The organism is Candidatus Arthromitus sp. SFB-turkey (assembly GCF_001655775.1).
Classification (GTDB): Bacteria; Bacillota; Clostridia; order Clostridiales; family Clostridiaceae; genus Dwaynesavagella; species Dwaynesavagella gallinarum.
Genome location: NZ_LXFF01000034.1, coordinates 1 through 57,671 on the forward strand (window position 1 = coordinate 1; position 57,671 = coordinate 57,671).

At 26.6% G+C, this 57,671-nt stretch carries 68 protein-coding genes and 1 pseudogene (1 of these 69 running past the window's edge); 61 read left to right on the top strand and 8 right to left on the bottom strand.

What is annotated here, in order from left to right; all coding sequences use genetic code 11:
- The 22 genes and pseudogenes from A6P36_RS06670 to A6P36_RS06775 form a co-directional block, all read left to right on the top strand.
- The coding region (locus A6P36_RS06670; protein WP_066762352.1) for an aspartate carbamoyltransferase catalytic subunit at positions 1 to 739 on the top strand (739 nt) is incomplete at its 5' end.
- Positions 740 to 910: 171 nt separating this feature from the next.
- A complete protein-coding gene (locus A6P36_RS06675; RefSeq protein WP_066762357.1) occupies positions 911 to 2,200 on the top strand; it encodes a dihydroorotase in 1,290 nt (429 codons plus the stop codon).
- Between the two features lie 20 nt (positions 2,201 to 2,220).
- On the top strand, positions 2,221 to 5,397 hold the full coding sequence (gene carB, locus A6P36_RS06680; RefSeq protein WP_066762360.1) for a carbamoyl-phosphate synthase large subunit: 3,177 nt from the start codon (positions 2,221 to 2,223) through the stop codon (positions 5,395 to 5,397).
- A 57-nt stretch (positions 5,398 to 5,454) separates the two neighbouring features.
- Positions 5,455 to 6,192: a dihydroorotate dehydrogenase electron transfer subunit gene (locus A6P36_RS06685; protein ID WP_066762363.1), complete on the top strand. Its 738-nt coding sequence runs from the start codon at positions 5,455 to 5,457 to the stop codon at positions 6,190 to 6,192.
- On the top strand, positions 6,186 to 7,094 hold the full coding sequence (locus tag A6P36_RS06690) for a dihydroorotate dehydrogenase (RefSeq protein ID WP_066762365.1): 909 nt from the start codon (positions 6,186 to 6,188) through the stop codon (positions 7,092 to 7,094). Before A6P36_RS06685 ends, A6P36_RS06690 begins: the two co-directional genes overlap by 7 nt.
- 11 nt (positions 7,095 to 7,105) lie before the next feature.
- Entirely contained in the window at positions 7,106 to 7,804 is a 699-nt protein-coding gene (pyrF, locus tag A6P36_RS06695) for an orotidine-5'-phosphate decarboxylase (RefSeq protein ID WP_066762367.1), read from the top strand.
- Positions 7,805 to 7,825: 21 nt separating this feature from the next.
- On the top strand, positions 7,826 to 8,458 hold the full coding sequence (gene pyrE, locus A6P36_RS06700; RefSeq protein ID WP_066762370.1) for an orotate phosphoribosyltransferase: 633 nt from the start codon (positions 7,826 to 7,828) through the stop codon (positions 8,456 to 8,458).
- A 231-nt stretch (positions 8,459 to 8,689) separates the two neighbouring features.
- Entirely contained in the window at positions 8,690 to 9,538 is an 849-nt protein-coding gene (locus tag A6P36_RS06705) for a DUF4214 domain-containing protein (RefSeq protein WP_066762373.1), read from the top strand.
- A gap of 200 nt (positions 9,539 to 9,738) precedes the next feature.
- Complete coding sequence (locus A6P36_RS06710) at positions 9,739 to 10,323, top strand: hypothetical protein (RefSeq protein ID WP_066762375.1); 585 nt, start codon at positions 9,739 to 9,741, stop codon at positions 10,321 to 10,323.
- 4 nt (positions 10,324 to 10,327) lie between these two features.
- Positions 10,328 to 11,860 carry a type I restriction-modification system subunit M gene (locus tag A6P36_RS06715; protein WP_066762378.1) on the top strand — a complete coding sequence of 511 codons (1,533 nt, stop codon included), beginning with the start codon at positions 10,328 to 10,330 and terminating at the stop codon, positions 11,858 to 11,860.
- The gene (locus tag A6P36_RS06720) at positions 11,857 to 12,690 is read left to right on the top strand and encodes a DUF6414 family protein (protein ID WP_066762382.1); all 834 of its coding nucleotides are present in this window, start codon (positions 11,857 to 11,859) and stop codon (positions 12,688 to 12,690) included. Before A6P36_RS06715 ends, A6P36_RS06720 begins: the two co-directional genes overlap by 4 nt.
- 9 nt (positions 12,691 to 12,699) lie before the next feature.
- Positions 12,700 to 13,878 carry a restriction endonuclease subunit S gene (locus A6P36_RS06725; protein WP_066762384.1) on the top strand — a complete coding sequence of 393 codons (1,179 nt, stop codon included), beginning with the start codon at positions 12,700 to 12,702 and terminating at the stop codon, positions 13,876 to 13,878.
- 70 nt (positions 13,879 to 13,948) lie between these two features.
- A complete protein-coding gene (locus A6P36_RS06730) occupies positions 13,949 to 17,044 on the top strand; it encodes a type I restriction endonuclease subunit R (protein ID WP_066762386.1) in 3,096 nt (1,031 codons plus the stop codon).
- The gene (locus A6P36_RS06735) at positions 17,044 to 17,754 is read left to right on the top strand and encodes a M48 family metallopeptidase (RefSeq protein ID WP_066762389.1); all 711 of its coding nucleotides are present in this window, start codon (positions 17,044 to 17,046) and stop codon (positions 17,752 to 17,754) included. The genes A6P36_RS06730 and A6P36_RS06735 overlap by 1 nt, the downstream gene beginning before the upstream one ends.
- Positions 17,755 to 17,988: 234 nt before the next feature.
- Complete coding sequence (locus A6P36_RS06740; RefSeq protein ID WP_066762393.1) at positions 17,989 to 18,192, top strand: hypothetical protein; 204 nt, start codon at positions 17,989 to 17,991, stop codon at positions 18,190 to 18,192.
- Positions 18,158 to 18,436, top strand: a complete 279-nt coding sequence (locus tag A6P36_RS06745) for a hypothetical protein (protein WP_066762396.1) — start codon at positions 18,158 to 18,160, stop codon at positions 18,434 to 18,436. The genes A6P36_RS06740 and A6P36_RS06745 overlap by 35 nt, the downstream gene beginning before the upstream one ends.
- Positions 18,437 to 18,471: 35 nt before the next feature.
- Complete coding sequence (locus A6P36_RS06750; protein WP_066762399.1) at positions 18,472 to 18,900, top strand: DUF2871 domain-containing protein; 429 nt, start codon at positions 18,472 to 18,474, stop codon at positions 18,898 to 18,900.
- Positions 18,901 to 18,908: 8 nt separating this feature from the next.
- Entirely contained in the window at positions 18,909 to 19,400 is a 492-nt protein-coding gene (locus A6P36_RS06755) for a hypothetical protein (protein ID WP_066762416.1), read from the top strand.
- A gap of 261 nt (positions 19,401 to 19,661) precedes the next feature.
- Positions 19,662 to 20,594, top strand: coding sequence for an ABC transporter substrate-binding protein (locus A6P36_RS06760; protein ID WP_066762420.1), 933 nt, complete (start codon positions 19,662 to 19,664; stop codon positions 20,592 to 20,594).
- Positions 20,584 to 21,575, top strand: a pseudogene (locus A6P36_RS06765) (FecCD family ABC transporter permease). Before A6P36_RS06760 ends, A6P36_RS06765 begins: the two are co-directional and overlap by 11 nt.
- Positions 21,575 to 22,357: an ABC transporter ATP-binding protein gene (locus A6P36_RS06770; protein ID WP_066762422.1), complete on the top strand. Its 783-nt coding sequence runs from the start codon at positions 21,575 to 21,577 to the stop codon at positions 22,355 to 22,357. The pseudogene A6P36_RS06765 and the gene A6P36_RS06770 overlap by 1 nt, the downstream one beginning before the upstream one ends.
- 18 nt (positions 22,358 to 22,375) lie before the next feature.
- Positions 22,376 to 22,843 carry a HugZ family pyridoxamine 5'-phosphate oxidase gene (locus A6P36_RS06775; protein ID WP_066762423.1) on the top strand — a complete coding sequence of 156 codons (468 nt, stop codon included), beginning with the start codon at positions 22,376 to 22,378 and terminating at the stop codon, positions 22,841 to 22,843.
- Positions 22,844 to 22,907: 64 nt separating this feature from the next.
- Here A6P36_RS06775 and A6P36_RS08240 read toward each other — a convergent pair whose 3' ends face one another.
- The 5 genes from A6P36_RS08240 to A6P36_RS06785 form a co-directional block, all read right to left on the bottom strand.
- Entirely contained in the window at positions 22,908 to 23,081 is a 174-nt protein-coding gene (locus A6P36_RS08240; RefSeq protein ID WP_197487229.1) for a hypothetical protein, read from the bottom strand.
- Positions 23,082 to 23,264: 183 nt separating this feature from the next.
- Positions 23,265 to 23,438: a hypothetical protein gene (locus tag A6P36_RS08150; protein WP_156507997.1), complete on the bottom strand. Its 174-nt coding sequence runs from the start codon at positions 23,436 to 23,438 to the stop codon at positions 23,265 to 23,267.
- A 99-nt stretch (positions 23,439 to 23,537) separates the two neighbouring features.
- Positions 23,538 to 23,684 (bottom strand): hypothetical protein, encoded by a 147-nt coding sequence (locus tag A6P36_RS08155; protein ID WP_156507998.1) that lies wholly within the window; start codon positions 23,682 to 23,684, stop codon positions 23,538 to 23,540.
- Positions 23,685 to 24,233: 549 nt separating this feature from the next.
- Positions 24,234 to 24,707, bottom strand: coding sequence for a hypothetical protein (locus A6P36_RS06780; RefSeq protein WP_066762425.1), 474 nt, complete (start codon positions 24,705 to 24,707; stop codon positions 24,234 to 24,236).
- Between the two features lie 68 nt (positions 24,708 to 24,775).
- Entirely contained in the window at positions 24,776 to 26,485 is a 1,710-nt protein-coding gene (locus tag A6P36_RS06785; protein ID WP_066762428.1) for an Rqc2 family fibronectin-binding protein, read from the bottom strand.
- Between the two features lie 226 nt (positions 26,486 to 26,711).
- On the opposite strand from A6P36_RS06785, the gene ahpC reads away from it, so the two are divergent.
- The 22 genes from ahpC (at position 26,712) to A6P36_RS06900 (ending at position 40,862) form a co-directional block, all read left to right on the top strand.
- Positions 26,712 to 27,275, top strand: coding sequence for an alkyl hydroperoxide reductase subunit C (gene ahpC / locus A6P36_RS06790; protein WP_066762431.1), 564 nt, complete (start codon positions 26,712 to 26,714; stop codon positions 27,273 to 27,275).
- 178 nt (positions 27,276 to 27,453) lie between these two features.
- Entirely contained in the window at positions 27,454 to 28,848 is a 1,395-nt protein-coding gene (locus tag A6P36_RS06795) for a GspE/PulE family protein (protein WP_066762434.1), read from the top strand.
- Position 28,849: 1 nt separating this feature from the next.
- A complete protein-coding gene (locus tag A6P36_RS06800; protein WP_066762437.1) occupies positions 28,850 to 30,040 on the top strand; it encodes a type II secretion system F family protein in 1,191 nt (396 codons plus the stop codon).
- Entirely contained in the window at positions 30,040 to 30,474 is a 435-nt protein-coding gene (locus tag A6P36_RS06805) for a peptidase (protein WP_066762440.1), read from the top strand. The genes A6P36_RS06800 and A6P36_RS06805 overlap by 1 nt, the downstream gene beginning before the upstream one ends.
- Positions 30,467 to 30,859, top strand: coding sequence for a hypothetical protein (locus A6P36_RS06810; RefSeq protein ID WP_066762441.1), 393 nt, complete (start codon positions 30,467 to 30,469; stop codon positions 30,857 to 30,859). Before A6P36_RS06805 ends, A6P36_RS06810 begins: the two co-directional genes overlap by 8 nt.
- 47 nt (positions 30,860 to 30,906) lie before the next feature.
- Positions 30,907 to 31,347 carry a hypothetical protein gene (locus A6P36_RS06815; RefSeq protein ID WP_066762445.1) on the top strand — a complete coding sequence of 147 codons (441 nt, stop codon included), beginning with the start codon at positions 30,907 to 30,909 and terminating at the stop codon, positions 31,345 to 31,347.
- A 2-nt stretch (positions 31,348 to 31,349) separates the two neighbouring features.
- Complete coding sequence (locus A6P36_RS06820) at positions 31,350 to 31,790, top strand: hypothetical protein (protein WP_242861682.1); 441 nt, start codon at positions 31,350 to 31,352, stop codon at positions 31,788 to 31,790.
- Positions 31,791 to 31,807: 17 nt separating this feature from the next.
- Positions 31,808 to 32,572, top strand: a 765-nt coding sequence (locus tag A6P36_RS06825) for a hypothetical protein (RefSeq protein ID WP_156508000.1), incomplete at its 3' end; no start/stop codon positions are given.
- A 366-nt stretch (positions 32,573 to 32,938) separates the two neighbouring features.
- Positions 32,939 to 33,334, top strand: coding sequence for a hypothetical protein (locus A6P36_RS06835; RefSeq protein WP_066762452.1), 396 nt, complete (start codon positions 32,939 to 32,941; stop codon positions 33,332 to 33,334).
- A gap of 72 nt (positions 33,335 to 33,406) precedes the next feature.
- Positions 33,407 to 33,964 carry an elongation factor P gene (gene efp / locus A6P36_RS06840; protein WP_066762454.1) on the top strand — a complete coding sequence of 186 codons (558 nt, stop codon included), beginning with the start codon at positions 33,407 to 33,409 and terminating at the stop codon, positions 33,962 to 33,964.
- Between the two features lie 105 nt (positions 33,965 to 34,069).
- Positions 34,070 to 34,966: a stage III sporulation protein AA gene (gene spoIIIAA / locus A6P36_RS06845; protein ID WP_197487231.1), complete on the top strand. Its 897-nt coding sequence runs from the start codon at positions 34,070 to 34,072 to the stop codon at positions 34,964 to 34,966.
- 11 nt (positions 34,967 to 34,977) lie between these two features.
- Positions 34,978 to 35,490 (top strand): stage III sporulation protein AB, encoded by a 513-nt coding sequence (locus A6P36_RS06850; protein ID WP_066762460.1) that lies wholly within the window; start codon positions 34,978 to 34,980, stop codon positions 35,488 to 35,490.
- A gap of 15 nt (positions 35,491 to 35,505) precedes the next feature.
- Entirely contained in the window at positions 35,506 to 35,703 is a 198-nt protein-coding gene (spoIIIAC, locus tag A6P36_RS06855; RefSeq protein WP_066762471.1) for a stage III sporulation protein AC, read from the top strand.
- 9 nt (positions 35,704 to 35,712) lie between these two features.
- Positions 35,713 to 36,096 (top strand): stage III sporulation protein AD, encoded by a 384-nt coding sequence (gene spoIIIAD, locus A6P36_RS06860; RefSeq protein ID WP_066762474.1) that lies wholly within the window; start codon positions 35,713 to 35,715, stop codon positions 36,094 to 36,096.
- A 7-nt stretch (positions 36,097 to 36,103) separates the two neighbouring features.
- Positions 36,104 to 37,291, top strand: a complete 1,188-nt coding sequence (spoIIIAE, locus tag A6P36_RS06865) for a stage III sporulation protein AE (protein WP_066762477.1) — start codon at positions 36,104 to 36,106, stop codon at positions 37,289 to 37,291.
- 14 nt (positions 37,292 to 37,305) lie between these two features.
- Positions 37,306 to 37,887, top strand: a complete 582-nt coding sequence (spoIIIAF, locus tag A6P36_RS06870) for a stage III sporulation protein AF (RefSeq protein WP_066762480.1) — start codon at positions 37,306 to 37,308, stop codon at positions 37,885 to 37,887.
- Between the two features lie 15 nt (positions 37,888 to 37,902).
- A complete protein-coding gene (gene spoIIIAG / locus A6P36_RS06875) occupies positions 37,903 to 38,493 on the top strand; it encodes a stage III sporulation protein AG (RefSeq protein ID WP_066762482.1) in 591 nt (196 codons plus the stop codon).
- Between the two features lie 48 nt (positions 38,494 to 38,541).
- On the top strand, positions 38,542 to 39,060 hold the full coding sequence (locus A6P36_RS06880) for a SpoIIIAH-like family protein (protein WP_066762484.1): 519 nt from the start codon (positions 38,542 to 38,544) through the stop codon (positions 39,058 to 39,060).
- 117 nt (positions 39,061 to 39,177) lie between these two features.
- Positions 39,178 to 39,510, top strand: coding sequence for an Asp23/Gls24 family envelope stress response protein (locus A6P36_RS06885; protein ID WP_066762486.1), 333 nt, complete (start codon positions 39,178 to 39,180; stop codon positions 39,508 to 39,510).
- Positions 39,511 to 39,584: 74 nt separating this feature from the next.
- Positions 39,585 to 39,881, top strand: coding sequence for a PTS sugar transporter subunit IIB (locus tag A6P36_RS06890; RefSeq protein WP_066762490.1), 297 nt, complete (start codon positions 39,585 to 39,587; stop codon positions 39,879 to 39,881).
- A 19-nt stretch (positions 39,882 to 39,900) separates the two neighbouring features.
- Positions 39,901 to 40,224, top strand: coding sequence for a PTS lactose/cellobiose transporter subunit IIA (locus tag A6P36_RS06895; RefSeq protein WP_066762493.1), 324 nt, complete (start codon positions 39,901 to 39,903; stop codon positions 40,222 to 40,224).
- 74 nt (positions 40,225 to 40,298) lie between these two features.
- Positions 40,299 to 40,862: a DapH/DapD/GlmU-related protein gene (locus A6P36_RS06900; protein ID WP_066762498.1), complete on the top strand. Its 564-nt coding sequence runs from the start codon at positions 40,299 to 40,301 to the stop codon at positions 40,860 to 40,862.
- Positions 40,863 to 40,897: 35 nt separating this feature from the next.
- On the opposite strand, the gene A6P36_RS06905 is transcribed toward A6P36_RS06900, so the two are convergent.
- Complete coding sequence (locus A6P36_RS06905; protein WP_066762500.1) at positions 40,898 to 42,298, bottom strand: cation:dicarboxylate symporter family transporter; 1,401 nt, start codon at positions 42,296 to 42,298, stop codon at positions 40,898 to 40,900.
- Between the two features lie 178 nt (positions 42,299 to 42,476).
- On the opposite strand from A6P36_RS06905, the gene A6P36_RS06910 reads away from it, so the two are divergent.
- The 11 genes from A6P36_RS06910 to A6P36_RS06960 all read left to right on the top strand — a co-directional run bounded on the left by A6P36_RS06910 (position 42,477) and on the right by A6P36_RS06960 (position 50,716).
- Positions 42,477 to 42,824, top strand: coding sequence for a hypothetical protein (locus tag A6P36_RS06910; RefSeq protein ID WP_066762503.1), 348 nt, complete (start codon positions 42,477 to 42,479; stop codon positions 42,822 to 42,824).
- A 21-nt stretch (positions 42,825 to 42,845) separates the two neighbouring features.
- Positions 42,846 to 43,688 carry a flagellin gene (locus A6P36_RS06915; protein ID WP_066762579.1) on the top strand — a complete coding sequence of 281 codons (843 nt, stop codon included), beginning with the start codon at positions 42,846 to 42,848 and terminating at the stop codon, positions 43,686 to 43,688.
- 23 nt (positions 43,689 to 43,711) lie between these two features.
- Positions 43,712 to 44,077, top strand: a complete 366-nt coding sequence (flgB, locus tag A6P36_RS06920; protein WP_066762506.1) for a flagellar basal body rod protein FlgB — start codon at positions 43,712 to 43,714, stop codon at positions 44,075 to 44,077.
- Between the two features lie 24 nt (positions 44,078 to 44,101).
- A complete protein-coding gene (gene flgC / locus A6P36_RS06925; RefSeq protein WP_066762509.1) occupies positions 44,102 to 44,524 on the top strand; it encodes a flagellar basal body rod protein FlgC in 423 nt (140 codons plus the stop codon).
- Positions 44,525 to 44,646: 122 nt separating this feature from the next.
- Complete coding sequence (gene fliG / locus A6P36_RS06930; protein WP_066762513.1) at positions 44,647 to 45,654, top strand: flagellar motor switch protein FliG; 1,008 nt, start codon at positions 44,647 to 44,649, stop codon at positions 45,652 to 45,654.
- Positions 45,638 to 46,441, top strand: coding sequence for a FliH/SctL family protein (locus A6P36_RS06935; RefSeq protein ID WP_066762521.1), 804 nt, complete (start codon positions 45,638 to 45,640; stop codon positions 46,439 to 46,441). The genes fliG and A6P36_RS06935 overlap by 17 nt, the downstream gene beginning before the upstream one ends.
- 5 nt (positions 46,442 to 46,446) lie before the next feature.
- Complete coding sequence (fliI, locus tag A6P36_RS06940) at positions 46,447 to 47,760, top strand: flagellar protein export ATPase FliI (protein WP_066762524.1); 1,314 nt, start codon at positions 46,447 to 46,449, stop codon at positions 47,758 to 47,760.
- A 15-nt stretch (positions 47,761 to 47,775) separates the two neighbouring features.
- Positions 47,776 to 48,213, top strand: a complete 438-nt coding sequence (locus A6P36_RS06945) for a flagellar export protein FliJ (RefSeq protein WP_066762527.1) — start codon at positions 47,776 to 47,778, stop codon at positions 48,211 to 48,213.
- 1 nt (position 48,214) lies between these two features.
- On the top strand, positions 48,215 to 49,528 hold the full coding sequence (locus tag A6P36_RS06950; protein ID WP_066762529.1) for a flagellar hook-length control protein FliK: 1,314 nt from the start codon (positions 48,215 to 48,217) through the stop codon (positions 49,526 to 49,528).
- A gap of 25 nt (positions 49,529 to 49,553) precedes the next feature.
- Entirely contained in the window at positions 49,554 to 50,459 is a 906-nt protein-coding gene (locus tag A6P36_RS06955) for a flagellar hook assembly protein FlgD (RefSeq protein ID WP_066762531.1), read from the top strand.
- A gap of 59 nt (positions 50,460 to 50,518) precedes the next feature.
- On the top strand, positions 50,519 to 50,716 hold the full coding sequence (locus tag A6P36_RS06960; RefSeq protein WP_066762533.1) for a flagellar FlbD family protein: 198 nt from the start codon (positions 50,519 to 50,521) through the stop codon (positions 50,714 to 50,716).
- A 10-nt stretch (positions 50,717 to 50,726) separates the two neighbouring features.
- Here A6P36_RS06960 and A6P36_RS06965 read toward each other — a convergent pair whose 3' ends face one another.
- Positions 50,727 to 51,800: a hypothetical protein gene (locus tag A6P36_RS06965; RefSeq protein ID WP_242861683.1), complete on the bottom strand. Its 1,074-nt coding sequence runs from the start codon at positions 51,798 to 51,800 to the stop codon at positions 50,727 to 50,729.
- 227 nt (positions 51,801 to 52,027) lie between these two features.
- On the opposite strand from A6P36_RS06965, the gene spoVAC reads away from it, so the two are divergent.
- The 5 genes from spoVAC (at position 52,028) to holA (ending at position 56,716) form a co-directional block, all read left to right on the top strand.
- Positions 52,028 to 52,489, top strand: a complete 462-nt coding sequence (gene spoVAC, locus A6P36_RS06970; protein WP_066762538.1) for a stage V sporulation protein AC — start codon at positions 52,028 to 52,030, stop codon at positions 52,487 to 52,489.
- A 12-nt stretch (positions 52,490 to 52,501) separates the two neighbouring features.
- Complete coding sequence (gene spoVAD / locus A6P36_RS06975) at positions 52,502 to 53,527, top strand: stage V sporulation protein AD (protein WP_066762540.1); 1,026 nt, start codon at positions 52,502 to 52,504, stop codon at positions 53,525 to 53,527.
- Positions 53,528 to 53,530: 3 nt separating this feature from the next.
- A complete protein-coding gene (locus tag A6P36_RS06980) occupies positions 53,531 to 53,893 on the top strand; it encodes a SpoVA/SpoVAEb family sporulation membrane protein (protein ID WP_066762543.1) in 363 nt (120 codons plus the stop codon).
- 119 nt (positions 53,894 to 54,012) lie between these two features.
- Complete coding sequence (locus A6P36_RS06985; RefSeq protein ID WP_066762545.1) at positions 54,013 to 55,692, top strand: ComEC/Rec2 family competence protein; 1,680 nt, start codon at positions 54,013 to 54,015, stop codon at positions 55,690 to 55,692.
- 7 nt (positions 55,693 to 55,699) lie between these two features.
- Positions 55,700 to 56,716, top strand: coding sequence for a DNA polymerase III subunit delta (gene holA, locus A6P36_RS06990; RefSeq protein ID WP_066762581.1), 1,017 nt, complete (start codon positions 55,700 to 55,702; stop codon positions 56,714 to 56,716).
- 39 nt (positions 56,717 to 56,755) lie between these two features.
- Here the strand turns inward: holA and rpsT are convergent, their stop codons facing one another.
- On the bottom strand, positions 56,756 to 57,022 hold the full coding sequence (rpsT, locus tag A6P36_RS06995; protein WP_066762546.1) for a 30S ribosomal protein S20: 267 nt from the start codon (positions 57,020 to 57,022) through the stop codon (positions 56,756 to 56,758).
- A gap of 158 nt (positions 57,023 to 57,180) precedes the next feature.
- Between rpsT and gpr the strand changes: the two genes are divergently transcribed.
- A protein-coding gene (gene gpr / locus A6P36_RS07000; protein WP_066762548.1) for a GPR endopeptidase crosses the window boundary here: on the top strand, positions 57,181 to 57,671 show its 5' portion. 469 nt of this gene lie beyond the right edge of the window; 491 of the gene's 960 nt are visible here — the first part of the coding sequence; the start codon lies at positions 57,181 to 57,183; the stop codon falls past the right edge of the window.

Genomic DNA, 57,671 nt, shown 5'->3' on the forward strand with positions numbered 1-57,671 from the left:
TGAACCAAGCACTAGAACTCAAAATTCTTATTCCATAGCGGTTATGCGCTTAGGTGGACAAGTTATTACATTTGATAGAGAAGTTTCTTCTATGAAAAAAGGTGAAACTTTTTATGATACTGTAAAAACATTTGAAGCTTTAGGATGTGATGCGGCTATTATTCGTCATAGTGAAAATGAATATTATAAGCAACTTAAAAATATAAAAATGCCTATACTTTCAGGTGGTGATGGTACAGGAAATCATCCTTCACAATCGCTTCTTGATTTGCTTACGATTAGGCAAGAATTTGATTGCTTTGAAGGATTAAATGTATGTATAGTAGGAGATATTGTTCATTCTCGTGTTGCACATACTAATATAGAAGTTATGAAAAGATTAAAGATGAATGTTTATACATCTGGACCGCAAGAATTTAAGGAAGAAGGTCTTAATTATATTGATTTTCATAAAGCTGTAAAAGAAATGGATGTTATTATGCTTTTGAGAATTCAAAATGAAAGATTGACTTCTAGTATGGTGTTAAGTAAAGAGGAATACAATAAAAATTTTGGTCTTAATAGAAATATAGTTGAATTGATGAAGGAAAAAGCAATCATAATGCATCCTGCTCCATTTAATCGTGGTGTTGAGATTGATGATGAATGTGTTGAATGTGAGAAAAGTAGAATTTTTAAACAAATGTCAAATGGTGTGTTTGTAAGAATGGCTATTGTAGAGCGTGCCTTGAAAGATTGATATGAATTAAATTGAGTGTTTAAAAAATTAAAGTGTACTTTGTTTTAAAAAATAAATTTTAAAATTTTAAAAAAACATATAGTAAATTATGTTTAAATGTTATAGAATGATACCTAGTGTATCTTTTATGTATCACTTAAATTTATGATAGAATGAAGGGAGGTCTCTTAAATGAAAATTTTATTTAAGAATGGAATTGTTTATGTTAATGGGAATTTTAAAAAGTCTGATGTATTAATTCAAGATGGTATTGTTGTTGATATTCAAAGAGAAATTTCTTTGGATGATGTTGTTATTGTTGATTTAAATAATTTACATATATTGCCGGGTTTTGCAGATGTACATGTACATTTACGTGAACCCGGTTTTTTTTATAAAGAGACCATTTTAAGTGGAACAAATGCGGCAGCAAAAGGAGGATTTACCCTTGTATGTAGTATGCCGAATTTAAATCCGGTTCCAGATAGTGTTGAAAATTTAAAAATTCAGCAGGATATAATTGATCGTGATGCAGTGATAAAAGTTTTGCCACATGCTTCGATTACCAAAAAACAAAGAGGAAAAGAGTTAGTTGATTTTGAAAGTTTAAGTGAAAAATGTTTTGCTTTCTCTGATGATGGAAGAGGAATACAAAGTCGAGAGATAATGAAAGAAGCTATGGAGATGGCCAAAAAATTTGGTAAGGCAATAGTAGCTCATTGTGAAGATGAAAGCTTAGTTTGTGGAGGATACATTCATGATGGTGAGTATGCAAAACTTCATGGTCATAAAGGTATAAGCTCAGCTAGTGAATATAAACAAGTTCAAAGAGATGTAGAACTATGTGAGGAAGTTGGTGGGCAATATCATGTATGTCATATTTCAACTAAAGAAACAGTGGACATAGTTAGAAATGCAAAATCTAAAGGATTAAAAGTTAGTTGTGAAACCACCCCTCATTATTTAACTTTTTGTGATATGGATTTAAAAGAAGAAGGAAGATTTAAAATGAATCCTCCAATAAGAAGTAGTGAAGATAGAGATGCTTTAATAGAAGGAATTAAAGATGGAACAATTGAGATGATAGCAACAGATCACGCACCTCATACTGATGAGGAGAAAAGTAAAGGACTTAAAAGAAGTAATATGGGTGTTGTTGGACTAGAAACAAGTTTTGCAGTAATAAATACTTTTATGGTTAATACAGGACATATTAGTTTTGAAAAATTAGTTGAATTAATGAGTATTAATCCTAGAAAAATTTTTGGTTTAGAATATGGAATTAGCGTAGGTAAAAAAGCAGATTTTACTATTGTTGATAGAAATAAAGAATGGATAGTTAATCCAGATGAGTTTGTTTCAAAAGGAAAATCTACACCATTTGAAGGTATGAAACTTACTGGTGATATTTTGTTTACTATTTGTGATGGAAAAATTGTATACAATAAATTAATTAATATAAATGAAGGAGGAAGGGCTTAAATAAAAGCCTGAAAAAGATTATGCCAAAAAGAACGGATATTAAAAAAATATTAGTTATAGGTTCAGGACCAATTGTAATAGGTCAAGCAGCGGAGTTTGATTATGCAGGTACACAAGCATGTATTGCTTTAAAAGAAGAAGGATATGAAGTTGTTCTTATAAATTCAAATCCTGCAACTATAATGACAGATGTTAAAATGGCAGATAAAGTTTATATGGAACCACTTACACTTGAGTATGTAGCGAGAATTATTCGTCATGAAAGACCAGACGCAATAGTTCCAGGACTTGGAGGACAAACAGGACTTAATCTTTGTGTTCAATTAGGAGAAAAAGGAATTTTAGATGAATGCCAAGTAGAAGTTTTAGGAACGAAGATAGATTCTATTAAGAAAGCAGAAGATAGAAATTTATTTAAAAAGATGTGCGAAGAAATTGGTGAGCCAGTTATTTCAAGTGAGATTGTTTATTCCTTAGAAGAAGGAATTGAAGCAATGAAAAGAATTGGACTTCCAGTAGTTTTAAGACCAGCATATACACTTGGAGGAACTGGAGGCGGATTTGCTGACACTGAAGAAGAATTTGTTGAGATGATGGAACATGCACTTGCTCTTTCTCCAGTTCATCAAGTTTTAGTAGAGAAAAGTGTAAAAGGATATCAAGAAATAGAATTTGAGGTAATGCGTGATAAAAATGATAAAGCTATAGCAATATGTGATATGGAAAATTTCGATCCAGTTGGTATACATACAGGTGACAGTATAGTATTTGCACCGTGTCAAAATCTTAAGAGTGAACAACTTTCTATGCTCAAAGCTTCTGCATTAAAAATACTTAAACATTTGGAAATAGAAGGTGGATGTAATATTCAATTTGCACTTAAACCAGGAACAATGGAATATTACCTCATTGAAATTAATCCTCGAGTAAGTCGTTCTTCTGCTTTAGCATCAAAAGCTACAGCTTATCCAATAGCTAGAGTTACAGCAAAAATTGCTATTGGTCTTACCCTTGATGAAATATCAATCAGTGGTATTCCAGCTTCAATAGAACCAGCTATTGATTATGTTGTTGCAAAAGTTGCTCGATTCCCATTTGATAAATTTACATCAGCTTCAAATAAACTTTCTACACAAATGAAAGCTACTGGTGAAGTTATGAGTCTTGGTCAATCTGTTCAAGAGATTATGCTTAAAGCTGTAAGAGGTTTAGAAATTGGCGTTGATCATTTTGAAATGGAAAAGTTTAAAAGTTATACGAAAGAACAATTACTTGAAAATATAGCTACACCAACAGATGAAAGATTATTCTCCCTTTGTGAAGCTATTAGAAAAGGAGCTACTACAGAGGAAATAAATAAGGCAACAGCTATTATGCCACAATTTATTGATATGTTTAGAGAAGTTATTGACTATGAGGAAGTTATAAAATTAAACGTAAAAAATGTAGAAGTTTTAAGAAAAGCTAAAGATATGGGATTCTCAGACAGTTATATTGCAAGAATTTGGGGAATGAACAAATTAGAGTTGTTTAGGTTTAGAAAAGAAAATAATATAATGCCTGTTTATCGTATAGTTGATAATGTAAAACATCAACAAGAATATGTTCCGTATTTTTATTCATGTTATCATGGACAAAATGAAAGTGTTATAACTGATAAAAAGAAAATTCTAGTTTTAGGTTCAGGACCTATTAGAATTGGACAAGGGGTAGAGTTTGATTATTCTACAGTTCATTCTGTATGGGCGATTAAAGAGGCAGGTTATGAAGCTATAATTATAAATAACAATCCAGAAACAGTTTCAACTGATTATACAACAGCAGATAAGTTATACTTTGAACCTCTTACAGTTGAAGATGTTATGAACGTTATTGAAATGGAGAAACCAGAGGGAGTGATTGTTTCTCTTGGAGGGCAAACCGCTATTAATCTTGCAAATGACCTTAAAGAACTTGGTGTAAATATTATCGGTACAGATGTTGAAGCAATTGAAAATGCTGAGAATCGTGATAAGTTTGAAAAAATTATGCACGTTTTAGAAATTCCTGAGCCAAGTGGTCAAGCTGTTACAAATATTGAAGAAGGAATTAAGGTTGCAAATAAAATTGGTTATCCTGTTTTAGTTCGACCGTCTTATGTTTTAGGTGGTAGGGCTATGCAAATTGTTCAAGATGATGAGGGATTAAAAAAATATCTTAAAACAGCAGTTTTAGTTGATGAAGATAAACCAGTTTTAGTTGATAAATATATCATTGGTAAAGAACTTGAGGTAGATGCTATATGTGATGGTAAAGATGTATTTATTCCAGGTATAATGGAGCATGTTGAGGAAACTGGTATTCATTCTGGAGATAGTATTTCTGTTTATCCTGTTTACACTATTAGTAAAGAAGTTAAGAATAAAATAATTGATTATACTATTAAGTTAGGTTTGGGAATTGGTATTAAAGGTTTATTTAACATTCAATTTATTGTTGATGAATTTGATAATGTTTATGTTATAGAAGTAAACCCACGTTCTTCAAGAACAGTTCCTTTCTTATCAAAAGCTACAGGAATTCCAATGGCGAATATAGCTACTAAGGTTATGTTAGGACATTCTCTTAAATCGCTTGGTTATGGTACTTATGTTCAAGATGAATCAAAAAGATATTATGTAAAAGCTCCAACATTCTCTTTTTCAAAAATAGTAGGACTAGATGCTTACCTTTCACCTGAAATGAAATCTACTGGTGAAGCGATTGGATATGATATTAAAATTAATCGTGCATTGTATAAAGCTTTACAAGCTTCTGGAGTTAAAGTTCAAAATTATGGTACGGTTTTGGTAACTCTTACAGATGGTGACAAACAAAAAGCATTACCTTTATTAAGACGTTTTTATAATTTAGGATTTAATATCGAGGCAACAGAGGGAACGGCTGAATTTTTAAAGAGAAATGGTATTAAAACAAAAGTAAGAGCAAAAATTTCTGATGGTAGTGATGATATTATTGATAGTCTTACAAATGGTTATGTAACTTACGTTATTAATACACAAAAAATTGGATCTGATACACAAGAAGATGGATTTTTAATTCGTCGTCATGCAGTTGAAAATAATATTGGTGTATTCACAAGTCTTTCTACTGTGAATGTTTTATTAAATGTTTTAGAAGAAATAACTTTACCAGTATCTAGAATAGATGCTGAATAGAAAAGTAAATAGCCGGGCTTTTTAGCTCGGCTATAATAATAAAAAAGGAGGAAGTTAATGTATAAAAAAAATATTTATACTGTTTTGGAAAATAAGAGAATAGCAAAAAATATTTTTTATATGGCGTTAGAAGGAGATACGTCTTTTATAACTGCTCCAGGACAATTTATTAATATTGAAATAGAAGGATTTTATCTTAGAAGACCTATTTCTGTATGTGATTTTTATAATGATAAAATTATTATAATTTATAAAGTTGTGGGTGCAGGAACAAAAGCTATGTCAACTATGGGTGTTGGAACAAAACTAGATATTCTTACTGGACTTGGAAATGGATTTACAGTTAAAGATGAAAGTAAAAATCCTTTAGTTATTGGTGGAGGAGTTGGAGTGCCACCTATGTATGGTTTAACAAAATTTTTAGTTAAAAAAGGTATTAGCCCTAAAATTATATTGGGATTTAATAGTAAAGAAGATGTATTTTTTGAAAAAGAATTTAAAAAATTTGGATGTGAAGTTTACATAACAACAAATGATGGAAGTTATGGAACAAAAGGATTTGTTACAGATGTTATAGAGAAGCTATTAAATTATGATTATTTTTATGCTTGTGGACCTATTCCAATGCTTAGAGCAGTTTCAAATGTAACTAATTGTTCTGGACAACTTTCTTTTGAAGAAAGAATGGGTTGTGGTTTTGGAGCTTGTATGGGATGTAGTTGTGATACTCTTACAGGATATAAACGTGTTTGTAAAGAAGGTCCTGTATGGTTGAAGGAGGAAATTAAATGGTAAATACAAAAGTAACTTTATCTGGATGGCAATTAGATAATCCTATAATTCCTGCTTCTGGAACCTTTGGATATGGAGTTGAATTCAAGGATTTTTATGATATAAATATTTTGGGAAGTTTTTCTTTTAAAGGAACAACAAAAAATCCTCGTTTTGGGAATCCTACACCTAGAATTGCAGAAACACCTATGGGAATGATAAATTCTGTTGGTTTACAAAATCCTGGTATTGATGCAGTAATAAATTATGAGTTGCCGAATCTTAAGAAATTTTTTAATAAAAAGGTTATTGCGAATATATCTGGATTTTCTGTTGATGAATATGTACATTGTTGTAGTCTTATTGATAAAGAAAGTCAGGTTGGTATAATTGAGGTTAATGTATCTTGTCCAAATGTCAAATGTGGTGGAATTGCTTTTGGTACTGATCCAAAAAATGTTTTTGAGGTTACAAAGTCAATAAAAGAAGTTACTACAAAACCTGTTTACATAAAGTTAAGTCCAAATGTAACTGATATTGTTTCTATTGCTAAATCTGCAGAAGAGGCTGGTGCAGATGGTATTAGTCTTGTTAATACGTTTTTAGGAATGAGAATAGATTTAAACACTGGAAAACCTGTAATTGCTAATGTTATGGGAGGAGTTTCAGGACCTGCAATTTTTCCAATAGCTCTTAGAATGGTTTATCAAGTTTCACGTGCAGTAAAAATTCCAGTAATAGGAATGGGTGGAATTTCAATTGCAGAAGATGTAATTGAAATGATGTATGCTGGAGCTAAAGCAGTTCAGGTTGGATCGGCTAATCTTAAAAATCCATATGCGTGTAAAGAAATTATTGAAAATTTACCTAAAGTTATGGAACGATATGGTATTAAAGATTTAAACGATATAATAGGTAAAGTTTAAAGGAGGATAATATGAAAAGAGATGTAATTATTGCTTTAGATTTTAAAGATGGTAAAACTGCTTTAAATTTTTTGGATAAATTTGTTGATAAAAAATTATTTGTAAAAGTTGGTATGGAGCTTTTTTATGCTGAAGGACCTTCTATAGTTAAAGAGATTAAAGAAAGAGGACATAAAATATTTTTGGATTTAAAACTTCATGATATTCCAAACACTGTAAAGGGAGGAATGAGAAGTTTATCTCATTTAGGAGTTGACATTGTTAATGTTCATGCTGCAGGAACTATTAGTATGATGAAAGCAGCTTTAGAAGGAAGTATAAGAGAAGACGGAACTCGTCCTCTTGTGATTGCAGTTACTCAACTTACATCAACAAGTGAGGAAAGAATGAAAGAAGAATTGCTTATAGAATCAAAAATAAATGATACTATAGTTCATTACGCAAAAAATGCTAAAAAAGCAGGACTTGATGGAGTAGTTTGTTCTCCATTAGAGGCAGGAATGGTAAAGAATGCTGTGGGAATGGATTTTATAACCGTAACTCCTGGAGTAAGATTTGATGATGGAGAAAAAGGAGATCAGGTTCGAGTTACAACTCCTAAAAATGCTAAAGAGATTGGAACAGATTTTATTGTATTAGGTCGTCCTATTACTCAAGCAGAAAATCCAGTTGAAGTTTATAATCGTTGTGTAAAAGAATTTTGTGAATAATTAAAGGAAGGAAAATTAATTATGGAAAAGAAAATTGCAAAACATTTGTTAGATATAGGAGCGGTATTTCTTAGACCAGATAAACCTTTTGTTTGGGCATCTGGAATTGAAAGTCCTATTTATTGTGATAATAGACTTACACTTTCTTATCCTGAAGTGAGAAAAGATGTTGAAGAAGGTTTAGCAGAACTTATTAAAAAAGAGTATTCAGAATGTGAAGGAGTTTTTGGAACATCAACAGCTGGAATTGCTCATGCTGCAATTGTATCAGAAATTTTGGAATTGCCTATGGGATATGTTCGTGGAAGTGCCAAAGATCATGGAAGGACAAATCAAATAGAAGGAAAAGTAGTAGAAGGGAGTAAAGTTGTTGTGGTTGAAGATCTTATTTCTACTGCTGGAAGTTGTGTTGATGTTGTAAATGTTCTTAGAAATGCAAACTGTGATGTTTTGGGAATTGTTTCAATTTTTACATATGGAATGAAAAAAGGAATTGATAATCTTAAAAAAAATAATGTGAGAAATATTTCTTTATGTAATTTAGATGCTTTAGTTGAAGTTGCTGTGGAATATGGATTCATTAAAGAAAGTGATGTTAAGAAAATTATTACTTTTCGTGAAAATCCTTCTGATTCAATTTGGAAAGATATGTAATAAAAATTATAAATTTTATTTTGAAAATTCTTATCGTGTTTATCGTTAGGAATTTTTTTTGCATGAAATCATGAAATATATAATATGTTAAAAATAAATTATAATTAAATTACAAAAAAAAATCAACATATTATAAAGATTAACAAAATAGTTACGAAAAAAGATTGAAAAACAATTTCAAAAAATGTATAATTGTACTCAGATAAAAATTAATTAGTATAGGAGTTTGTTATGAGTTCAAAATTAATTAAAAAGATTATTGCTTCAACTTTAATATTTTCGATGACAGTTGCTATTGGTGTAAATGTGTTTGGTGAACCAACTATAACTGTACAAGCTGATGATGATTGGTATGATAGATATGATGATGACTGGGATGACAGAGATATATTTAAAGGTAATATATCTATATCAGGATTAACTACGTATGGAGGAAGAAAAGCTGTAACAGTTGCTATTCCAAGTGGTATAAATATAAAAGAGGTTGATACAGAAAATGAGCCACATGATAATATAGATGAGGTAATTAGTGGAGGTAATATTATTATATATGGATTAAGAGATGGTGTAACTTACAATAATCTTATTTTGAAGTTGGAAGATCGTTCAGGAATTGATTATAAATATAGAATTAATTCTTTTACTATACAAGGTGGTAGTACAAATGGTGGTTCATCGACAGTTACAAGACCTATTGCAAATACTCAAGCAATTTCTGATTATTTAAGAGATGTTTATAAGAATGTTTTTGGAAGAGAAGTTGACCAACAAGGCTTAAATTATTGGGTTCAAAAACTTTCGAGTGGACAAGTTGATTTGGATGACTTCTTTAAAAATTTATTATCTGAAAATGAATTTTTAACTATTGCTCCAACTCCAGAAGATAAAATTAAAAAACTATATGCTGGAATATTCCAAAGACAACCAGATCAAGGAGGTTTCAACTACTGGCTTAACAGATATAAAGCTGAGTTAAGAGATGAAGGAAACGAAAGAGAAGCATTAAGAGAAGTAATTGATGATATGACTGATGGTGCTGAGTTTAAACAAATTTTAAGAAGACTTGGATTAGATGACTAATATAAAATTTTAAAAGGCAATTAGATAATTTCTAATTGCCTTTTTTGTTTGACTTTATTTTTAAAGGTTATAAATTTATATTTTGTTATTTATAACACATAACAAAAAAGTTTGCTAAAAATTATTTACAAATTTAAAATTGCGATTTATAATTTAATTGAAAAATGTTATTTTTACACCATAACAAAAAGAGGTGAAATATGAAACTTAAAGAAGTGGCTTTTTTAAGAACTGGTCTTGTATTAAATAGAAAACAGGTCAAACCTACAGATGTTGAAAAATTTAAATATAAGCAACTTACTTTAAAATCTATAAATAATGATGAAGTTATTAATGAGAATTATTTAGAAGAATTTATTTCAAATGAAAATTTGAAAGAAGAATATTTTACTCATAAAAATGATGTGATTGTACGTTTATCTTATCCATATACGGCAATTATAATTGATGAACAAACTGAGGGACTTCTTGTGCCTTCACATTTTGTCATTATAAGATGTGATTTAAAAAAAATTATACCAGGATATTTGCAGTGCATACTTAATTCAAATGAAATTCATAAACAAATTTCACTGTCAACTAGCACATCAATGCTTGGAACAATACGACCATTATTTTTTTCAGAGCTTGAAATTAAAATTATATCATTAGAAAAGCAAGAAAAATTAGCTGAAATAAATAGGTTGTGCAAAGAAGAAATAATTTTACTTACAAAGTTGAAAGAGCAAAAGCAGAAGTATAATTCTCTGCTTATAAATAAAATTCAAAAAGAAATGGAGAAATAATAGAATGACTACAAGAAAAGATGTTGAGAGAGTTTTGTGGAATGCGTGCGATAGTTTTAGAGGTAAAATTGATAGTTCACGTTATAAGGATTATATTCTTTCAATGTTATTTGTCAAATATTTAAGTGATGTTTATAAGGAAAGGAAAGAACAATATATAAATCGTTATGAAGGCGATGAAATACGTGTTGAACGTGCAATGAAGCGAGAGCCTGTTTATTTAAATGAAGAAATTACTTTTGATTATCTTTATAGTAAAAGAAATGATAATGAAATAGGGCAAATAATAAATGTTGCTTTGAATTCTATTGAAGAGCATAACAGTGGAAAACTTAGAGATGTTTTTCGTTCTATTGATTTTAATAGTACGGTTGATTTTGGGGAAGTGAAACAGAAAAATGCTACTTTAAAAAATTTGCTTGAAGATTTTAATGTGCTTGATTTAAGACCTAGTCAGCTTGAGGAAGGTGATATTATTGGAGATGCCTATGAATACATGATTGCGAATTTTGCTTCTGATGCAGGTAAAAAGGGAGGAGAATTTTACACTCCGAGTAATGTTTCAAAACTTGTTGCAAAATTAGTAGAGCCGAAAGAAAATGATAGAATTTATGATCCAACTTGTGGGAGTGGTGGTTTATTACTTAAGGCGTTTAAAGAAGTTGAGTCTAAAAAAGTTGCTATTTATGGTCAAGAACAAAATGCTCAAACTTGGGCGCTTTGTAAGATGAATATGTTTCTTCATGAAATTGACGATGCACAAATTCATATGGGAGATACGCTTTCAGAGCCTAAGACAATTGAAAATGATAGTTTAATGAAATTTCAAGTAATTGTTTCGAATCCTCCATTTTCTTTAGATAAGTGGGATAGTGGATTTTTATCAGCGGTAGCAAATGAGAATTCTAGTAAGAAAGAAAAAATGAGACCTGAGCTTGATTATTATAAGCGTTTTGAGTGGGGAGTTCCTCCAACATCTAAAGGGGATTATGCTTTTGTTCTTCATATGATTAGTTGTTTAGATGGAGAAAGTGGAAGAATGGGAGTTGTTTTACCTCATGGGGTTTTGTTTAGGGGAGCGTCTGAGGGTAGAATTCGTAAAGAGATTATTGAATGTAATCTTTTAGATGCAGTAATTGGGTTGCCAGCGAATTTATTTTTTGGAACTGGTATACCTGCGTGTATTTTAGTGTTTAAGAAAAACAGAAAAACAAAAGATGTATTATTTATTGATGCGTCAGGAGAAGGGAATTTTGAGAAGGGCAAGAATCAAAATGTCTTACGTGAATGTGATATAGAAAAGATAGTTAGTACTTATAAGAATAGGGAAGTAGTGGAAAAATATAGTTATGTTGCGATGGTTGAGGAAATTAGGGAAAATGATTATAACTTAAATATTCCACGTTATGTTGATACTTTTGAGGAAGAAGAAATTGTTGATATTGATGAGGTAAAACAAAATATTGAAAAAATTGAAAATGAACTTCAATCTGTTCAATCTCAAATGAAAAAATATTTGGAGGAATTGGGATTATGAAAAAATTTATATATTTGGATCAAGATTATATTAATTCATATTTAGCACAAATGAAAAAAGGATTACTTGTAAATTGCAGTAATGAGAAACAATCTTCTGAATCAACTTCACAGACAAAAGATTTGAATTTAAATGGAGTGATTAGTGGTGAAATTGGAGTAGAAATACTCAAAATTTTAGGTTTAAATTTAAATGGTCAAGTTGAAAAAAATAATAGTTCAACTATATCGGATGAAAATATTAAAAGTAGAATTGAGGAAAAAGTTTTACATGATTATTCTTTTGAAATGGTTGAAAAAATTTTAAAAGATAAAAATTTAATAAAAATAAATGATTTTAATACCGGAGATATTATTTTAGAAGAAAATGAAATTACAATTATAGATTTTGAGTATTTTAAAAATATTTTTGGAAATGATGGGATTTTTAAAAATTTTAGGAACTTAAATAGAATAAATAAAAATACGAATTTAACGTTAAACAATAGAGAAAATGATATAAAATTTAGTTATGAAATAATAGTAATAATACAAAAAATAATTCCTTATAAAAGATTTGCTATTTGTGGTAATTATTTAATATTATTAGATGATAAAAATTTTAGAGATAATCCAGATATAATTGCATTTAAATATGGCGGAAAAATAAAGTTTATGGGAAATATTACCAATATTATTAATATACAAGATAACCAAGATTATCAAGATGATTCAATTTTAGATGCTTTTAAAAATTTTTATAAGATAATAAACGAAAGTATATTTGAAATGTTTTCAAATATTAACAAAATATATATTATTCATGCCATAGCATTGTATTATGAAAGTTAGGGGGATATCATGACGAAAGAAATCAAACAACGAATTGATCAAATAAAAAATGGTGAAGTCCCTCAAGGGTATAAGAAAACAAAAATTGGAATTGTTCCGAATGAGTGGGAAGAAAATAAATTGAAAGATATAGCCCCACTTCAAAGAGGTTTTGATTTACCAAGTTATCAAATTAATAAAGGAGTTTATCCTATATGTTGCTCAAATGGAATTACTGGATATCACAATGAATTTAAAGTTAAAGGACCTGGAGTGTGGACAGGACGTTCAGGTACAATTGGAAAAGTTTTTTATACTGAGAAAAATTATTGGGCTCATAATACAAGTTTATGGGTAACAAATTTTATAAATAGCATACCAAAATATATTTTTTATCTATATACATTTATAGATTTTAGTAAATATGATGCTGGATCTACTGTTCCTACATTAAATAGGAATGATATTCATTCTTTAAAAATATCAATTCCCTCCATAGCTGAACAGCAAAAAATTTCCGAAATACTTTCAACACAAGACAAAGTAATTGAATTGAAAGAGAAGCTTTTAAAAGAGAAAGAGAAACAGAAAAAATATTTAGTACAAAGTCTTGTTACAGGAAAGAAACGTTTAAAAGGTTTTAATGGTGAATGGAAGAAAGTTAAGTTGGGAAATTTAATGAACGAAAATAATGAATTTGTTGGTGATAGAAATATAAAACCAGTAGCTATTGGAGTTTATGGAATAAGACAAAGAGAAGATATTTTTAGTAAAGATTTATCTAAAAATTATTCACGAAATAAAGTTTTTAAAAATAATCAAATTTGTTTTGGGATAGGAACAAATCAAATTGTTTACGGAGTTAATATAGTAAATAAAATTTATTGTGTTAGTCCTGCTTATAAAGTATTAGACATCGTAAATATTGATCCGTATTATTTAAAATTATTATTAGATATTAATAATTTAAGATTAAGTAGTTTGTATTTAATTATCTCTGCAAGACAAGGAAAAAGTGTAGATTTTGATGGATTATTTAATGAAGAATTTGATATTCCATTATTCGAAGAACAAAAAGCAATTGCAGAAATCTTGACTACAGCAGATAAAGAACTTAAACTATTACAAGAGGAACTGGAAGAGGAAAAGCGAAAGAAAAAAGCATTAATGCAGTTATTATTGACGGGAATTGTTAGAGTGAAAGTATAAATTTTAAAAATAGTATTATAGCGAGTCTTTTCCAGTCTCGCTATAATTTTTTATTTACAGGAGGTAGAGTGTGAACGGAGATTTATTTTCAGAATTTAATATAAGCCAAAAACCTGCCCTAGAACTTTTACAAAAAATGGGTTATACATATATTTCTCCTGAGGAATGCGATATTCAAAGGGGTTCTTTATATAAAGTGCTTCTAAAAGGAATATTAAGAGAACAACTTAAAAAACTTAATAAAGTTAATTTTGGAAGTCAGTCTATGGAATTTTCTTCTGCTAACATAGAAAAAGCTATTGAAGATCTGGACGAACCTTTGACCAATGGACTAGTTCCAACTAGTGAAAAAATTTATAATATTCTTCTTCTTGGAAAAAGTTATTCCGAAATCGTTGGAAATGGAAAAGTTCAAAACTTTAATTTAAAATATATAGATTGGGAAAATATAGAAAATAATGTTTTCCATGTTACAGATGAATATCAAGTTGAAAGTATTGATAAACAACATAACGCCCGTCCCGATATCGTTCTATTTGTTAACGGTATCCCTTTCGCTGTAATTGAATGTAAAAAATCTGATGTTTCTGTTGAACAAGGTATAGAACAAACCATAAGAAATCAAAAATCAGAATATATTCCACAACTCTATAAATTTGCCCAAATTCTCATGTCAACAAATAAAAATAATGTAAAATACGCAACAACAAACACTCCAAAAAAGTTTTGGAGCGTGTGGAAAGAACAAGATGAATCTTTTTTAGAACAATCAATACCAAAATATATTTCTGATAGATTTGCAACTGTTCAAGACAAAAATATTATTTTTATGTTTTCAAAAGAAAGACTCTTAGAACTTACAAAATATTTTGTACTCTTTGATGCAAATGTGAAAAAAATATGTAGATATCAACAATATTTCGCAATCAAAGAAATTATAAAAACAATTAATGAAAATGATGAAAATGGAAATAGACAAAGTGGTGTTATTTGGCACACTCAAGGAAGTGGAAAGTCTTTAACAATGGTAATGCTTTCGAAATATATTTTGATGGAATTTTCACAGTTTAACCCCAAAGTTGCAATTGTTACAGACAGAAAAGAACTTGATTTTCAAATTTCAAAAACTTTTGCCCATACAAGGCTTAACCCTGCAAGAGCTACAAGTGGAAAACATTTAATCGAACTTATTGAAAATGGTAAAGCTGATATTATTACATGTATTATAAACAAATTTAATACTGTTGAAAGTAGTGGTTTAAAACGTGAAGGAAGAGATATTTTTATTTTAGTTGATGAAAGCCATCGTTCAAATTATGGAGAATTGGCAATAAAAATGAGAAAAGTTTTTCCAAATGCTTGTTACATTGGTTTTACTGGTACGCCTTTAATGAAAAAGGAAAAGAACACAATGACAAAGTTTGGAAAACTAATTCATAAATACACAATTAAAGATGGTGTTGATGATAATGCAATTGTTCCTCTTATTTATGAAGGGCGTTTTGTTGAACAAAAAGTCGATGAGCAAAATATAGACCTTTGGTTTGAAGAAATTACAAAAAGACTTACTGACAATCAGAAAAAAGACTTGAAAAATAAATGGAGTAAAATAAGAAGACTTACTTCAACCGATGCAAGAATTAAGCGTATTGCACTTGATATTAATAGACATTTTATTGATGGTTATAAAGATACTGGATTTAAGGCCATGCTCGCAACAAATTATAAAAAAGATGCAATTCGTTATCTAGAAGCATTTGAACAAATGGGAGATTTAAATTGTGCTGTTGTAATTTCTTCTCCTGATATGCGTGAGGGTCATGATGATGTAGATGAATCAAATGACGACAAAGTAAAATCATATTGGGCAAAAATTATAAGAGAATATGGAAGTGAAGAGCGTTACGAAGAAGTTGTTAAAGATAGATTTATTCACGGAAAACATGGAGAAGATGAGGGAATTGATATTTTAATTGTTTGCTCAAAACTTTTAACAGGATTTGACGCACCTATTTGTCAAGTTCTTTATATTGATAAGGAACTTAAAGAACATTCACTATTACAGGCTATTGCTAGAACAAACCGTTTAATGGAAGGAAAAGATTACGGACTAATTGTTGACTATAGAGGACTTATAGAAAAGCTTGACAGTGCAATGAATATGTATAGTGGAGCAGGACTTGAATTATATGATGGGGAAGATCTTAAGGGAACTATAACAGATGTCATATCTGTAATTGGAGATTTAAGGAATAGTTATTCTCGTATTTCAGATTTATTTTTACATATAAAAAATAAAGATGATATTGAAGAAATTGAAACTTATTTAGAAGATGAAAGTATACGTAATGATTTTTATAATTTTCTTTGTGATTTTGGTAGAAATCTTAATACTGCTTTGAATTCTGAAGCGGTTTATTCTAAAATTTCTCCTGAAGAGTTAAAGAAGTATAAACAATCTTTTACCTTTTGGCAAAAACTCCGTAGAAGTGTAAAAGTAAGATATTTTGATGCTATTGATAACAAAGAATATGAACCACTTATGCAAAATTTACTTGATACACATTTATCTGTTGAAGGTCTAAGAAAAATTACAGCTCCTGTAGATATATTGAATAAAGAAGAGTTTGAACGTGAAATTAAAGAACTTACTTCTAAAAAAGCACAGGCAGATGCTATAAAAAGTCGAATCACTAAAAGTATAAGTGAAAAATATGACGAAAATCCTGCATATTATGAAAGCTTTTCTGAAAGAATTAAAATAGCTTTACAAGAATACAAAGATAGAAGAATTAATGATGCAGAATATCTTGAAAAAATGAAAAAAATAATGGAAGATTATTTTCAAAGAAGAAGCAGTGTAAATTATCCTGATAAAATTAAGAATGATGTACACGCTCAAGCTTTTTATGGTGTACTAGGTGCTCTTTTAAATGATAAATTTGATTTAGATTTTATAGCAGAAATTTCAATTGAGATTACAAAAATAATTAAGAAACATAGCAAAGTTGATTGGAGAAATAATAAATCTGTTCATGATAAAATTTCACAAGATATTGAAGATTTATTTTATGATTATGGTGAAGATGTACGTGAAAAAATTTCTCATGATTTAACTGACAAAATTGTAGAGAATGTAAAGACTGTTGCACTTAGGAGGTTTTAATGTTAAGAGTAGTTTCTGCTATGGATAGAGACATTAATTATACACTTACATACAAAAACGTAAAAAATATTAATTTAAGAATTAAATTTGATGGAAGTGTTTGTGTTTCAGCGCCTAAATATATTGATGTTTTTAGAATAGATGATTTTGTTATTTCAAAAGGAGAATATGTTTTATCATCAATAGAGAAATTTAAAAAGATGCAAGGTTTTAAGAAGGCACCTAAAAAATATGTTAGTGGTGAAAGTTTTAAGATTTTGGGAAAAGATTTAAGATTAAAAGTTATTATATCTAATGATGAAGAAGTTTATAGTGATGGTGTGTTTATTTATTTGAAAGTTTGCAATGATGATTTTTTGAAAAAACAAAATCTTATTAATAAATGGATAAGTGAGAAAACAGTCGAGATTTATAATGAAATTGCAAATGAGGTTTATAAAAAATTTGAAAAGTATGGAGTTTCATTTCCAGAAATAAAAATTAGGAAAATGTCTACAAGATGGGGATCATGTCAACCAATAAAAGGAGTTATTACAATTAATTCAAGATTAATTGAAGCTTCAAGGATATGTATTGAATATGTAATGATGCATGAGTTTTGTCATTTTATTCATGCGAATCATTCAAAAAACTTTTATTTACTACTTCAAGTAATGATGCCAGATTGGAAATATCGAAAAAATATTTTAGAATCGAGTATATATTTTTAGTAAATTTGTTAGATAAGATCAAAAGGACAATTAGAATTTTTCTAGTTGTCTTTTTTTGTTTGTTAAATTTAGTTAATATTTAAAATTTGATATTTAAAGCAAATTTAATTTTTGTTATCATAAATTTTGTGAAAAAAGTCGAAAAAGCAATTATTTAATAATGAGAAAAATTTTCTAAAATTTAATTACATAGACAAGCTTATTTAAATTTTATAATTGTTGGAGTGTTTAAGCATGGAAGATAATATTTTAAAAATTTTATTATCATCAGGTGTAATTGCAAATTTAGTTACATCAATTTTTAACCTTACTCAAGGATTTCATAAGGATAAAATAGATAATGTTATAAAAGAACGGAAATCTTGGAGGGAAAAAATTAGAGAAATTGCTTTAAATTTAGAGAATGCATATAATTATTCTCATATGGCAAGTTATTAAAAAGATAGAAGATGATACAGGTTCTTTTGAAAAAAATAAGGAATTGTTGATAAAATATTTATCTTTATTATTAAAATATGATTGGGAAAGAAGTAAAAAAGAAATTAGTTATTTTATTTGGCCAATTTATATTTTTGGTTTTTTAAATTTATTATTAGTAATGTTTGGAATTTTATTAAATTATGTTTATATTTGGAAAGAATTTATAAAAAATATTGTTGAAAATATAACAAAAAAGTATTAAAATTTAGTTAATTGTGAAAGGGGGATAATAAAATTATGAAGCCGAAAACTATTTTGAAGGCGTCAATGTGGTACTTTATATTTGCTATGATATTTGGAGTATTTTATAGGGAAGTTACAAAATTCACAAACTTTACAGGGAAAACAACTTTGTCAGTTGTACATGCACATGGAGTTGTATTAGGAACAATTTTATTTTTAATTTTGTTTGTATTATCTGTAAGTAAGAATTTTGGTCAAGGAAGTTTGTTTAGTAAATTTTTTAAAACATATAATATTGCTCTTCCGTTTATGCTTATTATGCTTATTGTTAGAGGAGCTACTCAAGTATTTAATGTGGTGATAACTTTTACACAAAGTGCAATAATTTCTGGTCTTTCTGGTTTAAGTCATATTATCATGTTAATAGCTTTCATAATGTTATTTAGGTGTTTATTTCAATTTTGCAAGGAGCTAGAGAAATAATTTAAATTATGAGGAAAATATTTGGTTTAGTTTTTAGTTTAATGTGTTGTTTAGTAATTGTCAGTTGTGTAAAAAAACAAGAAACTTCTGTTGGAATCGGAAATCCTTTTATTGAAGTAAATACTTTAAAAGAAGCTGAAGATATTGCGGGATTTCAATTAGCTCTTCCTGATAATTTTTTTGATAAAAGTTATGAGAGAAAAATTAAAGCAATAGAAAATAAATTTATTGAGGTTGACTATAGAGGTTTAGAAGAGTGGATAATAATTCGTAAATCTTTATATGATGGTGAAGAAGATATTAGTGGTGATTATAACGAGTATCCAGAAGAGAGGACAGAAATTTATGGAGATATTAAAGTTCTTCTAAGAGGAAATGAAGGAAAAATAAATGTTATTTCTTGGAGAGATGGAGATTACGTATACTCTGTTAATATTAATCCGGGCGGAATTGGAATTGATGAAGAAGTTCTTTATGAAATGACGTGGCAAGTTGATTAATTAAAATCCTATGAATTTTTTCATAGGATTTTTTTTGCGCAATTATTTAATATAGAAGATTTTAAAAAAATAATTTAATTGATATTGATTATTATTTACAATAGAAAATAATTATGATATAGTTATGTTGTTGTGAAAAATCAACAGTTAAAATTTGATTTATAGTGGTTGTAATTATCTTAATTAAAGTATTAAGAAAGGAGCAAGAAATTACAAAGTATAAAATTTAAATTAGATTGTTAATTGAAAGCGAGTAAAGTTATGATATTTAAGATTGCTGTGTGTGTTGTTTTAATGTTTAGTTTGTTTACCAGTTGTAGTAGTAATTCACAGCAAACTATAAACGATACATCACAGAATATTCAAAACGATATTGTTGTTAATGATGAAAATATTAAAATATCTGTTGCTAGTGTTGCGATTTCTCAAATATTAGCAGAGATGAATCAAGAAATAGTGGGTAGACCTACAACGAAATTAGATTTGCCAGAGAGATATTTAGAGATTGAGGAGATAGGAAGTTCTTTTTCTCCAGATTTTGAAAAAGTGTTGGCAGTTGGAACAGAACTTTTAATAGGAGATTCTTTGTTCAAGGAAAAAATTGATGCAACTGCAAAACAATATGGTATAGATACTTTTTATATTGATACTTCTACTTATGAAAGTTTTTTGTTTGGAATAGATGAACTTGGTAGAAAAATTGGTAAGGAGGAAGAGGCGACTAGCATAATAGCTAGATTTCAAGAACCTTTAAATAATTTAAAAGATATAAATAAGGATTTAAAAGTAGCTATAATTTTTGGTACTTCTGAAAGTAATATGTTGGCAACAGAAGACACATATGTTGGAAGTTTAATTAAGGCGTTAGGATTAAAAAATGTAGTAACAGAGATAACTGGTAGTACAAGCTTAGGTTCAGAAGTTCATGAAACAAATAGTAGTTATGTAAATCTGAATTTAGAACAATTGCTTCAAAATCAACCAGATGTAATTTTAAGATTTGGTCATGGAAATATAGAAGAAGCAAATAGAGCTTTTGAAAAATTATTTAATGAGAATCCAGCTTGGAAAAATTTAGAGGCTGTAAAGAATGGTAAGATATATGATTTAGATCCAAATATATTTGGTTCATCTGCTAACAATCATGTAGATGAAGCTTTGATGCAGCTTGGAGAGATTTTTAATGGTCTATAGCAAAGTGAAGCAAGTTAGTTTAATAATAACTTCCTTTATAATATTATTTTGTTTAATATTTCTATTTTGTGCTTTTGGAAGCGTGAAATTTAGTTTGAAAGATATAATTCTTTCTATATTTACTAAAGAAAATGAAGTATTAAATATAATAGTTTACGATATAAGGTTACCTAGAAATTTAATAGCAGCTTTTGTTGGGGCGGGATTATCTGTTTCAGGTACACTTTTACAAGCAGTGATGAGAAATCCTTTAGCAGATCCAGGAATAACAGGTGTTTCTTCTGGAGCAAGTGTTATGGCTATAATTATACTTTTGGTATTTCCATCATTTTCATTTATTTTACCAGTGGCATCTTTTATTGGGGGATTGTTCGCTTGTACATTAGTATTTTTATTAGCTTGGAAAAATGGAGAAATAAGTCCAAGCAGAATTATCTTTCAGGTGTTGCGGTGAATGCTATTTTTGGAAGTATCATATCAATTTTTACAATAATGTATAGTGATAGAATACAAAGTGCTTTATTATGGTTAAACGGAAGTTTAGCACAAAAAACTTGGGCGGATTTTAAACTTTTGTGCATTTATATTACATTTGGTCTAATAGTTTCTTTATTTTGTATAAGACCATCTAACATATTGGCACTTGGTGAAAAAACTGTTTTAAGTTTGGGATTTAATATTACACATTTAAGATTGTTTGTAACTATTGTAGGCGTTTTCTTGGCAGGTGTTTGTACTTCTATAGTTGGTATAATTGGTTTTGTAGGACTTATAATACCCCATATTTCTAGAATAATTGTAGGTTGTGATTATAAATATTGTTTACCTTTATCCATTTCTTTAGGGGGAATAATTGTATTAATAGCAGATACCATTGCAAGGACAATAGGAGGGAGTGTTGAGTTACCAGTTGGAATAGTGATGTCGTTAATAGGAGCACCATTTTTCTTATATTTACTTAGAAAAAGGAAGGGTGAATAATGTTATTAAGTGTAAAAAATTTGAATGCAGGATATGAGAATAAAAAAATAATAGATGAATTATCGTTGAATGTAGAAAAAGGTGAAATAGTAACGATATTAGGTCCAAATGGTTCTGGAAAATCAACTCTTCTTAATTGTTTAACTAGGTATATAAGGCCAATGTCAGGGAAAATTTTTTTGGAAAATGAGGATATATATGATAAATCTATAAAAGAATTTTCTAAGAGAGTTGCTATTTTATCACAGCATAATTCTTTGACTGGAAATGTAACTGTAAAACAATTAATTTCCTATGGAAGGCTACCTCATAAGAAGTGGTATGAAAGAAAAAATAAAGAAGATTATGAAATAGTTAAACAATCTATGGAGTATACAGATACCTTACAATATGAAAATAAATTTTTAAATAGTTTATCTGGTGGAGAGCAGCAAAGAGTTTGGATAGCTATGGCTTTAGCACAAACCCCAGATTTGTTATTGTTAGATGAACCAACAACTTACTTAGATATATCTCATCAGATTGAATTGATGAAGTTGATATGTGATATCAATAGAGATAAGAATATTACAGTTATTATGGTTTTGCATGATTTAAATCAAGCAAGCCAGTATAGTGACAAAATAGTGCTTATGAAAGAAGGAAAAATATATGACTATGGAACTCCAAAAGATGTTATAAATTATGAAAGTTTAAAAAATGTATATAACATAAAATGCCATATACATGAGAATTATAACAAACTCATAATAACACCTATTGATGTTGATAGAAAAATTTAATTGAAAGGGGATAGAGAAATGAAAGAACTTTTGGAAAAACAAAAAACAATGTTTATATCATCATTAGATGAAAACAATTTACCTCAAGCGAGCTATGCTCCATATGTTATGATAGAGGATAGAGTGTATATTTATATAAGTGAGGTGGCTGAGCATTATAGAAATTTGGAAAGAAATGAAAATGTTGCTTTTATGATGATTGAAGATGAATCTTTTTCTGAAAATTTATTTGTTAGAAAAAGAGTAAGTTTTAGAGGTAAAGCAAAAAAGATTTTAGATGTACCAGAAGATATAAAAAAGAAATTCGAAGCCATTCATGGTGAAAATATGATGAATTTATTGTATAAGATGGATTTTAAATTTTTTGAAATAAATATTACTAGAGGAAGATTGGTTGAAGGTTTCGGAAAAGCATTTGATTTGAGTTATGAAAATGGCAAGTGGAAACGTGAAAGTGTATCTTCAGAAAAAGTAAATCATAGATAATAAGTATTTTGAAATTTATATAATTAAAATCCTATGAAATTTTTCATAGGATTTTTTTGTAAAATTAATCTTGAAAATTGTGTAGTTGAGTACAAGCTGAATTTATGGAATTAATAGCAGATTGAATTACATTTTTATTTTCTTGTTTTTCGCAACACATCATTGCTTGCTCTAAATTATTTAAAGCACTTTTAATTGAATTTAAGCCTAAATTTACATTATCTTGAGCCTTTTTCATAAATAAAATCATTCCTTTGTTTAATAATATTAGAACACACTAATATTATTCCATGTTAAAAAATATTTATACAAAAAAGAACCACATAAGACAGAATATTTCTAAAAGTATCAAAATAAATTAATCATCCCAACGATTATCTAAAAAGTCATCAAAATCATATCTATCGTCCCAGTCGTTATCCTAATGATCATCCCAGTAGTCATATCTATTATCATCCAAATTGCTGTAATAAAAACCACTTAAAGTTTTTGTTTCTTGTCCACTTCCGCTTCCTGAAGTTGTAGTTGTTATAGGAACAGCCAATATAGCTGCTGTAGTAGCGCTAACTGCTAAATTTTTAAATACTCTTTTCATAATATAACTCCTTTTTAATAAGTAATTTTTTGTTTAAGAGAAAAAAGAACCATATAATATGGTTCTTAATAAATTATGGACGCATTGGTGGTCTTTAGATTAATCCTCCTGGTCTATTATAACAATTTTCTTAAGCTTTATCTTGCCAATCTGGTCCATTTCTAAATCCTCAAGTGTACCAAAGTTTATAATAGCTTTTGCCTCTTGTCCAGCACTACTTACAATTACTGGAATAGCTAATGCCATTGTTGTAGCAACATTAGCTATTAATTTCTTAAGTCTTTTTTTTCATAAATAGGAACCTCCTAAGACTAATAAATTTTTTACCTTGAAAATTATTATAATACAAAAATTATAAAAAAGTAACAAAAAATTAATATTTTTAAATATTATTTAAAATATTTAAAAATAGAAAAAACATTAACATATTGTTAGTAATATAAATTAAAGTAAAGAAATAAACTTGGTGGTTTTTGATGACTTATTCCATAATTACCAAATAAAAAATCTTTAATAGTGTTTATGCATCGTCATGAGGGAAAAATTTATCTTTATTTATCTTATAAAGAACCAAACTCTTTTGTAGTACTTTTAAACTAAGTATGTGTTATTTGATTACTAATAACTCTATGATTATTTGTTATTTAAAATTTTTATTAATTTTTTGTATAAAATTTTTTACCGTTGTTGTAGTAAAATGTTATGTTAATTTAAAAACATATGAGTTTAGAAGAATAATGATTAATAATGAAAAAAGAGATATGAATTTCATATCTCTTACATAATAAACGTGTTTTATGGGAATATTTTTTCATAAAGATCATAATAGTGCGCTAATTCATCAGGATCACCTTGATCTACAGGGTCACGTCCAGAAAGAATCAGAGTTACATTCATTGTGTAAAGCCATTCATCAAATGTTAATATATGTGGATTTCCAGACACATAAATAAAATCCTTCATATTTTCATAAAGATATTCATTAAATAACTTTATATCACGATCTGCACACTGAAATAAAAAACGATTAAAGGAATCTCTATTTCCAAGCATTTTTGGAATTGAGAAGTAACCATTTTCAAGATAATAACGTTCAAATGTACGAATTATATGATCAATACCCCAATATCTACCTAAGTTATCGTAATCTATAAGTGCGGCGTTAGCAACTTGTGTTTGTCCTCCAGAAAAATCTATTGAAGTAAATGGAATAGCTAAAGTTATTGAAGCAATAATACTTGCAATTAACTTTTTTATATTTTTTTTCATTTCAAATCCTCCCTAAAATTATCAATCTTACACAATTGTATCATGAAATTAATATAAAGTAAATAAAATTAATTATTATATAAATGTATATTTAATTCATTTATAGAAGAAGGAGGAGTTGTATAAATTGTTTTATTTGAAGAATATATTACCATTCCAGGTTTTGCATGAGGCATTTTTTTAATATTTTTAACTTTGGTGTAGTCAACGGGAACATTTGATGAAGTTGAAGCTTTGCTATAAAAGGCTGCGAGTTTTCCTGCTATTTCTATTAGTTTGTCATCTGGGTTGTTGTGAGCAAGAATTACATGACTTCCTGGAATATTTTTTGTATGAAACCATGTATAATCTTCTTTTGAAATTTTAAATGTTAAAGATTCATTTTGGATATTATTTTTACCTACAAAAATTGAAATTCCACTTGATGTTATGTAATGATAAGGTTGTGATTTAACAATTTCATTTTTGGTTTTAGTTTTAATATTTTTTAAATATCCACTTCTAACAAGCTCTTCTCTAATTTCATCAATATCATTTTCATTTTGTATTTTATCTAGATTATTTAAAACAGAATTTAAATATTCAATTTCTTTGGTGCATTCTAGTATGTTTTGCTCGTTCATAGTTTCAGACTTTTTAAGCTTTTTGTATTTTTTATAGTAGTTCTCTATGTTTTGTGAAGCGTGTAATTTTGGATTTAGTTTTATTGTTATATTTTCTAAATTTTCACTAAAATAATTTTGTACAGTTATCGAACTTTCTCCACCTTTTAACATGAAAATATTTGCAGAAATTAAATCTCCATACAATTTGAAGATATCTTTATTTTCACTTTCTTTAAGAGCATTTTTAAATATCTCAATTTTTTTACTAGATTTTTGAATAACGGAGTTTATAACCTTTTTAATATTTGTAATTTTATTGTTTAGATTATCAAAAATATTTTTATTAACTATGAAATTATCAAGAAGCTCATTTAAGTTGTTAAATTCTATTTTTTGATCATAAGAGTTAATATCAAAACAGTAAAAATCTTTGTACGTATTATTTGTCATATATAATATAGGTTTTGTTTTGATATTTTTAAATAAATCTTCTATTATATTAAATTTTTGTTCAATGGATTTATCATCTACAAGATTGAAAATAAATTTTGATAAGGGGGTAGATATTCCTTGAAATATTTTAGAGTACATATTTTCATTAATTTCTATAATATTTAGAAGTTTTTTAAAATCCTCAAACTCAAAATTAAAAGGGTTTAATTTCAAATCATCTTTAGGAGGATATTTGTATATTGAACCAGGTAAAAGTGTTCTATAGGAATTGTTGTTATGTGAAAGATGTTTTATTGAATCTAAAACTTTGTTAGTTGATTTATCAATTAAAGAAATATTGCTATGTTTACCCATAAGTTCAATTATTAGTTCAAAGCTATTCATATCTCCAAGTTCATTTCTGTTATCTATAATCAATTTTAAAATCCTATCATTTTCAATTTGAATGATTTCTTTTATAGTTCCGTTAAGTATGTATTTTTTAAGGATTGTGTTAAACATAAAGTTTGATTTTTGAGTTTCGTATTTATTATTTGTAAAATTTATTGTGCTGTATTTTGAATTTGCACTTATTAATAAATTGTGATTTTCTCCATTGCATCTTATTGTAAAAATAACATCGTGTTTTTCAAATTGGTTTATTTTACGAATCTTACCATTTGTTATTTTTGGAACCAATTCTTTAATTAATGTGTTTAGAAATACTCCATCCATTGGCATATAAATCACCTCAACTAGATTATAACATAAAACAATTTTAAAAAAATATTTTACATTTATAATTAAGTAATAATTATTAATATTTAATATTAATTATCATTTACAAATAAAATTAATTATGATATAATGAATTCGTGATATGAAGCTTATGTCTTAAGTTTCGTTTTATAGTCCATATTGGTTATGGTTTTCATTTTAAAATATTAGAGAAGAGAGGTAATGGAATATGTCACTTATAAACAAAGAAGTTTCTGATTTTAATGTACAAGCTTTTCATAATGGTGAGTTTAGAACTGTAAGTAAGAATGATATTTTAGGTAAATGGAGTGTATTTTTCTTCTATCCAGCAGATTTTACATTTGTGTGTCCAACCGAGTTAGAAGATTTAGCTAACCTTTACAGTGAATTTAAAGAGGCAGGATGTGAAGTTTATTCAGTCTCTACTGATACACATTTTGTACATAAGGCATGGCATGATGCTTCTGAAAGTATAAAGAAAATTAAATATGTTATGTTAGGAGATCCTGATCACGTTCTTTCTAAAGATTTTGAAGTTTATATTGAAGGTGCAGGTTTAGCAGAGCGTGGTACTTTCATTGTTAATCCAGAAGGGAAAATAGTTTCTTATGAAGTAAGTGCTGGTAATGTTGGACGTAATGCTGAAGAATTACTTCGTAAATTACAAGCTAGTCAGTTTGTAGCACAATATGGGGATCAAGTTTGTCCTGCAAGATGGAAACCTGGAAGCGAAACATTAAAACCAGGTATAGATTTAGTAGGTAAACTATAATTTTGAGTTTTATACTTGTTTCTGTAATTAACAAGCTTGTTGTATATTACAACAGGCTTGTTTTTATTTTTTGTATTTTATGAAAATAAAAATATTTTATTATTTTGTGATTATTTGAATAATTAGCAAAAAATGTGAAATAACTTAAATAAATTTTATTGAATTTGGGGTGGTTATTGTGGTTTTAGAAGATATTGAATTGAATTTATTAATGTATGTTAATTATGATTTTGCAAAAAAATTTAACGTTTTACCTATAAGGAGATATGAAAACGGAATCATAATAATTTGTTCTGAAATCAAAGATAGCGTAATGAATGATTTAAAAATTATGTTTAATGAAAACATAGTTCCTTATGTTCATTCAAGAGAAACAGTTGAAGAAAACATAAATTATTATTATGAAATTTTTAATGAGAGACAAGCATCATCTGAAAATTATTCAGAAGATTTATATGAAGAAATATTTAAAACAGCTATAAAAATGAGAGTAAGTGATATACATATTGAACCTCAAAGTGATGGAGTGAATGTTAGATTTAGATATAATGGAGATCTTAAAATTTTTAAAAAGATATCCTATGTTTCTTATAAATTTATATCTACAAAGATAAAAGTTTTAAGTAATCTTGATATAACAGAGAAGAGAATATCTCAAGATGGAAAAATAATTTACAATTATAATGGAAATAAATACAACATACGTGTCTCTACATTGCTAATTTCTAAAGGGGAAAAAATTTCTCTTAGAATTCACTATAATGAAATGATTTATGAAAATATTGAGGATTTAGGTTTTAGTGAAGAGCAAGTTGAAATTTTAGAAAAGTATTTAAAAAAGAAGAGCGGAATGATTGTATTATCAGGTCCTACAGGAAGTGGGAAATCTACAACTTTATATAAATTTATTGAGTATTTAAATAATGAAAAAGTTAGCATCTATACAATTGAAGACCCTATAGAGTATGAAATTGATGGAGTGAATCAAAGTTCTACAAATGAAAAAGTTGGACTTACTTTTGAAAAAATATCGAGAAATATTTTAAGACATGATCCGGACATATTTATGATTGGAGAAATAAGAGATTATGAGACTGCAAAGGTTGCTGTGTCGTCTTCTGTAGTTGGTCATAAAGTTTTTTCAACAATACACGCTAAAGATTCAATTTCTGTAATTACTCGTTTAATTGATTTGGGTGTTAGTGAGTTTTTAGCAATAGACTCTATAGATTTAGTTATTTCACAGAGATTAGTAAAAAAATTATGTAGATGTAAGAGAAAAGAATCGCTTGAAGAACGAATTATATTTAATACAAAATACGAAAAAGGCAAATATTATTCGCCAAAAGGTTGTGAAAAATGTAAATTTACAGGATATAGTGGAAGAATTTTATTGAATGAAATTTTAATAATAGATGATATAATAAAGGATATGCTTTTGGAAAAAAAATCCATTAATGAAATAAAACAGTATATAAAAAGCAAATATTTTAAATATTCCTTTGAATATAACGTTAAAAATCTTATAGATAGTGGTGATGTATATATATTAGATTTGGAGATGTTAAAGTAGAATGGGGAATTATATTATTTTAATTAGAGATAATGGAATATTTAAAATTATTACATATTGTGGAAATTTTATTGATTTTTTAAATGAATGTAAATACAAAATTTATTTCAAAATTAGAGTGCCATCGTTTTTAGTTTTTCGTAGAAAATTGAAAATATCGTGGTACAAAAGATTTTGTGAAGATCTTTATTTTTTACATATAAGTGGAGTGTCTATAATAGATTCAATATCTATTTTCAAACAAAATGTTGAAAATTCTAAGAACAAAAAGATGAGTTTATTTTATAAAGTTATATATGATAAGTTAATAAAAGGAAATTCTTTATACAAATCTATAAAGTCTACAAAATACGAATTTGATAATATATTTTTGTCTTTGATAAAGATTAGTGAGGAAACAGGAAATTTATCTGAAATATTAAAGAATTTATCTAAATATTATGAAGAAAAGATTTTAATAAATAATAAGGTTAAGTCATCTCTTTTATATCCTACATTGTTATCTGGAGTTTTATTTATATTGTTTAATCTATGTATCTTATATTTTATTCCTAATTATGTTGATTCATTTCAATCGCAGTTTTCCAATTTACCAAGTTATAGTTTAGTGTTTATAAATGCATGTTTATTTATAAATGATAATTATGGTGTGTTTTTAATTATTATGTTGTTATTTTTATTAATTTTTATAAAAAGTTTTAGAGTGAAAGGATTTTTAACAAAATTTTTTCTAAAGATTTCTTTATTTAGAAAAATATATTTTAAGTATTGTCAATTAAAATTTATACAAGCATTGTATTACATGATAAATAGTGGAATTGATATATCAAAAGCATTAAAAATAATGTCTTCCATAAAAAGCGAGCCTTATGCGATTTATTCAAAATATGTTTATGAGCAAATAAATCAGGGATTTGATTTTTGTGAAGCTTTGAAGAGTGCAAAAATTTTTGAATCTGAAGTTATTTCTATAATAAAAGTTGGGGAAAAGAGTTCAAATTTAAATTTGTCATTAAAAAATATTTGGACAGGTTGTTCGAAAAAGTATTATCAAATTATGGATAGAAGCACAAAGTTAATAGAGCCAATTTTTATTTTAATTTGTGGGATTTTAGTAATAATATTTGTTTCAATTTTTATATTGCCTCTTATATCTTATGACAATTTTAGTCATATTTGGGAGGGGATATAGTGAAAAAACAAGGAGTTATTATTTTAGAAAATTTATTAGCATTTGTTTTAATTATGGTTATTATGGGGGGAATCTTTCTGGGGGTTGACCAATTAAAAAATGTTTATAGTAAATATGAACATAATAAGTTTAAAATGCAATTTTTAAATTTTATTAATTTGGGAAAGTACAAAGCTTTTAATGATTCAAATATGTACACTATAAGATTTGATGAAAAAAGTATATCTCTTATTGATAAAGAACACGTTATAGTTAATAGATTTAATTTTCCTAAAAATATTAAAATGGTTAAATTTAATGGGATTAATAATAGAACTTTAACCATTCAAAGTAATGGACTAATAGCAAGAGGTGCAACATTTACATATTCATTTGATAAAAAATTAAATGAAATAACAATAGCTGCTGTTACAGGGAAAGTTAATTATGGTTAAAGTGCGAAAAGAAGGTTCAATATTAATTAGAAGTTTATTTTTTGTAGTTATAATTTTTACACTAAGTTTATCTATTTTTAGATTTCAAAATTTAAATTTAAGAAGTGTGCATTTCGTATTGATTACAAAGAAAATTACTAATTATATTGATGTTATAAAAAATGAATTGTATTTTAATAAACAAAATTTGTACATAGGAAATGGAATTTATATAAGGGAAGAAAATTTAAATTTAAAAAACTATAAAGAGTTTAATGAAATTTTCGAAAATAATGTTGATAATGACGAAAATTATTTTTATTTAGAATCAAAATCTCCCAATGTTATTAATATAACTTATTTTTATAAACAAAAATCGTTATTAAGTGAAGAATTTGAAATTTAATATTTGGAGGTGTACTGAATATTATAGGACTTAAAAAAAGTGGTAGTATGCTTTTGGAATCTGTAGTTTGTTTATTGATTTTTGTAGTTATTGGAATATTTATAAGTAATTTTATTATAGGAAGTTCAAAAAGCGTGATTTTAAATAACCAACTTTCATCTGATACTTTAAAAATGAGAGAACTTGAAGTTTTTTTGAATAGTGAGTTTGATGAATATTCTTTTGATTTTAAGATTGTATCGGATAATAAAATTTACTACAAAAAGATAGTTCCTATTAGTTCAGAAAAGTGTGAGGTAAAAGAAAGAGAAATAAGTTTTAAAAATGGAGTTATCCAACTTAGATATGATAATAGAAATGTTACGAATTTATTAAGAGGAGTACAAAAGTTTGAAATTTATAACAGAGGAAAATTAATATTTGTTGATATTGAATTAAATGATATGAAGTTAACAAAGGTTATTTCTTCAATGTCTTATAATATTTGATAATGAAAAAAAGAGGGGTAATTTATATACCATTTTTAATGGTATTAATATTAATATTTGGTTTTGTAATCAATTCAAATTATATAAGTAGAAATATAGAAGTTTATTTGGATTATGAAAATATTTCTGAAATTCATAAGATTGATGCCATAGATAAATTTATTTCACAGCTTGAGTTTTACAAAGATGATTACTATAACAAAGTTGATCTTGAATTTATAGATGGTGGGGTCACTTTTTTAGATTATGTGAAAAATAATAATTTAAAATTATTTAAGGGGAATTTTTATATTTTAGATTTTATATTGGGGAATAAAGTGAATCCAAATAATGATAAGATTGTATTTTATTATAGCACTGAAAATAGAGAGGGGTACTATTTTTATGTTAAAGAACACGGAAGAAATATTGATTTGAATATTGCTCGTGTTTTTAGAGTTTAGTGTGTTTTGGAGGGATTATGAAAAATTTAATTTATTATGATAAAGAAAAATGTGATGTGTATTTTAAAAAGATAAGCAATAAATATGAGAAAGCTAATAAAACACAGATATATATTAAGGATATAGATAAATTTAATATAAAGAATTGTATTGTAACTTTTGATGTTAAAGATTTTTTAATAAAGTCTTTATGTATGCCACTTGATAATTATATAAATGAAAGAGTTTTAAATTCATTGAAGTTTTATTTCAATAATTTTAATGATGATGTACTTTATGATTACTTTTTACTTGATTCAGATTTAGAAATGGGACAAGTAAAGATATTATTGTACGCTATAAAGATTCAAGATGATGTACAAAATATATTGAAATATATTGATAAATCTTATTTGGTTGTAAGACCATTGCAGTTCATAATGTTAGAATATTTAACTCATAAATTTGATATATCTAATGGAATATTTATAAATAAAATTAATGAAGAACAGTACAATATAATTATGTTTAGGAATTCATTAATATTATTAAATGATTATATTAATAATGAAGATTTGAAATATTTAGATGATTATATAGAAGATAAAATTGATTATGTAAAAAAGGAATTTAATGTTGAATTAAATAAAGATGTTTATTTTTTAAATGATAAACAAGATAAAGATATGTATAATTACAAATTTAAATTTGGTTTTATAAATTACACTATGGAGGAAATTTTAACAGAACATGATTACGTCAGAAGTAAATTTTCTAAGTTTTGGAAAAAGAGAGAAAATTTTNNTATTTAATATATATTTTTTTATGTTCAATATTAATAATTTTATCATTAAAAAGTGTTTTTTCTAATTACAATGAATATAAAAATCTCAATAGTATACAAGTTTATAAAAATACAAATGATTATGTAGATAATAAAACAGAATATCTTGATAAAATATATTTTTTAATTAATGAAATGAAAGTATTTATAGAAAAAATAGTATATAAAAATAATGGTTTAAGTATGGAAGTTAGAGTTTTAGATAAAAAAAATATATATGATATTGTTGATAATTTGAAGAAAAATAATTTTGATATAATGTCTTACGTGTGTACATCAGAAGAAAATGGAATTTTTACGTATGCTATTGAGGTAGAGGTATAAAATGGGTAAAGCGTTGAAAAGATACAGATTTATCGTAGGTATTTTAATTTTGGTATTAGGTTTATTATTGATTGTAAATTTTAATTTTAAAGTAAAGGTAGATAGATTAAGATTGTTAAATGAAAAAGTTTTGAATAGTGAAAATGAATTTAAAAATGCAAAAGAGAATAGATTTATTCAATTTAAAAATGATTTATTGGATAAAGATATTGTGTTAGATAATATAGTGATTGGAAGTGAGGAAGGAGTTAAATTTGAAATTCATAAAAGTATGTATCCAGAGCAAATAAATGATTTTATAAAATTTTTGAATGATAAATCTTATTTAAGAATAATTGAGATGAGTATTATTAAAAATAACTTTGATTACAGTGTAAATATATCTGCTGAAATTTGATGGATATATTGAATAAAACAGTTTATTTTGCTAGAATTATTTTGCGATAATAAAATGGAGGTTTAAATTGTTATGTTAACAGCTGGAGATTTGAGAAAAGGTACTACTTTTGAGCATGACGGACAAGTGTACATAGTTATCGATTTTTTACACGTAAAACCAGGTAAAGGTGCAGCTTTTGTAAGAACAAAATTAAGAAATGTTATAGCTGGGGGGGTTGTTGAAAGAACATTTAATCCTTCAGAAAAGTTTCAGGAAGCTGTTATTGAAAGAAAAGAGATGCAGTATTTGTATAATGATGAGTCATTGTATTATTTTATGGATCAAGAAACATATGAGCAAATACCTCTTAATTATGAGAAAGTTGAAGAGGCTATAAAATATTTAAAAGAAAATATGAATGCTGTTATTAAATTTTATAAGGGTGAAGCTTTTTCAGTTGAAGCTCCTAATTTTGTAGAGTTGGAAGTAATTGAAACTGATCCAGGATTTAAAGGTAATACTGCTACGAATACTTTGAAACCTGCAAAAGTTGAAACAGGAACAATTGTTCAAGTTCCTTTGTTTATAAATGAAGGAGATAGAATCAGAATCGATACAAGAACTGGAGATTATATGGAAAGAGTTTAATATTTGAATGAGTTGAAGTTGTTAGTTAATCTAACAACTTTTTTTTTGTTTTTGTACTAAAAAAATAATAAAAAAATATAATTTATAAAAAAGGAGGTTAGAATTATTAACAATTTAAAAGATATATTAAATTTATTTTCTATTAATTTAAGACATCAATTAGAAAAGTATGGTTCTCTAGATAATTTACAAGAAATTAGATTTAAAGTAGATAAACCAATTATATTAATTTTTTCAGATCGAGAAATTGTTTTAACAATAAAAACCTCTATAGAAGATATTAGGGTAACCATCAATAAAATGAGTAAATTTTCTATTTTTGCATTTGAAGAGGATGTTAAACAAGGTTTTATAACTATACAAGGTGGACATAGGGTAGGGATTACTGGAGAATGGGTATTTGAAAATGGGGAAGTAAAGTATTTAAAAAATATTTCTTCTTTGAATATAAGGATTTCTAGAGAGGTTTTAGGATTTGGAAAAAAATTTATAAATTATATATACAATAATGGATCCATATTAAATACGCTGATAATTTCTCCGCCAAAATGTGGTAAAACTACTCTTTTGAGAGATTTAGCCAGAATTATTTCAAATGGTGAACCACCAATTAATAAAGGATTTAAAGTTTCTATTATAGATGAACGAAGTGAAATTGCTGCAAGTTTTCATGGTGTTCCACAATTGGATGTAGGATTAAGAACGGATGTTTATGATAATTGTTTAAAAAGTAAAGGTATTATTCTTGCAATAAGATCTATGGCTCCTGAAGTTATAATTTGCGATGAAATTGGAACTAAAGATGATTTTGAAAGTATTTTAATTGCATACAACTCTGGAGTTTCTATAATTTCAACTATACATGGTAGTAGTGAAGAAGATTTTTACAATAAATTAAGGATGAGTAATCTTAATACAAATATGGAAAAAATTTTTAAATGTATTTTGGTACTGAATAATAGGAATGGAGTTGGGACGTTGGAACGAGTAAAAAAAATTTAGAGGAGTAGGTTATGAGATTTATAGCTCTATTTATTATTTTTATATGTATTTCATTAATTGGTATAACATTAGGAAATGGATTTAAATTGAGGGTGAAAGAACTTCAAGAATTTGAAAGTATATTTTATTCTTTAAAAAATAATATAACTTTTATGCGTACTCCAATATCACAAGCTTTAAGATTATCTTGTTCACGACGTACTGAGTTAAGTAATAGGTTTTTAAGAATAGCTGATGAAATTGAAAAGGGAGATTTTTACAATTTAATTGATGTTGTTAAAAAAGTTTTTGAGGTAGATAAATTTAAATTGTATTTAAATCAATCTGATTTAGATATGATATATGATTTTTTTGGTAATCTTGAAAATAACAATCTTAATTCATTTGAAAATTTATTTAATATTTTTGTGAAAAGAGTAGACGAGCAATTGAAGGAAGCTATTGAATTTAGAAATAAAAATAAAAAAATTTATAGCACTTTAGGAATTGGAATAGGAGCAATGATTGTTATTTTTCTCATATAGGGAGAGGATATTTAAATGTTAGATTTTTCTGTTATCTTTAAGATTGGAGGAGTTGGGATTCTTATAGCAATCTTAGATAAAGTTTTGAAGAGTATAGGTAGGGAAGAATATGCAACTCTTTCTAATATTCTAGGTATAGTACTTATATTGTTTATGGTTATACAACTTATAGGTGATTTATTTAATACAATTAAAACAATGTTTCAATTGTAGGTGAAAAATATGGATATTATAAAAATAGCATTTTTTTCATTGACGGCATTATTTTTTATAATTGTTATTCAACAAAGTAGAAAAGATTTAGCAATAATAATTTCTTTGTTTGTTGGTGTTTCTATATTTGTTTTTATTTTTGGAAAATTTAATGCAATAATATTATTCCTTCAAGAGATTGCACTGAAAGCTAATATAAATACTGTATATTTAAATATTGTTTTAAAAATACTTGCTATAAGTTACATAGCATCTTTTTGTAGTGAAATATGCAAAGATGCAGGTTCAAATAATATTGCATCTAAGGTGGAGTTTGGCGGTAAAATATTAATTTTATTTTTGGCAGTACCAATATTAATGGCAGTTTTACAGTCGATATTAAACATTATGTAGGTGATTTATGGTAAAAAAAATATTTTTATGTTTAGTTTTGTTAACTTTGTTTTTACAAGTTTTAAGTTTTAATATTAGTAGTGCTACAGAAAATAATGATCAATCAAGTATAGAAAATATAATTCAGGAAAATGAAAAAGAGATATCTAATCTTTATGAGTACATAATTAATATGAAAGATGATATTGAAATTTTGAAGGACTTAGATCCGAAAGAATATGTAAAATCGCTTATGACTCACGGTACAGAAGAAGTTAGTATAAGTAAAACAATATTTAAAAATATAATATCGTTTATTTTGAGAGAAGTAGTTTTGGTTTTTAATGGAATATCGACAGTCATAATTATTGCAGTTATTTGTGCTCTCATACAAAATTTGCAAACGGCTTTTTCACATCAAACTTTGTCAAATGTAGCATTTTATGCTTGTTACGCACTGTTAATAATTATTCTTTCAAAAACGTTCCTGATAGGAATTGATATAGCGAAGGAAACGATTAATGAATTGAATAATTTTTTGTTAGTACTGATACCAGTTCTTAGCACATTATTATTATCAGCTGGAGGTGTTAGCCAAGTTGCAACACTTGATCCTATAATAATTTTGCTTACTAATATAGGTCCAACATTTTATTTAAACATTTTAATACCAATTATTTTACTTGGATTTATGCTTCAATTTGCAAATAATATTTCTAATAATTTCAAAATATCAAATCTAATAAAACATACTAATCAAATTGTTTTATGGGCTCAAGGAATTTTTATAACATTTTTTATAAGTATGCTTACTATAAGAGGGTTTACTGCAGAATCATTAGATATTGTAACTGCTAAGACAGCAAAATTTGCGGTAGATAATTTTGTTCCCATAGTTGGAAAAGCAATATCAGAAGCTATTGCAACAGTTGCTGGATATTCAATACTTTTAAAAAATGCTGTGAGCTCATTAGGTCTTATAATAGTTATCGCTATTGTGTTAGTCCCAATAATTAAAATTTTTATAATGGCAACGATGTACAGGCTTACTGCAGCAATAATAGAACCTATTTCTGATAATAGAATTGTTTCAGCTATTAGTTCGGTAGGTGATTCATTAATACTTATAATGTCATGTGTTATAGTTGTATCTGTTTTATTTTTTGTAATGATTTCCATAATTGCTTCTGCTGGAAAATTAATAATAGGTGTATAAGGGAGAGGTTTTAAATGGAGATTTTAAAAGATTGGATAAGTGATATTTGTGTAAGTATTTTGTTTATGACAGCAGTGGAACTTGTATTGCCTGAAAATAGTATTAAAAAGTATTCTAAGTTTGTGCTTGGACTTATTTTTATAGTTGTTGTTATAAATCCTATAATTGGTTTTATAAAACAAGATAGTAATTTATATAAAGATATAACTTTAAATGAAGATTACGTAAATAAATTTGATAGTTATTTAGAAAACAATTTAGATGAATATAGTGAGAGAATTAAAAAAACTACAATAAATAGTTTTGAAGAAAATCTTTCAAGAAATTGTGAGAATCTTTTGAAAAACAATTTTAAGAAAAATAATTTTAATGTTGATGTTTCAGTTTCATATGAGGATGAAAATTTTAAGATAGAAGAACTTATTGTTAAAGTGGAAGAATTAGGTATAAAAAATGTAGAAACAGTAGAAAAAGTAGTCATAGGTAGCGTAAATAATTATGATGGCGTTAGTAAAGAAAGTTCAAAAGTTAAAGAGATAAAAAAATTTTTATCTAATGAGTTAAATATTTCAGAAAATATTATAAAGGTATATTAAGGGGCTCATGTGAAGATGGAAAAAATAAAAGAAAAAATTACTAAAAAAAGTAATAAATTTACTTATATGATTATATTAATTATAATAGCTGGAGTTATGATTTTGGTAGTTAGTTACTTTAACGATTCAACACCGACATTTTTAAATCTTTCAAATGATACAACTTTTCAAGAAAACAAAAGGGAAGAGAATTTAAGTACATCAACTACATATCAAGATAAAGTTAAAAATGAATTGAAAAATATTTTATCAAAAGTAAAAGGAGTTGGAGAGGTTGATGTTATTATACATTTTGAAGGTGGAGAAGAACTTATTCCAGCACTTGATAGTGAAAAATCAAATACAGTAACAGAAGAAAGAGATAGCAATGGAGGCAATAGGGTAAATAATAACAATAAAGATGGTACTAAAGTTGTAATGTCAAGTCAGGGAAGTAGCACTGAACCATTAATTCTTAAAACTTATAATCCTAAAATAATAGGAATTCTTATAGTTGCAGAAGGTGCAGATGATACTAGACTTTCATATGAATTAACAAAAATAGTATCTTCTTTATATGACATTAGTGAAAGTAAGGTAAGCGTGATACCTATGAAAGAACAATAGGTAAGAAAACGAAAAACTAATTTTAAAAATTTTAGGGGGATTTTTATTATGAATAAAAAACAAGCTGGGGTTATACTTGCATTACTCGCTTTAATTGTTTGTGCTGGAGTTTTAGCAGCAAAAGTTAATAGTTCAATGCAAGATTTAGGAACAATATCTATAACTGATGATGTTAGTGATAATACAACAGTTAATAAAGATTCAAAAGAAGGTGAAGTAGGCTATGACTTCTTTTATGAAGCAAAGTCTGTTAGAGATAAAAAATCAGCTGAAACTTTAGAATATTTAGCAGAAATAATAGATAATGAAAATGTCTCACAATTAGATAGAGATACTGCAGCAAAACAAAAAATAGCTTTAGTTATGGATCAAGAAAATGAAACAAAAATTGAGCTTGCTCTTAAAGGAAAAGGATTTGAAGAAATATTATGTTTAATTGAAAATGATAAAGCAAGAATTTTTGTTAAAAATACTGAAGAGCTTACAGAAAGTCAGAGAAAACAAATTCAAGAAGTTGTTATGAGTGTTGCTAAGATTAAAAATGTGGAAATTGAATTGAAGAAATAATTTATTTTTAACTGCTGGCTTGGTTTTAAGTTAGCAGTTTTTTGTTAAAATAAATATAGAATTTGAAATAATGATTTGATATAATTATAAAACAATTAATAGGAGGGAGTGGAGTATATGAATAATAGCATTGGTGTTGTTAAAATATCTGACGATGTTATAACAGTTATAGCTGGGATTGCAGCAAGTGAAATTAAAGGAGTATATCCACTATTTGGTGTTAATGGAAATAATTCTCTTAATAAAAAGGTTATTTCTAAGGGTATTAAGGTTACGGTTGGAGATAATAAAACAAGTATTGATATAAATGTAGCTGTAGATTATGGAATTAAAATTCCTTATGTTATAAGAGAACTTCAAGAAAATGTGAAAAATCAAATAGAAACATTTACAGGAGTTAAAATACAAGAAATAAATGTGTGTGTTCAAAAGGTTTTAAGTAAGGCATAGTTATAAAATTTATTATGTGTGCAGAAGAGATATTTTAAATTTATTATAGTAGTTGTCTAGGAGAATAGGAAGTTATGAAAAATATTTTGTTGGTTTGTTCATCTTGTATGTCAACTAATATGTTTGTCTTGAGAATGATAAAGTCAGCTAAATTAATGAATTTTGAAGCTAATATTTGGTCTTCTGGAAGTGGAAATCTTGAGGAAAATGTTTATAAGGCCGATATTATTTTGTTAGGTCCACAGGTTAGATATTTATTTGATAAAGTGAAAAAGATGGTAAATAGTCAGAAACCTGTTTTATTAATTGATTTGAAGGATTATAGCTCCATGAATAGTAAAAAGATTTTACAGGAGTGTTTAACGTATTAAAAATGGAGGTTATTTTATAATGAAAGATTTAGAGTTGAAAAGTTTTGAAATAATATCGAATGTTGGTAGTGCTAGATCCTATTATATTGAGGCAATAGGTTATGCTAAAAAATATGATTTTGAAAATGCAGATAAGTCTATGAAAAATGGAATAGATGCTTTTAATGCTGGTCACAATGTTCATTCAGAATTAGTTAGTAAAGAAGCTAGTGGAGAAAAAACTGAATTTAGTTTAATCTTAATGCATGCTGAAGATCAGTTGATGAGTGCGGAAGGATTTAAAATTATCGCTACAGAATTTATAGATCTATATAAAAAGTTACATGAAAATAAATTGAATTAATAGTTCTTTGTTTAATCACTTTCTTGGTTGGAGGTGATTTTTTATTTATAAAAATTTTTAGAAGGAGAAATTTAATGAATTTGGATAAATTTTTAGAGCATGTTAAACGTAATCTTCTCATTGAAGAAGATGAAATGTATGATTTAATGATGAATATTAATGATGAATCACGACAGATTATGGCTGAATTGAATGGTAAATATCATAACTCAGATGAAATTAGAAAATTATTTTCTCAATTAATTGGACAGCCTGTGGATGATACTTTTACAATGTTTCCACCATTTTATACAGATTTTGGTAAAAATATAAATGTAGGTAAAAATGTTTTTATAAATTCTTGTTGTTGTTTTCAAGATCAAGGTGGTATTACTATTGGAGATAATACTTTAATTGGACATAATGTTATATTGGCAACTTTGAATCATGATTTTTCACCAAATAAAAGAAGTATCCTTCATCCTAGTCCGATTGTAATAGGAAAAAATGTTTGGATTGGATCTAGAGCAACAATTTTATCTGGTGTAACAATTGGAGATGGTGCTATTGTGGCAGCAGGTTCTGTTGTTACCAAGAATGTTCCTTCTAACAAAGTAGTAGCAGGTGTTCCAGCTAAAGTTATAAAAGATGTTGAATAAAAAAATAAAAAGGCAGGATTTAATCCTGTCTTTTTTTACATGAATGAATTATCTATTTTAAAGTTTGGATCTTTGAATTTTTCCATATTAATTTGATTTAATTTTTTATCTACAATTAATGATGTAGTAAGAACTCCATTAACATTTATCATTGTTCTTGCCATGTCCAATATAGGATCTATAGCTAATATAGGACTTGTAAGATCAAAATATTGTCCAAATCCAACTGCAGAAAGATTTATTGAAGCACTTGTTGTTGCAGTACCAGGAACTCCAGCTATACCAACTGAACTTATTGTTATAACAAGTAGTGACATTACCAAGAAACTTAAATTAATAGGATTTCCAGTAATATTTGCTACCATTATAATTAACATTCCAGGAAATATTCCAGCACATCCATTCATTCCTGTGGTAGCTCCAAAACTTGCAACAAATGTTGAAGTTGATGAATTTGCTCCAAGTGAATCGAGAGTTTCAAGAGTTACAGGTATACATCCTAGACTTGATCTTGATGTAAATGCTAGTATAAGTACAGGAAATGCTTTTTTTAGGTATGTTATTGGATTAAATCCAAACACACTCAGTAATCCTAAATGAACAAGGAACATTATAAATGTAGCGAAATATAGAGCAAGTATAAATAATATTACATCTAAAATTGATTTGATTCCTCTTTGAGCTATTGTGTTAGCTAAAAGGGGAATTACTGCATATGGCATTAAATTTATTATTGTCATTGTTATACTTATTATAATTTTGTGTAGTGCTTCAATAATTTTTGAAAAATGTTCTATTGTTTTTCCAAAAGGCTTACTCATTTTTTTAGCAGCTGTACCAACAAAGATTGAAAATATAACAACGGCTATAACATTTGAACTTGACATTGCTTCTACAGGATTTTTTGGAATTAAATTTCTTAAAACATCAACTAAAGATTTAATTTCTTTAATTTGAGAAGTTCCACCAATTATATTTGAATTTAAACCAAGTTTAAATAAAAATGCTACTACTATTCCAATTAAAGTTGCAACGGCTACTGTTGAAAATAAGATTACTAAAGTATAAATGGTAAGTTGTTTTATTTTTGTGTCTTGTTTCATGTTTATTATTATGTGAATTATTGAAATAACAATTAGTGGAATTATTATCATTCTGATTAAATCAATAAAACCATTTCCAAATAATGAAAACCATTTTGTGGATTCATTTATCCAAGTTATTTCTGTAGGGTTTTCAGGAAATTTTGCTACAAATTGTATTGCAAATCCTAAAAGAATACCTATACCCGTTCCAATTAGCATTCTATTTGAAAAATTTATATGCTTCTTTTTAAGAAAAACCATAAACAAAAAAAGAAGTATTAATACTACTAACCACTTTAGAGTATTAAAAGAACTAATCATTAAAAAATCTTTTAAAAAAGTGTTGTCCATAAAAACTCCTTATAAAAAATTACTCTAATATATTTTAATACAACGTAATTGAATTTAACATATTAAAAATCTAAATTTATATAATTATTTTTTTAATATTCATAAGTATTATTTTTTTTCGAATATAAACGAAATAATTATTAAGAAAATTGAACATATTAATAGGAGAAAATTTATTATGATAGGTTTGGATATAAAATACATCAATGAATGTGATAAGTATATATTGCAGTTATCGAATTTTTTAGATAAAGTTTATGAAGTTACAGTTAAAAATGAAAATGTTGAAGTTACAAAAACTCATATAGGAGAATTTGGAAGTCAACTTGAAGAGCTTGTTAAATTCATACAGAATAATAAATTTTTAAATGAAAAAATATTTTCTAATGAAATTGATTTAAAATTTGCACTTGAAAGTTTTGGAGAGGCATTTCATTCAGAAAATTATGAACTTTGTAGTGAAATTTTAAAATATGAAATTAAATATATTTTGTATAAATGGCAACAAAAGATTAAGAACGTTTAGATGGAAGTAGGGAATTTTTATATGAAATTAACGTTTAACTCAAATGCATTAAAAACTTTAAGAGCGTATAAAAAAAATATTTCTGAACATTCTAGTAGCATAAATAATATCTCAAGTGGCAAAAAGATTAATTCTTCGAAGGACAACCCTAATCGTATTTCGAGATTAGGAAATTTCGAAAAAGAAATAAGAGGTCATCAAGCTTCTAGGAAAAATATTCAAGATACTGTTAGTATGATTCAATCAGCAGATAGCGTTATGGGATCTATTAATGAAAGAATAACAAGGGTTAGAGAGCTAACTGTTAGTCTCGGAAATGGATCTATGCAAGATGATGAAAAAGCTATAATACAGAATGAAGTTAATAGTTTACTTGAAGGAATAGATTATGAAGTTAAGAATTTTTCTTTCAATGGTTTGAACATATTAGGTGATGAAAATGTAAAAGATAATGCACAACATGGAGTTGTTGATGTATTATCAACTGGAAATGCGGGAGAATTTACAGAAGTTCCGAAATATAATTTGTCAACAGAATCTTTGGGAATAGGTGGATTGGATATAAATAATGAAGATATTTCATCAGTATTGGAAAAATTAGACAATGCTGCAAGTCAAGTTATTGATGCAAGGACTAAATTAGGAGCGATTAACAATACACTTGAAGATAAAATTAATCAATCTCAATCTTTAGAAGATGTTCTAGTTGGTTCAAAAAGTAAAGTTGAAGATGCAGATATTGCCCTTGAGATGGTTGAGTTTTCAAAAACTCTTATACTTACAGAAGCAAATATAAAAAATATGAGTAAGACGATTTATTTTCCTAATGATATGATTAATATATTGGGGAAATTATATAAATAATTTTAACTCAGGGTGGTGGAATAGTGTACAATTTGTTGAAAACAGCACTTGATGTTTCTGCTGTTAGAAAGGATATTATTTCGAATAATTTATCTAATATAAATACTAAAAATTTTAAGCGTTATGATGTTAAATTCGAAGATTTTTTAAATTATGAGGTAAAGCGTGCTCCTTTTAAAACTACTAATGAAAAACATATTTCTTTGGGAAGTGAATTTTATGAAATTGTTCAAGATAGAGGAACGAGCATGAGAAGTGATGGAAATAACGTTGATATAGATATTGAAAAAGCTAATCAAGCAGCTAATACTTTAATGTATAACGCATTAGTGTCAGTTATAAATAGTAAGTTTCAGCTTCTTTCAACAGTTGTAAATAATGGAAGATAAAACAGATTTAAATGAGGTGTTTTTGTGTTAAATAATGCTTTTCGTGCTATGAGAATTAGTGCAAGTGGTCTGGCTGCTGAAAGAATGAGAATGGATTTAATATCTTCAAATATTGCCAATTATAATTCTATAAAAACAGAAAATACAGAAGCTTACAAAAGAAAGATAGCAGTTTTTGAACAGTATTTAGATAGAAATGAAAAAGGTATGAGTAAGTTTAAGGGTGTTAAAGTTTCAAAAATTATTGAAGATAATACTCCATCAAAAATGGTTTATGATCCTAATCATCCTAATGCAAATGGAGAAGGATTTGTGGAGACTAGTAATGTTAACATTTTAAATGAAATGGCTGATATGATTATGGCAACTAGAGCTTATGAATCTAATGCGGATAATTTTAATGCTAATAAGCAAATGTTTATGAAGGCCTTAGAAATTGGAAAATAATAATTAAAAACTTCTATCACCAATGTTTAACGTATGAGTGTTAGAAGTTTTTTATTGTTTAAAAGTATGCTTAAAAATATAAAAATTTACACAAACTAATTTTACATAGGAGGGTATGCTTATTGAAAAAGAAAATTTCGGGTGTTCAAAAAACAGCAATTTTATTGATAACATTGGGTTCTGAAGTTGCATCAGAGATAATGAAATTTTTGAATGAAGATGAGATAAACAAGATTTCATTTGAAATAGCTACTATTAGTTCTGTAACAGTTGAAGAAAGAAAAGAAATTTTACATGAATTTATAGAAATGAATAAGGCTAAAGAGTTTTTGCTTGAGGGTGGATTTGAGTATGCAAAAAATATTTTGAGTAAAGCTTTGGGCAGTGATAAGGCTATTGAAATTTTAGATAAAATTAAGGAAGCTACTGATATATATAGACCTTTTACTATTGCGAGAAAAGCAGACCCAACTCAATTATTAAACATAATAATTGATGAGCATCCTCAAACTATTGCATTAGTATTGTGTTATCTTCAACCAGAAAAGGCAGCACAAATTTTAAGTTGGTTACCAGAGCATATTCAAAATGATGTTGCTTATAGGGTTGCCACTATAAGAAATACATCACCATATGCAGTTAAAGAAGTAGAAAGAGTTTTGGAATATAAATTATCTAACTTTGTTAAACCAGAGGCAACAGTTATTGGTGGAATTGAATCTTTAGTAGATATGTTAAACAGAGTAGATAGAAATACTGAAAGAAATATAACCAGTGGACTTGAAAATCAAGATAAGGAACTTGCGGAAAAGTTACGTGCATCTATGTTTGTCTTCGAAGATATTGTTACATTGACTTCTGCTGACATTCAAAAAGTTCTTAGAAATATAGATCAAAAAGATTTAGCTTTAGCACTTAAGGGAAGTAGCGATTCAGTTAAAGAACTTATTTTTAGCAATTTATCAAAGGGTGCTGCAGATAATGTTCGTGAAGAAATTGAATATATGGGACCAGTAAAATTATCTGATGTTGAAAAAGCTCAACAACACATAGTTGCAAATATAAGAAAATTAGATGAACAAGGTGAGATAATTATTGTAAGAGGAGGAGATGATGGAATTATACAATAGCAATAAAAACATTATAAAAAATAATAATAGAGAAAATACATCTAAAACAATTATAAGTCCTAATATTTATGATGCTTATAGTAGTCAAAATAACATTTCACGGGAAATAAAAACCAAAGATGAATTAATTAGAAAAATTAGAACAAAAAAGTTTAAGGTAAAGCGTGAAGAGATTTTAAAATTTAAAAAAATTGGTGAAATGCTAATAACTAGAGCTAAAAAGGAATCTGTTAAAATTTTAAATGAATCTTTAGAAAATGCACAAGTTGAAATTGTTCGTCAAAGAGTTGCTAGTAAGGTTCAAGGATATAAAGAAGGATTTGAAGAGGGAAAGAATAAAGCACTTCTTGAAATAGAAACAGAGAAAAATGAATTAATTAGTAGTGCGATGATGTTTTATGAAAATGCTCAAAAGGAAGCAAAAGATTATATTACATCAAAAGAAAGTGAAATAAAAGAAATGATATTTAGTATGGTTTCTAAAATTATAAAGAGACAGTTAAATGATGAAAAAGTTTTAAATGATATAATTTACGATTGTATAAAAAATATAAAAGATAAGCTTCCGGTAATTATAAAGTGTAGTGAATTTGATTACAAATCTTTACATGAAGAAGTACAAAAATGGAAAGATAAATCAGGAATATTGGGAGATTTTCATGTTGTTATAAATAAAGAGATTACTCGAGGAGATTTTTTGATAGAAAGAAATGGTGGAATTATAAAATACAGTGTTGAAGATAATTTAGATGTTTTAAAAAAAATAATTTTCAATGAGGAAGGCTAAAGTTTATGTATATAGATTTTAAAAAAATGAAAAATTCTCTTGAAAAAATTGAACCTATTTATGCAGAAGGTAGAGTTAAAAGACTTGTAGGATTGACAATAGAAGCTGAAGGAATAATTCCATTTGTAGGAGAGATTTGTTATATACATAATGATTATGGTGAAGAAATTGAGTGTGAAGTTGTAGGAATAAACCAAGAACGAAGTATACTTATGTCTTTTGGAGATGTGCGTGGAATTTCTACAGGTAGTAAAGTTGTTGCTACAAAAAAATTGTTAACGGTTAATATTTCTGAAGAACTTATAGGTTGTGTATTAAATGGATTGGGTAGAATTCAAATCGGAGATGAGCTTAAAAATTATGATGAATTTCCTATAGAAAATAAACCTCCTGTTGCAATAAATAGAAAACCTATTTCTGAGATAATTCAAACAGGAGTTAGAGCTATTGATGGAACTTTGACTTGTGGAGTTGGTCAAAGAGTTGGAGTATTTGCAGGATCTGGAGTTGGAAAAAGTACATTAATGGGAATGCTTGCTAGAAATGCTTCTGCAGATGTTAACGTTATTGGTCTTATTGGTGAAAGAGGAAGAGAGCTTCAGGAGTTTATTTACCACGATTTAGGTCAAGAAGGATTAAAAAAATCTATTATTGTATGTGCTACATCTGATGAACCAGCCCTCATAAGATTGAAGGCTTCGCTAGTTACAACAGCTATAGCAGAGTACTTTAGAGACAAAGGAAAAAATGTAATTTTAATGATGGATTCAGTTACAAGATTTGCAATGGCTCAAAGGGAAGTCGGTCTTGCAATTGGAGAACCACCAGCAACAAAAGGATATACTCCTTCTGTCTTTGCTCTTCTTCCAAAACTTTTAGAGAGAACAGGTCCTTCAGATAAGGGATCGATAACTGCTTTTTATACAGTTCTTGTTGATGGAGATGATATGAATGATCCGATTGCTGATACAGTTAGAGGAATTTTAGATGGACACATTGTTTTATCTAGAGCATTGGCACAAAAAAATCATTATCCAGCAATTGATGTATTAAAAAGTGTTAGCAGGCTTATGTCAAAAATAGTTTCAGATGAACATAAAGAACTTGCGGGAAATGTTAGAAATTTGCTTGCTGTATATAAAGAAGCTGAAGATTTGATAAATATAGGAGCTTATGTTCATGGTAGTAATCCAGAAATTGATAGGGCTATACAATATATTTCTCAAATAAATGAGTATTTAAAACAGTCTACTTCTGAAAATACAAGTTATGAGCAAAATTTAACTATTCTAAAAGGTATATTTAATAATTTGATTTAAGGAGGTTAGGTGTGTATGAAAAAATTTAAATATTCTCTTAATAAGTTGTTGAATATGAGATTAAGACTTGAAAAAGAAGCATCGCAAAAATTTACAGATATAAGTTCAAAGATTAAAGTGATTGATGACAATATACAAACATTAAACGAACTTTATAAAAAAAATGCATTTGCTACATGTAGTACAAAAATAGAAGATATTATAAAAACAAATTATAATTACTATTTAGAAAATTCTATCATGCTTAATAAAAAAGAAAGAGAAAAAATGAGTAAAGAATATGAATTCAGATTTGAAGATTATAAGAATAAAAAGAAAGATAGAATGGTATTAGAAAAATTAAGAGATAAAGAATACGAAGAATTTTTAAGAGAGCAAGATAAAGAAGAACAAGATTTTTTAGATGAATTATCACTTAATATGTATTACAAAGAATTTGAGGAGGGGAGATAATATGAATGTAAATTTAAATAATTTAAATGCTTCAATTTCAAAACAAGATTCAGTTAAACAAACGAAAAATAATGATAGTGAAAAAAAATCAAGTAGTTTTGAAGAATCATTAAATGATTCTTTGAATTCTGTTAATAAAAACAAAGATTTAAATAAAAATGTATCTAAAATAAATAATGAAAATGAATTTAAAATAAATGAAGATAGTATTAGTGATGAAAATTTGGAAACTTTGGAGAGTATAGTATACTTATTAAATTTAGTTTGTAATGAAAAAATTGATAATAATGAAAATGTTTTTAATTTTAACGATAATTTGGAGATAAATTTTTCAGAAGAAGGGAGTTTAAATTTATTTTCTGAAAATAACATTGATGAAAATGCTTTATCTAAAATTTTATATAATTTGGGAGTTGACCAAAATAAAATTGATCTAAAAAATATTTCTAAAGGGGAAGTTGTACAAAATATTTTAGATAATAGTGAAGGATTTAAAATGATTATTAAAAATGAGATTTCTCAATTTGATGAAGAAAATCTTGATGAAAATATTTTGAAATTTTTAGATTCTGAAAATTTTTTAACTGATAAAGAATTATTAAGTAATATAAAAAATGAAATATCTATTAAAATAAATAGAGCAATATCTGAAAAAGTTTCTAATGAAAATGTTGAAAATGAAAAAATTAATGTTTTGAATGAAGTTGAAAATTTAAATACAGTAGATGAATTTAAAAAATTAAATTCCAACAGTGATATAAAAAATGATACGACTAATATTGAAAATATTTTAAAAGAAATTTCAGGTGAGGTAGAATTAGATAAAAATATTGAAAGTTATTTTGTTGATACTCTTAGAAATAGTGATTTGCCAAAAGAAGTTATTGAAAAAACAATTGATGCTACAGATACAACTAAGTTTGTTAAAGAATTTATTGAGAGTATAAAATATATGTCTACAAATAATAAATCTGAAATGATTGTTAGAATTAATCCAGAACATTTGGGAAAAATGGATATAAAATATGAGGTTGTGAAAGATGCTGTTAGACTTATGATAAGAGTTGAAAATGCCGAGGCATTAAAACTTATAGATAATACGATTGTTGACATAAAACATATGATTAGAGAAAATCATCAAATTAATCTAGATAATATTCATGTTGATCTTCAGCAATTTGAATTTAATTCAGATAATCATAACTCAAGACAAAATGAGGGACAAGATAATCAAAAAAGCAAAAATAGTATAAAAATAGAGGATGAAGAGATTATAAAAGATGAGAAAAATTTAAGATCAGGAATTTTAGTTTAAAAATTTAATATTTTGGGAGGTTCCAATGGATATAAGTAAAAAAATTCAAACTTCTTGGAATTCAAATACTAAAACTAAAATGGGAACTTCTAGTAATACTATGTCTGAAAATAAAGAGTTTGAAAATTTGTTAAAGCAATTGGAAAATCTTGAAAATGATGATGAACAAGAAATTGATACGAGAAGTTCTTCAAATTCAAGATCGGGAAATGTTTATGGTGGACAAACTACAGATAGAGGAACTAAGATTATTCAGCCTGGTGAAGATATGGATAAAAATGCTTTCTTAAGAATTTTAGCTGCACAAATGGCCAATCAAGATCCTACTCAACCACAAGATGGTACAGAATATGTTTCTCAGTTTGCACAGTTTGCGGCAATGGAACAAATGTCAAATTTAAATAATACAATGAGCCAATTTGCTTCTCAATCTCTCATTGGAAAAGGTGTTATGCTCAATGCTTATGATAAAAATGGAAATATAATAACAGGTATTGTTAGATCAGTTTCACAAAGTGGATCTAAAATATTAGTTGGTGTTGAGTATTTTGATGAAAAAGGAGAACTTGTTATAGGAGAATTTGAAAATAATGATATTGCAAATGTTATAGATGTACAAGATAATAGGTTGGATTATATAAATAACAATATGGCAATGTTAGTTGGATCTAGTATGATTGATAAGAATATTGAATTTATAGTTTCATCTGAGGAATCTGAGGGTAATGAAGATCAAGTAGATAATGAAACAAGTGATGGAGAAACAACGACTCCAGTTTATGAAACAATGAATGGAATTGTTGAAAGTGTAGTTGTTGAAAATTATATGATAAAACTTAGAGTTAGAGTAGATGGAAGTGATGAAGTTCAAACAGTTACATTAGACAAAGTCATAAGAGTTGATGGAGAAAAATATGTAAATAATTTTTAAATAAGAGTTAAAATAATTCTTATTTGTTATGATAGAATATTTGTGTAGGAGGTTATTTTATGATTGAGCTTACTAGAGTTAATGATACAATTTTCTATCTTAACTGTAATGAAATAGAAAGAATAGAACTTATACCAGAAACGGCAATTATACTTCTAAATGGAAAAACATATATAGTAAAGAATTCTGCTGAAGAAGTAATTGAAAAGATTGTACAATTTAACAGAAAGATACATGTAATAAATAAAAGTGTATAGGATTATTTTCCTATACACTTTTTATTTTATCTAATGAAGAACACAAATTTTTAATTAACTTAAGATCATAAATGACTTTACCACAATTATTTTGCATTAAATTTATTTTTTCAGGGTTTAAATGTGGCTTCATAGAATTTATGTTTCTTAGATAGTTGTCAACAAATTCAGAGTAAAGTTCATGCATTTCAGTTAAAACTCTAATATATTCTTCTTTATTTTTATCTATTAAACGTTCTTTTTCAATAAAAATTCTTGAAAAAGTTATTTTACCATTTGAACCAAGTTCTATTGATTTACTTAAAGAGTAATTTTTCAAAATATTATTTTTGTACTCATTAAGTTCAACTATTTGACTTTCAAGACTTTCAATAAATTTACTTAAATCAATCTTTTGTGAATTTGAGTCAATATGGAAATCAACCATTTCAATTAAATCATTAAAAGTATTTTCCTTATATGTGATTAATTTATCTAAATTTGTTAGGATTTTTTCTCTAGCTAATTCAGCTTTATTTTTTTGTTCCGAACTTGCATTATCAACAACTTTAAGATTTTTGAGATTTACATTTTTAGTTAATGAAGATTTTTTGTTTTTCTCCAAGTTAATGTCAACATTTTTAATTTCATTATCTGTAAATTCATTTGTATCAATTTTTTGATTTGTCTCTTGAATGTTAGAATTATGATTTTCAAAATCTTCGTTATTATGTTCAAAATTATGAGGTTGCGTATTTTCGATGTCATTATTGATATTTTGATCTTTTTCAATAAATTGTTGATGTTCTTGAGATTTTTGAAAATTATTATTAAAAGCATTTATTATGTCTTTAACGTCTGCTAATTCTGATTTATATTTTGAAAGATTAGAACCATGTTTAATAAGTATGTCAATCAAATCATATTTCAAATTTACGTTTTTTAAATTGCAAATCTCTGATGCCAAATATAAAATATCTGAATATTTGGATTGTATAATTTTTTCCAAATATGAAAGGCGTTTGTTTAGATAATTTATATCGTCTAGTGTATATTCTTTGTTTGCATAATTTGGATTTTTATCGTTTGTTAAATATAGGTCCATTGACATAGAACACCTCACAATTAGAAAATTAACTAATTATATACATAATACTATAAATTTAAATATAATTCAATAAAAATTAAATTTTATAAACTTTTATTAAAAAAATACTTATTTTATTAATCGGTTATTAATTGAATTAATTAAATAAAGAAAAGTATAAAATACTTAAATATAGTCATAATAATTCTAAATGAAATTTTAACTTTTAGGTTGGGGTGAATATTTTGAATTTTGACGAAACGCAACTTAAAAATTTTTTTCAAACCTACACAACGGAATTAGAACCGAAACCAAATTATATTAAGAGAGTTATTATGGCTTTTATAGTTGGAGGGATTTTTTGTGTTTTAGGAGAGTTTTTATTTAAATTGTATGAGAGTTTCGGATTTGAAGAAATGCAAGTTCGTTCTTTAGGTGCAATTACAATGATATTTATTGGAGCGTTTCTAACTGGAATAGGTGTTTATGATAGAATTGCAAACATTGCAGGGGCTGGAAGTATAGTTCCTATAACTGGATTTGCAAATGCAATGAGTTCACCTGCTATAGAATTTAAAAAAGAAGGAGTAATATTTGGAACATGTGTAAAAATGTTCACTATTGCAGGTTCGGTTATAGTGTTTGGAATATCTTCATCTGTTTTAGTTGGGATTGTATATTTTATATACAATAAAATTATAGGTTAGGTGGTTGAAGTCATGAGTTGTAATAAAAGAGTTGGAACTCAAACTGTTGAACTTAAAAATAGACCTAAACTAATTGCTGCAACAAGTGTTGTTGGACCTAAAGAAGCAGAAGGACCTCTTGGAGATTATTTCGATATAAAACTTAAAGATGATAAAAATGGAAAAGATACTTATGAAAAAGCAGAATCAAGTATCTTATATACATCTATAACGGAGAGTATAAAAAAAGCAAACTTAAGTGAGGAACAAATTGATTATTTGTTATGTGGTGATTTGCAAAATCAAATAACGTCATCAAATTTTGCTGCTAGAGATATAAAAACTCCTTTTATAGGATTGTATGGAGCTTGCTCAACTTTTTCATTATCTCTTAGTTTAGGTGCAATGTTTATTGATGGAGGATTTGCAAATTATGTTGTCACAGGAGCATCTTCTCATTTTAGTTCTGCAGAAAGACAATTTAGATTTCCTCTAGAATATGGAAGTCAAAGAGCAACAACATGTCAATGGACTGTAACTGGAGCTGGATCTGTTTTGCTTGGGAAAGATGGATTTTATCCAGAAGTTACCTATATAACCACGGGAAAAGTTAAAGATTATGGAATAAAAGATGTAAATAATATGGGAGCAGCTATGGCTCCATCAGCAGTAGATACAATATATACTCATTTTAAAGATACAGGAAGAGATCCAAATTATTATGATTGCATTGCTACAGGTGATCTTGGTAAATTTGGAAGACAAATAACAGAAACTATGCTTAAAAGTTTAGGTTGTGATATTTCAAAAATTTATGTTGATTGTGGTGAGAGTATATATGATAACGGAAGGCAAGATACTTTTTCAGGAGGAAGTGGGTGTGGATGCTCAGCATCAGTTTTCACAGGATATTTTTACAAACAATTGATTGAAGGAAAAATAAGTAAAATTTTAATAATTTCTACTGGTGCGTTAATGAGTCCTACGACAACTTTTCAAGGTGAAAGTATTCCGGGAATTGCTCATGCTGTTGCTATTGAATTTAATACTAGGAGGTAGTTTATGAATTACGTTTGGAGTTTTTTACTTGGTGGAATTATATGTGCGATTAGTCAAATTTTTATGGATAAATTTAAAATACTTCCTGCATATATTTTGGTTTTTATGGTTTCGTTTGGTAATATTTTAGCTTTGTTTCCTGGTTATGATTTTTTAGTTAAGAATGCAACAGGTGGAGCTTGCATACCAATTTTAGGTTTTGGATATAGTTTGGGAAAATCTGTTATCGAAAAGGTAAATGAATTAGGGTTTTTAGGTATTATAACAGGTGGTTTAATGGGAGTTTCTGCCGGTATTACTTTTGCAATTTTTATATCTTTTATTTTTTCATTTATATTTACATCTAAAACTAAATCTTTGAAATAGTATTATAAAAATCTCTCAGAGTTTTCTCTGGGATTTTTATTTTTTTGAAATTTTAAACCCGAATAAAATATACAAAATATGGAAAAATTCAAAAGATTATATATAAAGGTATTTTTGATATGAGATTATTTGTTTATTATTTTTTAAATGTTATATTGTCGATTTTATTGGGAATTTTTTTGATTCAGCAGAAAAAAATTATTTTTATTGTAATTTTAATATTTATATCTTTATTGATATTAAAAAATAAATTTAGTAATATTGTAAGACTAATTTTGATTATTTTAAGTTTTATAAGTTTTATTAATATAATCAGCTATTACTCTATTCAAAATGATTATGTATCGTTGAAACAATTTAGAGTGGTTAATAAAAATTCAAAAGATGTGATTTTGAAATCGAGAGATATTATTTCTAGGAAATATATAATTAAAGATTTTGAAAATTTAGATGACATAAAAATAGGTATGATTTTGAATTTAGATGGAGAAATCAAAAAATTAAGTTATTATGATGTTGGTATTGTAGGAGAAATTAAAAATTATAAAATAAATGAATTTAAAACAGATTTTATATACAAATTTATAAATATGAAGAATGTTATTAAAGATTTTTTTGTTATGAAATTTGGAGATGAAAAAGGAAATATTTTATCTGGATTGACATTTGGAGACACAAGTGGTTTGGATAAAGAATATAAAAATGATTTGAAATCTTTAGGATTAGTACATATATTGAGTGTTTCTGGATTCCATATGAATCTTATTTTTATGTTTATTTCAAAAATTTTGAGTGTTGCTCCTTCTTTATTTATAAGTTTTTTATATTTGATGTTTACAGGAGTTAAAGTCTCTGGTATAAGAGCTTTTACTATGATGTTTTTAAAACAAACTGCACCTAAATTATACAGAACTTATGATGGGATTAATGCTTTGTGTGTGGCAGGGGTTATTATACTTTTACTAAGACCATATGAAATTTTTAATATGGGATTTGTATATTCATTTTCTGCAACTTTAGGAATTTTGATGTTTAATCGTAAAATAAATGATTATTTTTACAAAATGCCTAAGTTACTTGCAGATTCTGTATCATTAATATTGAGTGCTCAAATATTTATTTTTCCAATTAGTATTTTGATTGAGAGAAAATTAGAATTTGGATTTTTATTATCGAATATGCTTTTAGTTCCTTTTTATAGTGTTTTGATGATTTTTGGGATTTTGTTTGTATTTTTTGGAATGGTTCCAATAGTTAATGAAATAATTTTATATTTAATAAATTTTATTTTCGCTGTAATTGACGGAGGAATATTATTTATTAAAATCATAACGCCTAAGGGAATTTATTTAAATGATTATATTATTATTTTCATACTTTGTTTGTATGTAATTTATTTTTTGAGTAAAAAAGTATCTTATAATAAAATTAAAAATATTCCAATTTTGTTGTTTGGTTTATGTTTTATATTTTTGAATGTTTTTGATTTGAAAGTTGAGTTTGGAAAATATTTTGATAAAAATTATGTGATACTTAGAAATAAATTTAGAAGTTATATGTATGTTGATAAAAAAATAAAGGATACACAAACCTTAGAAGAGAAATTAGGAGTAGATAAGGTTTTTCAAGATGTAGATGAAAAAGAGATAATGTTTTCTAATAAAAGAATTAATATTAATTTTAATGATGATAAAATTTATGTAGAAATTAATAGGAGACAAATTGATGTTTTAAATGAAGAACATACAGCAAGATATTATTCAGATATTTATCCAAATAAGTATTATGTTATTTTTTAGGAGTTTTATGTTAAATTATAGTTCGCTTATGCAAGAATTAGAAAATATAAAGAATTGTTATTTTATATATAGTTATGATTATGGATTAGTATTTAATTTTTTAAAAAAGGTAGAATCAAAAATAATTAATAAAGATATTAGAGAGTTTAACTATATAACAATGAAATTTGATAATAATTTTAATGTTGAAGATTTTTTTGAAGTTTGTAATACAATCCCAATGATGCAAGATAAAAAAGTTGTTGTTTTAGAAAATGCTACGTTTTTAAAAGGAGAAAATGAAAATAAAGAAGTTGTTAGTAAATTAAAGCAATATTTTGAAAATTTACCTACATATTGTGTTGTTATTATTTATTACGTTTTTCAAGAGCAGGAAAAGAATAAAGATTTATTGAGTAGTTTTTCCAAGTTTGGGGAAGTTTGTAAAATTCAAGAGCTTAAAGGAGAAGAATTTTATAAAGAAGTATTATCAATTTTCAAAAAATACGATGTATCGATAAAACCAAATTTAGTTAGATTTTTTTGTGACAGGGTTGTAAATGATTTTTTTCATATAGAAAATGAGATTTTGAAGTTAAAGTCATTTATAAATGATAAAGAAGTTACTAAAGAAGATATAGAAGAGGTTGTCTCTAAAAGTTTTGAACATAATGTATTTATATTTATAAATAATGTTTTAGATAAAAACTTAAAAATATCTTTAAAAGTGTTAAAAGAACTTATTAGTAATGGTAAAGAATTAAATTATATATTTTCAATGTTGACTAGTCAGTTTTTAAAATTTTTAGACGTGAAAACAATGCTTGTTTCAGGATTTGATAGCAGTGAAATAGCAAAAAAGACAAAAATTAATCAATATGTTTTAAAAAATTTTGTAAGGTTGTCAAACAAATATTCTTTAAATGAATTGATTAATATAATTGATGGATTTTTAAATATAGAACATAAAGTTAAAAAATCTAGTAATAGTGATATTGTTTATGAAATTGAAAATTACATAGTTACCATATGTTTAAAAAATTAAAAAAATCTAATACCATTTTAACTAATGGTATTAGATTTTTTAAGCTTGAGCTTTATTTAATTTTAATGCTAATCTAGATTTTTTTCTAGCAGCTTTGTTTTTATGTAAAATTCCTTTAGATGCAGCCATATCTAGAGCTTTAGTAATTCTGCAAAATTCATCACTAGCTGAATTCACATCATTATTTTCTAGAGAAACTTCAAATTTCTTAATCATAGTTTTCAAAGCAGATTTTATCATCTGATTTCTCAAAGTTTTAGTTTGAGTAACTTTGATTCTTTTTTTAGCTGATTTTATATTTGCCATAAAATTTTTTCACCATCCTTTAGATTCGAACACAAATAATACCTCCACTATATCATTGTTTAATAATAAATTCAAGTTATTATTAAATAATTTAAAAAAATTTACACAAAATAATACGGTGAATTTTTAAAAATGACTAAAATCTAAGGAGACAAGTTATGAGTTATAAAGTTGAGGATAAAGATAATAAGCAAGAAAATGATTTAAATAAGATTTTTGAGGGAAATCCTGATATAGATTTTAAACAAATTGAAAAATTTAATGTAAAAATTTCTAAGATAAAAGTCAAAAATAAACGAGGGGAAAAGCTATTAGGAAAAAAAGTTGGATATTATTCTACACTTGAGTTACCAAAATTAACTTATTATGACGCTAATATGATGGACAAGATAAGTTTAATGTTTGGAGATGTATTAAAAGAATTTATAAGTATGGATTCGGATAAAACAGCTCTTGTTATAGGACTTGGAAATTGGAATGTAACTCCTGACTCCCTTGGACCTAAGGTTATTTCAAAATTATTTGTAACGAGACATTTAAAGGAATATATGCCTGAATCTATAGGAAGTGATGTTTCATCTGTATGTGCTTTATCTCCAGGAGTTTTAGGTATAACTGGAATTGAAACAAGTGAAATTGTAAAATCGTT

Bases quoted from the DNA above. Each gene is read 5' to 3' on its own strand.
- A6P36_RS08155 (WP_156507998.1), bottom strand. From the start codon at position 23,684: ATGGCATTAGCTATTCCAGTAATTGTAAGTAGTGCTGGACAAGAGGCA.
- A6P36_RS06675 (WP_066762357.1), top strand. From the start codon at position 911: ATGAAAATTTTATTTAAGAATGGAATTGTTTATGTTAATGGGAATTTT.
- holA (WP_066762581.1), top strand. From the start codon at position 55,700: ATGTTAAATTATAGTTCGCTTATGCAAGAATTAGAAAATATAAAGAAT.
- A6P36_RS06690 (WP_066762365.1), top strand. From the start codon at position 6,186: ATGGTAAATACAAAAGTAACTTTATCTGGATGGCAATTAGATAATCCT.
- A6P36_RS06980 (WP_066762543.1), top strand. From the start codon at position 53,531: ATGAATTACGTTTGGAGTTTTTTACTTGGTGGAATTATATGTGCGATT.
- A6P36_RS06935 (WP_066762521.1), top strand. From the start codon at position 45,638: ATGGAATTATACAATAGCAATAAAAACATTATAAAAAATAATAATAGA.
- spoIIIAE (WP_066762477.1), top strand. From the start codon at position 36,104: ATGGTAAAAAAAATATTTTTATGTTTAGTTTTGTTAACTTTGTTTTTA.
- pyrE (WP_066762370.1), top strand. From the start codon at position 7,826: ATGGAAAAGAAAATTGCAAAACATTTGTTAGATATAGGAGCGGTATTT.
- A6P36_RS06780 (WP_066762425.1), bottom strand. From the start codon at position 24,707: ATGAAAAAAAATATAAAAAAGTTAATTGCAAGTATTATTGCTTCAATA.
- A6P36_RS06750 (WP_066762399.1), top strand. From the start codon at position 18,472: ATGAAGCCGAAAACTATTTTGAAGGCGTCAATGTGGTACTTTATATTT.
- A6P36_RS06710 (WP_066762375.1), top strand. From the start codon at position 9,739: ATGAAACTTAAAGAAGTGGCTTTTTTAAGAACTGGTCTTGTATTAAAT.
- A6P36_RS06745 (WP_066762396.1), top strand. From the start codon at position 18,158: ATGCATATAATTATTCTCATATGGCAAGTTATTAAAAAGATAGAAGAT.
- spoIIIAC (WP_066762471.1), top strand. From the start codon at position 35,506: ATGTTAGATTTTTCTGTTATCTTTAAGATTGGAGGAGTTGGGATTCTT.
- A6P36_RS06815 (WP_066762445.1), top strand. From the start codon at position 30,907: ATGCTTTTGGAATCTGTAGTTTGTTTATTGATTTTTGTAGTTATTGGA.
- A6P36_RS06715 (WP_066762378.1), top strand. From the start codon at position 10,328: ATGACTACAAGAAAAGATGTTGAGAGAGTTTTGTGGAATGCGTGCGAT.
- A6P36_RS06725 (WP_066762384.1), top strand. From the start codon at position 12,700: ATGACGAAAGAAATCAAACAACGAATTGATCAAATAAAAAATGGTGAA.
- A6P36_RS06945 (WP_066762527.1), top strand. From the start codon at position 47,776: ATGAAAAAATTTAAATATTCTCTTAATAAGTTGTTGAATATGAGATTA.
- A6P36_RS06885 (WP_066762486.1), top strand. From the start codon at position 39,178: ATGAATAATAGCATTGGTGTTGTTAAAATATCTGACGATGTTATAACA.
- spoIIIAD (WP_066762474.1), top strand. From the start codon at position 35,713: ATGGATATTATAAAAATAGCATTTTTTTCATTGACGGCATTATTTTTT.
- A6P36_RS06880 (WP_066762484.1), top strand. From the start codon at position 38,542: ATGAATAAAAAACAAGCTGGGGTTATACTTGCATTACTCGCTTTAATT.
- A6P36_RS06820 (WP_242861682.1), top strand. From the start codon at position 31,350: ATGAAAAAAAGAGGGGTAATTTATATACCATTTTTAATGGTATTAATA.
- A6P36_RS06910 (WP_066762503.1), top strand. From the start codon at position 42,477: ATGATAGGTTTGGATATAAAATACATCAATGAATGTGATAAGTATATA.
- spoVAD (WP_066762540.1), top strand. From the start codon at position 52,502: ATGAGTTGTAATAAAAGAGTTGGAACTCAAACTGTTGAACTTAAAAAT.
- spoIIIAF (WP_066762480.1), top strand. From the start codon at position 37,306: ATGGAGATTTTAAAAGATTGGATAAGTGATATTTGTGTAAGTATTTTG.
- A6P36_RS06955 (WP_066762531.1), top strand. From the start codon at position 49,554: ATGGATATAAGTAAAAAAATTCAAACTTCTTGGAATTCAAATACTAAA.
- A6P36_RS06905 (WP_066762500.1), bottom strand. From the start codon at position 42,298: ATGGACAACACTTTTTTAAAAGATTTTTTAATGATTAGTTCTTTTAAT.
- A6P36_RS06985 (WP_066762545.1), top strand. From the start codon at position 54,013: ATGAGATTATTTGTTTATTATTTTTTAAATGTTATATTGTCGATTTTA.
- A6P36_RS06835 (WP_066762452.1), top strand. From the start codon at position 32,939: ATGGGTAAAGCGTTGAAAAGATACAGATTTATCGTAGGTATTTTAATT.
- fliI (WP_066762524.1), top strand. From the start codon at position 46,447: ATGTATATAGATTTTAAAAAAATGAAAAATTCTCTTGAAAAAATTGAA.
- A6P36_RS06895 (WP_066762493.1), top strand. From the start codon at position 39,901: ATGAAAGATTTAGAGTTGAAAAGTTTTGAAATAATATCGAATGTTGGT.
- A6P36_RS06785 (WP_066762428.1), bottom strand. From the start codon at position 26,485: ATGCCAATGGATGGAGTATTTCTAAACACATTAATTAAAGAATTGGTT.
- A6P36_RS06755 (WP_066762416.1), top strand. From the start codon at position 18,909: ATGAGGAAAATATTTGGTTTAGTTTTTAGTTTAATGTGTTGTTTAGTA.
- A6P36_RS06760 (WP_066762420.1), top strand. From the start codon at position 19,662: ATGATATTTAAGATTGCTGTGTGTGTTGTTTTAATGTTTAGTTTGTTT.
- efp (WP_066762454.1), top strand. From the start codon at position 33,407: ATGTTAACAGCTGGAGATTTGAGAAAAGGTACTACTTTTGAGCATGAC.
- A6P36_RS06890 (WP_066762490.1), top strand. From the start codon at position 39,585: ATGAAAAATATTTTGTTGGTTTGTTCATCTTGTATGTCAACTAATATG.
- A6P36_RS06850 (WP_066762460.1), top strand. From the start codon at position 34,978: ATGAGATTTATAGCTCTATTTATTATTTTTATATGTATTTCATTAATT.
- A6P36_RS06965 (WP_242861683.1), bottom strand. From the start codon at position 51,800: ATGGACCTATATTTAACAAACGATAAAAATCCAAATTATGCAAACAAA.
- A6P36_RS06950 (WP_066762529.1), top strand. From the start codon at position 48,215: ATGAATGTAAATTTAAATAATTTAAATGCTTCAATTTCAAAACAAGAT.
- A6P36_RS06915 (WP_066762579.1), top strand. From the start codon at position 42,846: ATGAAATTAACGTTTAACTCAAATGCATTAAAAACTTTAAGAGCGTAT.
- carB (WP_066762360.1), top strand. From the start codon at position 2,221: ATGCCAAAAAGAACGGATATTAAAAAAATATTAGTTATAGGTTCAGGA.
- A6P36_RS08240 (WP_197487229.1), bottom strand. From the start codon at position 23,081: ATGAAAAAGGCTCAAGATAATGTAAATTTAGGCTTAAATTCAATTAAA.
- ahpC (WP_066762431.1), top strand. From the start codon at position 26,712: ATGTCACTTATAAACAAAGAAGTTTCTGATTTTAATGTACAAGCTTTT.
- A6P36_RS06720 (WP_066762382.1), top strand. From the start codon at position 11,857: ATGAAAAAATTTATATATTTGGATCAAGATTATATTAATTCATATTTA.
- A6P36_RS06800 (WP_066762437.1), top strand. From the start codon at position 28,850: ATGGGGAATTATATTATTTTAATTAGAGATAATGGAATATTTAAAATT.
- A6P36_RS06900 (WP_066762498.1), top strand. From the start codon at position 40,299: ATGAATTTGGATAAATTTTTAGAGCATGTTAAACGTAATCTTCTCATT.
- A6P36_RS06685 (WP_066762363.1), top strand. From the start codon at position 5,455: ATGTATAAAAAAAATATTTATACTGTTTTGGAAAATAAGAGAATAGCA.
- A6P36_RS06735 (WP_066762389.1), top strand. From the start codon at position 17,044: ATGTTAAGAGTAGTTTCTGCTATGGATAGAGACATTAATTATACACTT.
- rpsT (WP_066762546.1), bottom strand. From the start codon at position 57,022: ATGGCAAATATAAAATCAGCTAAAAAAAGAATCAAAGTTACTCAAACT.
- A6P36_RS06705 (WP_066762373.1), top strand. From the start codon at position 8,690: ATGAGTTCAAAATTAATTAAAAAGATTATTGCTTCAACTTTAATATTT.
- A6P36_RS06775 (WP_066762423.1), top strand. From the start codon at position 22,376: ATGAAAGAACTTTTGGAAAAACAAAAAACAATGTTTATATCATCATTA.
- A6P36_RS08150 (WP_156507997.1), bottom strand. From the start codon at position 23,438: ATGAAAAGAGTATTTAAAAATTTAGCAGTTAGCGCTACTACAGCAGCT.
- A6P36_RS06810 (WP_066762441.1), top strand. From the start codon at position 30,467: ATGGTTAAAGTGCGAAAAGAAGGTTCAATATTAATTAGAAGTTTATTT.
- A6P36_RS06960 (WP_066762533.1), top strand. From the start codon at position 50,519: ATGATTGAGCTTACTAGAGTTAATGATACAATTTTCTATCTTAACTGT.
- pyrF (WP_066762367.1), top strand. From the start codon at position 7,106: ATGAAAAGAGATGTAATTATTGCTTTAGATTTTAAAGATGGTAAAACT.
- A6P36_RS06770 (WP_066762422.1), top strand. From the start codon at position 21,575: ATGTTATTAAGTGTAAAAAATTTGAATGCAGGATATGAGAATAAAAAA.
- spoIIIAG (WP_066762482.1), top strand. From the start codon at position 37,903: ATGGAAAAAATAAAAGAAAAAATTACTAAAAAAAGTAATAAATTTACT.
- A6P36_RS06740 (WP_066762393.1), top strand. From the start codon at position 17,989: ATGGAAGATAATATTTTAAAAATTTTATTATCATCAGGTGTAATTGCA.